This window comes from Allomuricauda sp. NFXS6, assembly GCF_040148835.1.
Lineage (GTDB): Bacteria > Bacteroidota > Bacteroidia > Flavobacteriales > Flavobacteriaceae > Flagellimonas.
Genome location: NZ_JAGEMG010000006.1, coordinates 1 through 57,671, shown reverse-complemented (window position 1 = coordinate 57,671; position 57,671 = coordinate 1). Strand labels below are relative to the sequence as shown.

At 39.5% G+C, this 57,671-nt stretch carries 47 protein-coding genes (1 of these 47 running past the window's edge); 25 read left to right on the top strand and 22 right to left on the bottom strand.

What is annotated here, in order from left to right; genetic code table 11:
• The 5 genes in view from J4E06_RS10315 to J4E06_RS10295 are tightly spaced (at most 15 nt apart) and all read right to left on the bottom strand, a layout consistent with a single transcriptional unit that may run on beyond the window.
• Positions 1 to 50, bottom strand: partial view of a serine hydrolase domain-containing protein gene (locus J4E06_RS10315; protein WP_349523830.1) — the 5' end (the start) only. It extends 1,009 nt beyond the left edge of the window; only the first 50 of its 1,059 coding nucleotides appear in the window; its start codon is at positions 48 to 50; its stop codon lies beyond the left edge, outside the window.
• A 15-nt stretch (positions 51 to 65) separates the two neighbouring features.
• Positions 66 to 1,688, bottom strand: a complete 1,623-nt coding sequence (locus J4E06_RS10310; protein ID WP_349523829.1) for a serine hydrolase domain-containing protein — start codon at positions 1,686 to 1,688, stop codon at positions 66 to 68.
• Between the two features lie 7 nt (positions 1,689 to 1,695).
• Entirely contained in the window at positions 1,696 to 3,000 is a 1,305-nt protein-coding gene (locus J4E06_RS10305; RefSeq protein WP_349523828.1) for a M20/M25/M40 family metallo-hydrolase, read from the bottom strand.
• 9 nt (positions 3,001 to 3,009) lie between these two features.
• Positions 3,010 to 4,599, bottom strand: a complete 1,590-nt coding sequence (locus J4E06_RS10300; protein WP_349523827.1) for an N-acyl-D-amino-acid deacylase family protein — start codon at positions 4,597 to 4,599, stop codon at positions 3,010 to 3,012.
• 14 nt (positions 4,600 to 4,613) lie between these two features.
• A complete protein-coding gene (locus J4E06_RS10295) occupies positions 4,614 to 5,492 on the bottom strand; it encodes an aminotransferase class IV (protein ID WP_349523826.1) in 879 nt (292 codons plus the stop codon).
• Between the two features lie 247 nt (positions 5,493 to 5,739).
• Between J4E06_RS10295 and J4E06_RS10290 the strand changes: the two genes are divergently transcribed.
• Genes J4E06_RS10290 through J4E06_RS10275 form a run of 4 tightly spaced genes read left to right on the top strand, consistent with a single transcriptional unit; the run spans position 5,740 to position 8,667 of the window.
• A complete protein-coding gene (locus tag J4E06_RS10290) occupies positions 5,740 to 6,261 on the top strand; it encodes a 5' nucleotidase, NT5C type (protein WP_349523825.1) in 522 nt (173 codons plus the stop codon).
• A gap of 12 nt (positions 6,262 to 6,273) precedes the next feature.
• The gene (locus J4E06_RS10285) at positions 6,274 to 6,993 is read left to right on the top strand and encodes a carboxylesterase family protein (RefSeq protein ID WP_349523824.1); all 720 of its coding nucleotides are present in this window, start codon (positions 6,274 to 6,276) and stop codon (positions 6,991 to 6,993) included.
• A gap of 5 nt (positions 6,994 to 6,998) precedes the next feature.
• Entirely contained in the window at positions 6,999 to 7,724 is a 726-nt protein-coding gene (locus tag J4E06_RS10280; protein WP_349523823.1) for a M15 family metallopeptidase, read from the top strand.
• A gap of 16 nt (positions 7,725 to 7,740) precedes the next feature.
• Positions 7,741 to 8,667, top strand: coding sequence for an alpha/beta hydrolase (locus J4E06_RS10275; protein WP_349523822.1), 927 nt, complete (start codon positions 7,741 to 7,743; stop codon positions 8,665 to 8,667).
• Here the strand turns inward: J4E06_RS10275 and J4E06_RS10270 are convergent.
• The 6 genes from J4E06_RS10270 to tsaD all read right to left on the bottom strand — a co-directional run bounded on the left by J4E06_RS10270 (position 8,664) and on the right by tsaD (position 14,459).
• Positions 8,664 to 9,782, bottom strand: a complete 1,119-nt coding sequence (locus tag J4E06_RS10270; protein WP_502877346.1) for a THUMP-like domain-containing protein — start codon at positions 9,780 to 9,782, stop codon at positions 8,664 to 8,666. The two genes, J4E06_RS10275 and J4E06_RS10270, sit on opposite strands and share 4 nt — an antisense overlap.
• A 73-nt stretch (positions 9,783 to 9,855) precedes the next feature.
• Positions 9,856 to 10,956: an AI-2E family transporter gene (locus J4E06_RS10265; RefSeq protein ID WP_349523820.1), complete on the bottom strand. Its 1,101-nt coding sequence runs from the start codon at positions 10,954 to 10,956 to the stop codon at positions 9,856 to 9,858.
• A gap of 3 nt (positions 10,957 to 10,959) precedes the next feature.
• Entirely contained in the window at positions 10,960 to 11,568 is a 609-nt protein-coding gene (locus J4E06_RS10260; RefSeq protein ID WP_349523819.1) for a DUF4159 domain-containing protein, read from the bottom strand.
• A gap of 298 nt (positions 11,569 to 11,866) precedes the next feature.
• Entirely contained in the window at positions 11,867 to 12,514 is a 648-nt protein-coding gene (locus J4E06_RS10255) for a formyltransferase family protein (RefSeq protein WP_349523818.1), read from the bottom strand.
• A gap of 191 nt (positions 12,515 to 12,705) precedes the next feature.
• Positions 12,706 to 13,413, bottom strand: coding sequence for a 16S rRNA (uracil(1498)-N(3))-methyltransferase (locus J4E06_RS10250; protein WP_349523817.1), 708 nt, complete (start codon positions 13,411 to 13,413; stop codon positions 12,706 to 12,708).
• A 17-nt stretch (positions 13,414 to 13,430) separates the two neighbouring features.
• Positions 13,431 to 14,459, bottom strand: a complete 1,029-nt coding sequence (tsaD, locus tag J4E06_RS10245; RefSeq protein ID WP_349523816.1) for a tRNA (adenosine(37)-N6)-threonylcarbamoyltransferase complex transferase subunit TsaD — start codon at positions 14,457 to 14,459, stop codon at positions 13,431 to 13,433.
• A 102-nt stretch (positions 14,460 to 14,561) separates the two neighbouring features.
• Between tsaD and J4E06_RS10240 the strand changes: the two genes are divergently transcribed.
• From J4E06_RS10240 to J4E06_RS10225, 4 genes are all read left to right on the top strand, one after another.
• Complete coding sequence (locus J4E06_RS10240; RefSeq protein ID WP_502877347.1) at positions 14,562 to 18,983, top strand: translocation/assembly module TamB domain-containing protein; 4,422 nt, start codon at positions 14,562 to 14,564, stop codon at positions 18,981 to 18,983.
• A gap of 143 nt (positions 18,984 to 19,126) precedes the next feature.
• Positions 19,127 to 20,113: a 6-phosphofructokinase gene (gene pfkA / locus J4E06_RS10235; RefSeq protein WP_349523814.1), complete on the top strand. Its 987-nt coding sequence runs from the start codon at positions 19,127 to 19,129 to the stop codon at positions 20,111 to 20,113.
• 22 nt (positions 20,114 to 20,135) lie between these two features.
• Entirely contained in the window at positions 20,136 to 21,137 is a 1,002-nt protein-coding gene (gene gap, locus J4E06_RS10230) for a type I glyceraldehyde-3-phosphate dehydrogenase (RefSeq protein ID WP_349523813.1), read from the top strand.
• Between the two features lie 73 nt (positions 21,138 to 21,210).
• Positions 21,211 to 22,062 carry an N-acetylglucosamine kinase gene (locus J4E06_RS10225; protein ID WP_349523812.1) on the top strand — a complete coding sequence of 284 codons (852 nt, stop codon included), beginning with the start codon at positions 21,211 to 21,213 and terminating at the stop codon, positions 22,060 to 22,062.
• On the opposite strand, the gene J4E06_RS10220 is transcribed toward J4E06_RS10225, so the two are convergent.
• Together J4E06_RS10220 and J4E06_RS10215 are read right to left on the bottom strand one after the other, a co-directional pair.
• Entirely contained in the window at positions 22,055 to 22,435 is a 381-nt protein-coding gene (locus J4E06_RS10220) for a RidA family protein (RefSeq protein ID WP_349523811.1), read from the bottom strand. The genes J4E06_RS10225 and J4E06_RS10220 overlap by 8 nt on opposite strands.
• A gap of 45 nt (positions 22,436 to 22,480) precedes the next feature.
• Positions 22,481 to 25,156, bottom strand: coding sequence for a putative LPS assembly protein LptD (locus J4E06_RS10215; RefSeq protein WP_349523810.1), 2,676 nt, complete (start codon positions 25,154 to 25,156; stop codon positions 22,481 to 22,483).
• Between the two features lie 128 nt (positions 25,157 to 25,284).
• Between J4E06_RS10215 and J4E06_RS10210 the strand changes: the two genes are divergently transcribed.
• The 12 genes from J4E06_RS10210 (at position 25,285) to J4E06_RS10155 (ending at position 40,402) form a co-directional block, all read left to right on the top strand.
• On the top strand, positions 25,285 to 26,478 hold the full coding sequence (locus J4E06_RS10210; protein ID WP_349523809.1) for an N-acetylmuramoyl-L-alanine amidase family protein: 1,194 nt from the start codon (positions 25,285 to 25,287) through the stop codon (positions 26,476 to 26,478).
• Between the two features lie 66 nt (positions 26,479 to 26,544).
• On the top strand, positions 26,545 to 27,531 hold the full coding sequence (locus tag J4E06_RS10205; protein WP_349523808.1) for an MlaD family protein: 987 nt from the start codon (positions 26,545 to 26,547) through the stop codon (positions 27,529 to 27,531).
• A complete protein-coding gene (locus J4E06_RS10200) occupies positions 27,532 to 28,857 on the top strand; it encodes a 4Fe-4S dicluster domain-containing protein (protein ID WP_349523807.1) in 1,326 nt (441 codons plus the stop codon). It begins immediately after the preceding gene.
• Between the two features lie 10 nt (positions 28,858 to 28,867).
• Positions 28,868 to 29,659, top strand: a complete 792-nt coding sequence (locus tag J4E06_RS10195; RefSeq protein WP_349523806.1) for a (Fe-S)-binding protein — start codon at positions 28,868 to 28,870, stop codon at positions 29,657 to 29,659.
• A gap of 78 nt (positions 29,660 to 29,737) precedes the next feature.
• Positions 29,738 to 30,220, top strand: a complete 483-nt coding sequence (locus tag J4E06_RS10190) for an ABC transporter ATPase (RefSeq protein WP_349523805.1) — start codon at positions 29,738 to 29,740, stop codon at positions 30,218 to 30,220.
• Between the two features lie 91 nt (positions 30,221 to 30,311).
• The gene (locus tag J4E06_RS10185; protein ID WP_349523804.1) at positions 30,312 to 33,224 is read left to right on the top strand and encodes a serine hydrolase domain-containing protein; all 2,913 of its coding nucleotides are present in this window, start codon (positions 30,312 to 30,314) and stop codon (positions 33,222 to 33,224) included.
• A 28-nt stretch (positions 33,225 to 33,252) separates the two neighbouring features.
• Complete coding sequence (gene bshA / locus J4E06_RS10180; protein WP_349523803.1) at positions 33,253 to 34,395, top strand: N-acetyl-alpha-D-glucosaminyl L-malate synthase BshA; 1,143 nt, start codon at positions 33,253 to 33,255, stop codon at positions 34,393 to 34,395.
• Positions 34,396 to 34,430: 35 nt separating this feature from the next.
• A complete protein-coding gene (locus J4E06_RS10175) occupies positions 34,431 to 34,859 on the top strand; it encodes a hypothetical protein (protein ID WP_349523802.1) in 429 nt (142 codons plus the stop codon).
• A 114-nt stretch (positions 34,860 to 34,973) separates the two neighbouring features.
• On the top strand, positions 34,974 to 36,146 hold the full coding sequence (locus J4E06_RS10170; RefSeq protein WP_349523801.1) for an OmpA family protein: 1,173 nt from the start codon (positions 34,974 to 34,976) through the stop codon (positions 36,144 to 36,146).
• A gap of 130 nt (positions 36,147 to 36,276) precedes the next feature.
• The gene (locus tag J4E06_RS10165) at positions 36,277 to 37,968 is read left to right on the top strand and encodes a carbamoyltransferase family protein (protein WP_349523800.1); all 1,692 of its coding nucleotides are present in this window, start codon (positions 36,277 to 36,279) and stop codon (positions 37,966 to 37,968) included.
• 4 nt (positions 37,969 to 37,972) lie between these two features.
• Positions 37,973 to 39,427: an MBOAT family O-acyltransferase gene (locus J4E06_RS10160; protein ID WP_349523799.1), complete on the top strand. Its 1,455-nt coding sequence runs from the start codon at positions 37,973 to 37,975 to the stop codon at positions 39,425 to 39,427.
• Positions 39,428 to 39,430: 3 nt separating this feature from the next.
• Positions 39,431 to 40,402 (top strand): hypothetical protein, encoded by a 972-nt coding sequence (locus J4E06_RS10155; RefSeq protein ID WP_349523798.1) that lies wholly within the window; start codon positions 39,431 to 39,433, stop codon positions 40,400 to 40,402.
• An 18-nt stretch (positions 40,403 to 40,420) separates the two neighbouring features.
• Here the strand turns inward: J4E06_RS10155 and J4E06_RS10150 are convergent, their stop codons facing one another.
• The 9 genes from J4E06_RS10150 to J4E06_RS10110 all read right to left on the bottom strand — a co-directional run bounded on the left by J4E06_RS10150 (position 40,421) and on the right by J4E06_RS10110 (position 50,933).
• A complete protein-coding gene (locus J4E06_RS10150; protein WP_349523797.1) occupies positions 40,421 to 41,485 on the bottom strand; it encodes a GNAT family N-acetyltransferase in 1,065 nt (354 codons plus the stop codon).
• 113 nt (positions 41,486 to 41,598) lie between these two features.
• A complete protein-coding gene (locus tag J4E06_RS10145; protein ID WP_349523796.1) occupies positions 41,599 to 42,219 on the bottom strand; it encodes a sugar transferase in 621 nt (206 codons plus the stop codon).
• Positions 42,220 to 42,368: 149 nt separating this feature from the next.
• On the bottom strand, positions 42,369 to 43,019 hold the full coding sequence (locus J4E06_RS10140) for an HAD family hydrolase (protein ID WP_349523795.1): 651 nt from the start codon (positions 43,017 to 43,019) through the stop codon (positions 42,369 to 42,371).
• Positions 43,003 to 43,974, bottom strand: a complete 972-nt coding sequence (locus tag J4E06_RS10135; RefSeq protein ID WP_349523794.1) for an ATP-grasp domain-containing protein — start codon at positions 43,972 to 43,974, stop codon at positions 43,003 to 43,005. The genes J4E06_RS10140 and J4E06_RS10135 overlap by 17 nt, the downstream gene beginning before the upstream one ends.
• Positions 43,975 to 44,016: 42 nt before the next feature.
• Positions 44,017 to 45,234, bottom strand: a complete 1,218-nt coding sequence (wecC, locus tag J4E06_RS10130; RefSeq protein ID WP_349523793.1) for a UDP-N-acetyl-D-mannosamine dehydrogenase — start codon at positions 45,232 to 45,234, stop codon at positions 44,017 to 44,019.
• Positions 45,235 to 45,237: 3 nt separating this feature from the next.
• A complete protein-coding gene (wecB, locus tag J4E06_RS10125; protein WP_349523792.1) occupies positions 45,238 to 46,353 on the bottom strand; it encodes a non-hydrolyzing UDP-N-acetylglucosamine 2-epimerase in 1,116 nt (371 codons plus the stop codon).
• Positions 46,354 to 46,408: 55 nt separating this feature from the next.
• Positions 46,409 to 47,647, bottom strand: a complete 1,239-nt coding sequence (locus J4E06_RS10120; RefSeq protein WP_349523791.1) for a glycosyltransferase family 4 protein — start codon at positions 47,645 to 47,647, stop codon at positions 46,409 to 46,411.
• On the bottom strand, positions 47,644 to 49,476 hold the full coding sequence (locus J4E06_RS10115) for an alginate lyase family protein (protein ID WP_349523790.1): 1,833 nt from the start codon (positions 49,474 to 49,476) through the stop codon (positions 47,644 to 47,646). Before J4E06_RS10115 ends, J4E06_RS10120 begins: the two co-directional genes overlap by 4 nt.
• Positions 49,477 to 49,751: 275 nt before the next feature.
• On the bottom strand, positions 49,752 to 50,933 hold the full coding sequence (locus J4E06_RS10110; RefSeq protein WP_349523789.1) for a glycosyltransferase: 1,182 nt from the start codon (positions 50,931 to 50,933) through the stop codon (positions 49,752 to 49,754).
• 528 nt (positions 50,934 to 51,461) lie between these two features.
• Here J4E06_RS10110 and J4E06_RS10105 point away from each other — a divergent pair.
• The 5 genes from J4E06_RS10105 (at position 51,462) to J4E06_RS10085 (ending at position 57,272) form a co-directional block, all read left to right on the top strand.
• Complete coding sequence (locus J4E06_RS10105; RefSeq protein WP_349523788.1) at positions 51,462 to 52,496, top strand: O-antigen ligase family protein; 1,035 nt, start codon at positions 51,462 to 51,464, stop codon at positions 52,494 to 52,496.
• On the top strand, positions 52,496 to 53,641 hold the full coding sequence (locus tag J4E06_RS10100; RefSeq protein ID WP_349523787.1) for a glycosyltransferase: 1,146 nt from the start codon (positions 52,496 to 52,498) through the stop codon (positions 53,639 to 53,641). Before J4E06_RS10105 ends, J4E06_RS10100 begins: the two co-directional genes overlap by 1 nt.
• A gap of 310 nt (positions 53,642 to 53,951) precedes the next feature.
• Positions 53,952 to 54,809, top strand: a complete 858-nt coding sequence (locus tag J4E06_RS10095) for a sulfotransferase family protein (protein WP_349523786.1) — start codon at positions 53,952 to 53,954, stop codon at positions 54,807 to 54,809.
• Positions 54,806 to 56,266 (top strand): lipopolysaccharide biosynthesis protein, encoded by a 1,461-nt coding sequence (locus tag J4E06_RS10090; protein ID WP_349523785.1) that lies wholly within the window; start codon positions 54,806 to 54,808, stop codon positions 56,264 to 56,266. The genes J4E06_RS10095 and J4E06_RS10090 overlap by 4 nt, the downstream gene beginning before the upstream one ends.
• A 49-nt stretch (positions 56,267 to 56,315) precedes the next feature.
• A complete protein-coding gene (locus J4E06_RS10085; protein ID WP_349523784.1) occupies positions 56,316 to 57,272 on the top strand; it encodes a sulfotransferase domain-containing protein in 957 nt (318 codons plus the stop codon).
• The last annotated feature ends 399 nt before the right edge of the window (positions 57,273 to 57,671 follow it).

Below are 57,671 nucleotides of genomic sequence, written 5' to 3'. Positions count from 1 at the left end.
GCTCCCAAGCTTAGGGTGCAAAGCATTATAAGGATAAAAAATGGTCTCATAGTGGTTGATTTTTGTTATTCGGTTTTCGAAAACCAAAGGTTACGGACCCTGCCGTTGGATATCCATATCCCTTTGGTTTTTCCATTTTCTCTTTTGAATTTTATGTATGACACAGGGTGTTTTCCCTCCAGAAGATCTTTCTTTTTTTGCTTCAATGGTATTTTTCCATGCCGAATATGATGGGCGTAGAACTCACCCTCTTCATAATGAATGGAGTAAGCCGTTTCAATTTCGGGGCTAAAATAGGTGCCAACATATTCCTGGGCCAAGGCTTTGGTCAATTCTTCTTCCTCGAATTTTGAAAATACCATGGGTTTCCCACTTTCAGGATAAATGGTCATGGTTCCGTTTTCAAACTGGATTCTAGTATCATTTCCAGATTGAACGGCAACAAACTCATCATCCTGTACAGGTAAAAAAGGATTTCTACCGATGTATAGCGTATCTCCGCCCGTGGTTAACATCCGTTGGGAATAGGTTTCATCATCCCAATACATACCTGTATAGGAATCCATCTTCTTCTTGGAAACCTTTGCCACTTTCAAATCTTTGTTTGATGTAGTCTCTTCAAAAAGGATTTCTGTAATTTGATTGGATTTTCTTCCAGCTCCTGAACTTGAAAAGTTAGTAATAATGGCAATGCTGGTCTTTTCGTTTGGAAAAACAGCAACATTGGCCCTAAAGCCACCAATGGAACCGCCATGGCTTACTCGTTTTTTACCAAACAGCTTATCAACATTAACCCCAAAGGCATATTTATTAAAGCTACCATCATTGAGTGGGTCAAGGGTCTGCATGGTATCGAATGCAGCTTTCCACCCAGGTAATGGATCATAATAATTTTTCAAATATTTGAGCAGGTCATCTGTTGTGGTGTGCATGTTTCCAGACCCGACATAGCCCCAATATTCCACAGACCGGACAAAACCATCCGATGTTTGGTTGTACGAAGTCGCGTTGTTTGGAACAATGCCGTCGTAATCAGGCTCAACATAGGTGTCGTTCATCCCTAGAGGAATGAAAACTTCTTCTTTCATATAATCCACAAAGGATATGCCCGTGACTTCTTCAATGATGTTGGCCAAGAACATGTAGCCCGTGTTGCAGTACATATATTCCGAACCAGGTTCAAAGTTGAGTTCACTTTGCTTAGCAATGATTCTATCCAGGTCTGCATTGGTCCTTGCATCATCACCGCGCCAACCAGCTAATCCAAAAAGGGCATGAAGACTTCGTAATCCGCTGGTATGATGAAGTATATGCCTGATGGTGATTTCACTCCCAAAAGGCGCAAGACCATCAATATAGTTGTCTACCGTTTCATCTATGGAAAGTTTACCTGCCAAGTGCAGCTTTACAATGCCCAATGCACTGAATTGCTTGGATACGGAAGCTACATTGAATCTAGTCCCGATAGTGTTTGGGACTAAATATTCCATACTGGCCAAACCGTACGCTTTGGAAAAAACCAAATCATTGCCTTGCATTATGGCAATGGCTCCACCGGGATGATTGGGCTTGTTCCATTGCAAGAACAAACTATCTATTTTGGCCCATTGCTCTTCACTTAGTTGAGCGCTTATCGAAGTACAGAAAATAAAGACGAGCCCGAAAAATACTTTTGGAAACAACTTCATGATTCCCTTATTTGGCTAGACCTGCTTGTGACAATGCAATCAACAAGGCCAATTGAATGGATTCATCACTTTCTTCATCGTTCAGATACCATTCGTGCAAAGAATGCGCTCCGCCACCTTGACCGCCACGACCGATACATACCGCTGGTATTCCTTTGGAAACAGGTATGTTGATGTTGGTTGACCCTCGTCCTAATTCCGGTGTCTCACCAAAAAGTTTGGTAGCTGCCATAGTTCTCTGGATCAAGGGGAGGGAAGCAGGTAATTCTCCTGATGGCCTATCCCCAATTTTAATGAGTTCGTAGGTTACCTCGCCACGTACACCACTGGCATTGTACTCAGAAATGGCTTTTTCCACGGATTCTTTGAAAATGATTTCGATTTCGTCAAGATTTTTTGGATCGATGGCACGCATATCCACTTCCATCCAAGATTCGAATGGAATAGAGTTAACCGAAGTTCCACCTCCAATTCTACCTACATTAAAGCTTGTTTTTGGAGTGTTTCCAGAGGTATAATCCCATGCCGCTTCAGAAAAGATGTCTATGGCCTTTCCCAAGGCATGATGTGGATTGGCCAATTCAAAAGCACCCCAGGAATGGCCGCCTTGACCTTTAATCATCAATTTATAGCGTTTGGATCCCAATCCGGCATTGCTGATTCTCCCCAGACTGCCTCCGTCAATGGCAATCCAAGATTCGATATCCAATCCAGATTCGTTGAACATATATTTCATACCGCGCAGGTCGCCCAAACCTTCTTCGCCCACTGTGCCCACAATTAATAAGTCTTTCTCAGTTTTAATATCTGCTTTGTTCATAGCTTTGAGCATACTGATTAACATGGCAAGCCCTCGGGTGTCATCACCGATACCTGGTGCTTTTAGGGTATCGCCTACTTTTTTAACAGTTACATCGGTTCCTTCGGGGAAAACAACATCCAAGTGTGCATCCACACCTACATAGCCCGATTCGCCAGAGGTTCCCTTTCTCAACCCGATTACATTCCCGACTTGGTCTGTCCAAAGGCTGTCCACGCCAGCATCTTCTAACATTTTGGCAAATACCTTACCTCTTTCATCTTCCATGAAAGGAGGGGCCAATATTTCGGTTAATGTAATGAGGTCCTCCGTGGTTTGGTCCATTTGTGCTTTGATATGGCCAAAGGCTTCTTTGACCTGTTTTTTCTTGGCCAATCGTTCCACTTCCTTGGTGTATTTTTTGTTGATCTCTGTATTTTCTTGAGCCAAAACTGTCTGGCTCAAGATGCCTGTTAGCATTAAAATGCTTAGTGTAATATGTTTCCTTCTCATGATATTGGTCTATTGTTTTCTTAATACTATTCCTGATTTTATATCCTTGAATTCACCGTTGTCAACTGCCATGCCCCCGTTCACGATTACAAATTCGATACCTTCGGAATATTGATGTGGTTTTTCAAAAGTAGCTTTGTCAATAACAGTTTCTGGATTAAAGATGGTAATATCTGCCCTTAATCCTTCTTTAATTAAACCGCGGTCGGATAAGTTAAGGCTTTGCGCTGGCAAATAGGTCATTTTTCGAATAGCTTCGCTTAATTCCAAGGTGTTTTTCTCCCGAACATAACGGCCAAGCACCCTTGGGAAGGTTCCATACCACCGAGGGTGCGGGTGACCCATACCGGGTTCTACCAATCTACCGTCTGAACCTATCATGGTAAACGGATGCTTCATGATGCGTTCTACATCTTCTTCGGCCATGGCGTGGAAAACACAAGAGGCGCCACCGTTCAATTGCGCTTTAATGACCATATCGGCACCATTTTCCACCGATGGTTCCAAGTCGTTTTGTTCGCACCAGTATTTCAATGTTTTTCCTTCCAGTTCCGGCTGCCATTCCACTTTCGCAAATTGCACCCTGTCCAAATCGGAACCTCCCCGATCATTAAGGATATTGAAAACAATGCCATTTTTTATACTGTCTCTCAATACGGGGTCTGCAACGCGTTCCTCAAAGGCTTCTTGTCCGCCAGCTCTTGCCCAACTGGGAATTAAAACTGATATCCCAGTGTAACTCGCTGCATAGGGATATTGGTCCATTTTAATGTCAAGTCCTTTGGCCCTAGCGGAATCCACCATGGCCAGGGTTCGCGCACTTTTTCCCCACATAGGTTTTCCAATGGCTTTATGGTGAGTCAAAACGACGGGTATATCGGCTTCTTCGGAAATTTGAATGGCTTCGGCAACGGCATCAAATAGCCCCAGACCTTCTTCTCTTAGGTGTGATGTATAAATCCCGCCATAGTTTGAAGCTACTTTGGAAAGACTAATGACTTCATCCACTTTGGAAAAGGCTCCGGGTAGGTATTTTAAACCTGTTGAGATGCCAAAGGCACCATCTTTCATTGCACTGTCCACTTCAGCTTCCATGGCTTTGAGCTCTTCTGCTGTTGGTGCTCTATTTTCAAGCCCCATAATATTTCTTCGAATGGTGTTATGCCCAACTAGATAAGCCACATTCATTCCAACACCTTTATTTTGGAGACTATCCATATAAGGTTTGAGGGGATAGGGCGAGTTTCCGTCCGGCCCACCCAATGATGTGGTAACCCCTTGCCGAACATGGCTCTCGCAAGAGTTTAGCTCCATGATAGGCTCAATATGGGTGTGCATATCAATAAAACCAGGTGAAACAGCTAATCCAGAGGCATCAATTATTTTATTTGCTTTGGCATTGTCGAATTCTCCCAAAGCAACAATCATGGAGTCTTTGATGGCAATGTCGGTAACTATTGGGTCTCCACCTTTGCCATCGTAGACGTTGCCGTTTAAAATCAAGACGTCATAGGTATCTTGGTTGCCACAAGAGAGAACCCATAGCAAGCATACTCCCAATAGTGTTTTAAAAAGTGTGTTGGAATTAATTTTGGTCATAATTAAGTGGTTATTTATAAAGTAATATCGGCCGTGTTTATTTCTCTGAGTTGTGCAAACGCTTCTTGCAGTTTTCGAGTGACTTTGCCAATTTCATCATTCTTATAAAAGGTAAGGGAACCCAGTTGGGCTATAGAAGCCACTTGAGTGGTTGTGCCTGTAAAAAAGGCCTCGTCCATATGTTCAATTTCGTTTTCAGCAATGGGTTTCTCCTTTATAGGTATATCAAGGTCACTACAAAGTTTTAGTACAATCTTTCTTGTAATGCCGTTCAAAATATGTTCGTTGGCCGGATGTGTGAGAACAGTGCCATCTTTCACAAAAAAGATATTGGTGTGCGAACCTTCGGATATGACACCATCTCTTACTAAAGCAGCCTCATTGGTATTTGCGTTCATCGCCGATTCATTGGTCATGATATTGCCCAACAATGAAATGGATTTAATATCGCATCGATGCCATCTAAAATCAGGTTCCAAAATGGCTTTCATGTTTTTAGGATTTATGTGCGGGAGACTGTAGGGTAGGGCATACATCATCACGCTTGGAGGAACACCTTTGGGGTATGAGTGTTTTCTTGGAGCCACCCCGCGGGTTACTTGTATGTAAATCAAACAAGACTGGTCCGTCAAATTGGAAGCTTTAAGCAGTACTTCCAAATTATAATCAATTTCCTTGACGTTGTATTGGATTCCAATTTTATTCAGATTGTCTTGTAGTCTATCTAGGTGTGCTTTTTTATAGAAAAGACCATTTTCCAACTGCACCATTACTTCGTAAATACCATCCCCAAACAGAAATCCGCGGTCAAAAACCGATATTTTGGCGTCTTCAGCAGATACTATTTTACCATTTAAATAGACTTTTTCAGGAAAGTTTCCTTTGGGCAACATGTAAGGTTGGTTTTTAGCAAAAAAACGCAATGTTTGCGCTTTTAATAATCTTGTTGTGTGAAGGTAACTGTTATTTTTTTAATTTAAAATTTAGCGATATGGTTTGGTTAAATGATGGACAAATTCTTGTGAAATTTTAAGAAAGCAACGAGTCTTTTTAAGAAATCCATTGACGTTAATAATAGATTTAGCGGGATGATTTTAATTATTGCAGAGTTTTACCGTACTTCACAAAAAAAGACAATACATGACAATTTTTGTAGATATGGACGAGGTTATTGCAGACGCATACCACGCTCATTTGGATATTTATAATCAAGAATTCAACGCGCAAATAAAAGTTGATGCATGTTATGGTAAAGAGTTTTGGCAAGTTGTTCCTGAAGCACATCAACAATCCATAAAAGAACATACCCATCGCGACGGTTTTTTTGCCGGTTTGAAGGTAATTGAAGGGAGCCAGGAGGTACTGAAGGAATTGACCAAAAAGTACGACGTGTACATTGCCTCTGCCGCCATGGAGTTTCCACAATCGCTAAGGGAAAAATCGGATTGGTTGGATGAATTCTTCCCGTTTATCCCATGGCAAAATCGAATCTTGTGTGGTAACAAGCACGTTTTAAAAGGAGATGTCCTTATCGACGACCGTAGCAAGAACCTTGGACCTTTTGACGGCAGATCCATTATGTTTACATCTCCGCACAATACCGAGGTTACAGCATTTGAGCGTGCCAATTCGTGGAAGGATATCGCCGATAAACTTTTGTAACTTGCGGGCACCATGCAAAAGAAACCTTTTAGGCTAATACTTTCAGCCGCCATTTTGATGCTTCAGGGTTGTGCCGCACAATCCCATTTGGTACAGGATGAGTTTGAAACGGTCACCCGGGAAAATATTAAATATTACCTCTATTATCCAGAGGATTATTTTGATTCCGAAGATGATTTTGGACTATTGCTCTTTCTGCATGGAGGTGGGGAGTCCGGAAGGGATGTCGAGGAAATCAAGGATACAGGACCGCCCAAAATGCTGGTCGAAGGCAAACAATTCCCCTTTTTAATATTGGCTCCTCAAAATTCCCATGCCAAAAAATGGTGGAACACGGATGCTGTTGTTAAATTGTTGGATTCCGTAGTCGATGCCAATAGGGTGGACAAAAATAGAATTTACTTGACAGGCTTGAGTAGGGGTGGAAGTGCCTCTTGGGAGTTGGCGACCCAATATCCGGATAAGTTTGCAGCCATGGCCGTGGTCTGTGGAATGACACCTTTACCTTATGCGCATTGGATAGACAAGGATATGCCCATCTGGGTTTTCCATGGCGACCGAGATGATGTGATTGATGTGGAGGAATCCGATAAAATGGTCGAAAAGCTACGTGAAATGGGACGCGATGTCCGTTACACCAGATACCAGGGTGTTGGTCATAATGCATGGGGAAGGGCCTACAAGACAGACTCTTTATACACATGGTTTGCCAATAAAAAACGAATGAATTAAGACAAATGAAATATTCAATCTTTCTTTTAGGGCTTCTTTTGATTACAAGTTGTCGACAAAAACCTAAAACGGATAAAAGTCATGCAGTTCAAGCTGAAACCAAAATAATTCTGGATTCAGTTCCTAAGGACACAATAGTACAAGAAGCGAAACCTGCTTTGAAAACATTTGAAGGCTTGGCGGATACCACTTTTGTTCGATTGGCTGATTTTAGTGAAGATTTTGCCTATGACATGCGCTACGCGACCGAGAACAATTTTTTAAAGGCCAAAGTATATGATTGTGCTGAGTGCTATACCCGAGTAAAAACGGCTAAGGCTTTAATCGAGGCCAATAAGGATTTTATGGAGCAGGGAGTGAGAATCAAGTTTTTTGATTGTTATCGCCCCAACTCTGTCCAATACAAAATGTGGGAGATTGTACCGAACCCGCAATATGTAGCGAATCCCGATAAGGGTTCCATCCATAATAAAGGTGGTGCTGTAGATATTACATTAGTGGATTTAGGTGGGAATGAACTTGATATGGGAACTGATTTTGATTACTTCGGAAAAAGAGCTTATCACGATAACATGGATTTACCGAAAGAGATATTGGATAACAGGAAGTTGTTGAAAGAGACCATGGAAGCACATGGATTCTGGTCTATCAGAACAGAATGGTGGCACTATAACCTTTCCTCGGCATCCAATGATCCTGTGGCCAATTTTAAGTGGGAATGTAACGATTGATCAAAACGTAATCAGAATGAAAGCATCTAGAAAACTATCCTTGCTCATTGCCTTAATTTCAATTGGAATGTCTGCACAAAATAACATTTTGCCGTTATGGCCGAAAAGTGTTCCAAATCAAAAAGAGACCGCCGAAAAAGAAGTGGTGGAACTTACCGAAGATGGGATTGTTTGGATTACCAATGTCCAAAAACCGACGTTGGAAGTGTATCTGCCCACAAAAAGGACTGCGACAGGGCAGGCAGTGGTTATTTTTCCTGGAGGTGGATATCACGGTTTGGCCTATGATTGGGAGGGCACTGATATCGCCAAGGCGTTAAATGCAAAGGGAATAGCCGGTATTGTGGTAAAATACCGTTTGCCTTGGTCCAAATCCATCACCAAAGATAAGAATGTCGTTCCTTTGCAAGATGCACAACGTGCCATCAGATTGGTGAGGTCCAATGCCAAAGAGTGGAACATTGCATTGGGTAAAATTGGGATCATGGGGTTTTCTGCTGGAGGTCATTTGGCCTCAACATTGGGAACGCATTACAAGGATAAGGTTTATGAACCGCAGGATGATGCAGATTATTTATCGGCAAGGCCGGATTTTATGGCCTTGATCTATCCTGTGATTACACTTGGAGCACCTAGTACGCATTCAGGCTCAAGAGCTTCGTTGATTGGGGAGAATCCAACCGAAGCGGAAGTGGATTATCTCTCCAACCAAAAACATGTCAATAAGGAAACACCACCTACATTTTTACTACATGCAATGGACGATGATGCGGTACCGGTTGAGAATACCACGCTGTTTTTTTATGCTTTGCGAAAACACAAGGTGCCTGCCACTATGCACGTTTATCCTACAGGAGGACATGGTTTTGCTTTGGCCTTGCATGATGAGAAACTTAAAAACTGGACCAACCTACTTTTTGACTGGCTTGAAGACTTGGATTAGTCAACCACTTTTTTACAATCCAAAACCAATAGTGCATCGTTGATGGATCTAGTAAAGAATAGATAGCGACTGCCACCATCTTTTATTTTGTGTTTTTTTCTGATCTCAGCAACGGATAAGGGAAAGTTACGGGTGGTAATATTTGCCTTTGATACTCCCATTGATTTCAACGACTTTTTGGAATAGGGGAGTACCAGTTGAATTTTAAATCTTCTTCCCGGAAAGTCCATCAATTCATCGGATGCGTATAAATGTGAGTGGGGATGTAACTTTTTTAAGTTATAGGCTTTTGCTACGGATTTGAATCCACCGGATTTTAAGATGGCCGCATTGGGTTCGTATAAATAGGAAGCGGGTTCCCCATAATGTACTTGGATATGTGGTTCTTCTTCCCATAAAAAGTTGAACCCATTATTTTGCTCTGGTCGTAAATCGATGCTTTTTATCTGGATGCTCCCCGTATAGCCTTTTTCCAAAATAAACAGTAATTCCTTTACCTCATTTTGAACTGCTACTACATGAACCTCTTTTACGAAATCCAATGTTTCAATCCCCATTTTAATATCCAAAAGTGGGGAAGTTTTCACCAAGATGTTCTGTGTTTTATCAAAAAGTAGAGGGAGGTTTTCAGGTAAATTTGGGAGGCAGTCCTCGAGTAAAAATACCTTTCCCTTTTTTTCACTTCTTCGTGATGGGTCCACGTAAACCCAATCAAAATTTCTGGTTGATTTTTTTAAAAATGATATGCCGTCTTCAGGGAAACATTCAATGTTTTCTTGTCCTAAAACTTTAAAATTATGGGATGAAATTGCACTCAATTCCGGATTGATTTCACAATGCAAAACAGTCTCTATTTTTTTGGAAAAAAAGTAGCTGTCCACACCAAAGCCCCCCGTAAGGTCAATGAGTGATTTTCCGTCTACAATCTGAGCTTTGTACGCTGCTGTAGTTTCCGAACTGGTTTGTTCGATATTGAGCTTGTCTGGGTAGTAAATTTTATCTGTGAGAAACCATGTAGATAGCTTGTCCTTGCACTTTCTTTTGGCTTCAATCTGTTTCGCCAATTCTTTTTGGGAAATACCATCAAAATTTGGTTTTCCAAGCAAAACTGACATGATGTCACCATCAATATTTTTATTTATATAATCTTGTGGCCCAGTATTTAATATAGTTTTATTCAAGCTAAAACTATAAGTTTTTGGTCAATTTTTTCACAAAGGAATTTTCAGCTAAAAACTCCTTTAAAATAACTTTGATAGCAGTATATCCAGGTACGGCAATCACCATGCCCACCACCCCAAAAAGTAGCCCTGCAATAATGATGACCAAGAAAATTTCCAAAGGATGGGATTTAACACTTTTCGAAAAAATCAAGGGTTGGGAAAAGAAATTATCGATCAATTGCCCCACCGTCAGACCTATAAAAACATACAGGGCCTTGGGTAGAATCACGGTGCTAAAATCCGAATCTATAAAACTGGTCATAGTTAAGGTGATCATAGTTACTCCACCGATGATCGGGCCTATGTACGGAATGATGTTGAAGAGTGCGCAGAGGAACGCAATTACAATGGCATTTTCTACCCCTACAACGAATAATGAAATCGTGTAAATTACGAAGAGAATAAAAAGTTGCAACAAGATTCCGGCAAAGTATCTGGCGAGCAGATTATTGATTTTATCAATGGACTTTACCAAGTTGCTTTCTTTGTTATTCGGAACAAAGGTCAAGATTCCATTTTGCAACAATTTACTATCCTTCAAAAAGAAAAACGAAATAAAGATTACGGAGAAAAGGCCGACGCTAAAATTGCTCAAAGTGTTGACAATTGAATTAAGGAAGTCGGGTATAAAGCGCAAGTCCAATCCTTTCAACATATTTTCCTCGATCTTGGATTCGCTCAACAAATTATTGACGTTTCCGGTGGAGGCTCCAAAGTATTCCAAAGTTTGGATGTAGAGCGTATTCAAATCACCTTTAAGCGCTTCGATGTCCAACAAAGATAGATTCTTGCTCTGTTCTGCTACCAGCGGGATCAAAAGTGCCAGAATGCCTAAAAATATAGATAACATAAACAGCATAGTGGCCACAACTGCCAAGGTATTGGGAAATTTAAGTCTTCTTCGTAAAAACAATACAACGGGCCTTCCCAGCAAAGCTAAAACGGCCGCAATGACCAAATAGGCGAGTACCGATTGTATTTTGTAAAAAAACCAGCATAGAAGTACGACTCCTGCCAGTATGGCTACGGCCCTCAATATTCCGTTGGCAATTGTTTTTGCGTTCATCGATTAACTTTTAAATGCATATTGCACAATATTGGCACCCATTTGCAGCGCTTGTAACCGTACCTCCTCGGGGTCGTTGTGCACCGTGGAGTCTTCCCAACCATCTCCAAGGTCACATTCGTAGGTGTAGAGCAACACCAGTCTACCTTGGTCAAAAATACCAAAGGCCTGGGGTCGTTTTCCATCGTGTTCGTGTATTTTGGGCAGTCCATCGGGAAAGTTGAACTTTTGCGAAAATATGGGATGGTCGGCGCCCAGTTCTTCAAGTTGCTTGTCGGGGAACACCTTTACCAGTTCTCTTTTTAGGTATGGCTCCATACCGTAATTGTCATCAATATGCAAAAAGCCGCCCGATAAAAGATATGTCCTCAGATTTAGAACTTCTTCATCATTAAAAAAAACATTGCCGTGCCCGGTCATATGCAAGAAAGGATATTTGAAAATAGAAACACTCCCGGCTTCCACAGTTTCCGGCTCCGGGTTGATCTTGGTATCGATATTGCTATTGCAAAACTGAATCAGGTTGGGCAAGGCCGTTGGATTAGAATACCAATCGCCACCTCCACCATATTTGAGTATGGCAATTTGTTGGGCATTTATGGAAAATGCCATAAAAAAAACCAAAAAGCTTATCATGCAAGTGAAATTTCTCATACTAAGGCAGCTTATCCTCCTTCAAAAATAAGGTATTCATTCGTGGCGCTAAAAACTATGTGCTACAGAAGTTCAGATAGTTCCGATGCAGTTAATAAAATTTTTGTGATTGAAATCGACAGATTTCATTAAATAGAAGGATTGATTACAGGACGAATAGCGTTTGCGTTTGATTTGCAAATCCCAATTCCATGTTCGAGATAAAAGTTACTGCCATGGATGGTTTCATGTGTATGCGTGAGTATTTTCCTGAATCTTATGCCGAATTGGGGAGTCCCTCTTGTATATCGATATTATTTTGCAAATAATTGACTTGGTCGTGATTGGCATGAACAAAACGTAAAGTACGTTCGATAAGTATTTTTCCGGCCTCGTTATATGCAATATCAATTTTAGAAAAGGAATCCGCGTGATTTAACCTGACTGGTTCTTGGTCAATAATGACTCCTTCGTCTATTTTATCATCGATTATATGTGTGGTGACGCCGGAAACCTTCACGCCTAATCTAATTGCATCTTGAATGGCAGTCTGAGTATTTTTAAATGCGGGTAGCAATGATGGATGGATATTGAGAATTCTGTTAGGAAAAGCAGCTAATAAAGTCGGCCTTATTTTGTACTTGTATCCGAGAAGGAACAAATAATCAATATTTCTGTCCTTTAAAACGTTGGAAAGCCATGTTTGATATTCTTCAATTGAGCTATAATTTTTTGGGTTCTCGTCAATAACTTCAATTTGATGCTTCTCAAAATTTTTGATATTGTCAGTCTTTTGACCAGAAGTGACAACACAATCGATATAATGGTGGTCAAAATAATTATTCACCAATAGGTTCAAGCAGTCATTCGCACAACGTCCGCCCCCGCTAAAGAAAACTCCCCATTTGATTTTTATTCTTTTCATATGCTGTCCGAATTAAAAACTGATTTTATTTTAAAACCATTCGTTAAAAATTAAGCAAAAACCATGAAATCTCAAAAAAATTATCGGTATTTAAAATTTTTATCCGGTTTTTGGTAAAGAATATGGATTCATGATATCCCCACCCAATGTATATTGCCATCTCTTTTTTGACAGTAGGGCTGTTTCTTCTTTTAGTTATTAATAATGGCCACTGTGGTACATGCCACGATAGCTGCCGTTTCGGTGCGGAGCCTATTTCTTCCCAATGAGATGGGGACATACCCTTTTTCCTTGGCCAAATCAATCTCTTCTTTTGAAAAATCACCTTCGGGACCAATCAGTATGGTGGCATCGTTGTCGGCGATTACCCTACGTTTTAATTCCATTTTGTCACCATTTTGGCAATGGGCAATAAATCTGTAGCCAACCGTATTGTCCCGTTCCAAAAACTCCTTGCAAGAAATGGGTGGGTTTATTTGGGGTAGCACGGTTTGCAAAGATTGTTTCATTGCCGCTTGCAATACACGTTCCATGCGTTCCAATTTGATGGTCTTTCGCTCAGAATGATCGCAAATTATAGGGGTGATCTCATCCACACCTATTTCCGTGGCTTTTTCCAAGAACCATTCATAGCGGTCGTTTATTTTGGTTGGAGCGACCACCATATGCAGTTTGTATCTTTTTGGAATTGATTTGCGTTGTGAAGTAATACGTGCCCTACATTTTTTTTGATCGGCTTCGAGAATTTCGGCCTCGAACAAATATCCTTTGCCGTTGGTAATGTGCACTGTGTCACCTTCGGATTTTCTAAGGACCCTGACAATGTGTTTGCTTTCGTCCGGAGGAAAAATAAACTGCTTGGCACTATTGTCCAATGTTGGATTGTAAAAAAGCTGCATAGCTACGGTTTAAATAATTAGCTGCCTATGGCATAACGCGCTTTGGCAGCAATACTTTGCTCGGTAAAAATCCCTTTGTTAAACTTAAGGTAACCAACAATGCCGATCATTGCGGCGTTGTCCGTGCAATACTCAAATTTAGGAATAAAGGTTTGCCAGCCCAACTTTTCCTCTGCATCTCTGAGCCTTTCCCGTATTCCGGAATTGGCCGCAACACCTCCTCCTATGGCAATCTGCTTGATACCCGTCTGGTCAACAGCTAATTGCAGCTTGTCCATTAAAATCTCTAAAATGGTAAATTGAACCGAAGCACAAATATCATTGATGTTTTGCTGAACAAAATCCGGATTTTTTTGGGTTTCGCGCTGTAAAAAATATAATATGCTTGTTTTGAGCCCGCTAAAACTAAAGTTCAGCCCATCCACTTTTGGTTTGGGAAATGCAAAAGCATTCGAGTTGCCCAGCTTTGCATATTTATCTATCAATGGTCCGCCGGGATAGGGAAGGCCCATCAATTTGGCACTTTTGTCGAAAGCCTCACCCACCGCATCGTCCAAGGTTTCGCCCAATACTTCCATAGTAAAATGATCTGTGACCTTTACAATTTGTGTATGCCCTCCGCTAATGGTCATGGCCAAAAACGGAAATGTTGGTGCGACCTGGTTTTCATCATCAATAAAATGGGCCAAAATATGCGCTTCCATATGGTTGACCTCAATCAAAGGTATGTCCAGACCCAATGCCAACGACTTGGCAAAAGAAGTCCCTACCAATAAGGAGCCCATAAGTCCAGGGCCACGTGTAAATGCTATGGCAGATAGTTGTTTTTTATCGATATTTGCCTTGGCCAAGGCTTGGTGTACCACGGGAACAATATTTTGCTGATGTGCCCTTGAGGCCAATTCTGGGACAACCCCCCCATATTGCTTGTGAATTTCTTGGGTAGCTACCACATTGCTCAGTACTTTTGTATCGCAAAGTACCGCAGCAGAGGTGTCATCACAGGATGATTCGATTGCAAGTATATATTTTTTTAAATTTTCCACTCGTTTTGGAACAAAAATTGGTTATCAAAGGTAAAACATAAAAGCCCTATCAAAAAACTTCGTAAAATACTGTTGCGTATCCTCTTGGTCATCCTCTTGATCATGGTATTGGGTTCGCTGCTACTTTCCATTCCCGCGGTTCAGACCAGATTGGGCAAGTACGCTACGGATACGTTGAACGAGAAGTTTGGGACCAACATTCAAATTGAGCGAATCGGCGCGTCTCTTTTTAATCTAAATGCTGGAATCAAAGGTATTTATGTGGAGGACTACAAAAAAGATACCCTCATCCATATCCATAAACTCTCAACATCCATCCTAAACCTTCGCAATATGGTCAATAACAAGATAGCCTTTGGTGATATGGAATTGGATGGGCTCACCTTTAATTTGAAAACATATGAAGGAGAGACGGAGACCAATTTGGATGTTTTTGTGGCAAAACTGGACGATGGAAAACCCAGAGATCCGGGCACCCCACCTTTTTTTATGTCCGCGGACGAGATTCAGATCCACGGTGGGAAGTTTAGGTTGATCGATGAGAATTTGGAAAAACCGAAAGTGTTGAATTTCTCTGAAATTGAAATTTTGTCCCACGATTTTCAAATCCTTGGCCCCAATGTTTCCTTAAAAATTGATGACCTCTCCACCTTGGCAAAGCGTGGAATACGGTTGCGGAAAATGGCAACTGATTTTAAATATACCAAACAACAAATGCGTTTTGATGATTTACTGATAGATACCGATGAATCAGAACTCAAAGGCAATTTGGTGTTCAATTATAAACGTGAAGATTTGGCGGATTTCATCAATTTAGTGGAAATAGATGCCAATTTTACGGAATCTTCCGTCTCCCTTAACGAGATAAATGCTTTTTATGATGAATTCGGCCAGGATAAAACAGTCACCTTTACCGGGAATTTCAGTGGGGTGCTCAACCAGCTTCAGGTGGATGACCTGTTCCTTTTTACGGACAATACTGGTATTCGGGGTGATTTTAGGTTTGATAATATGTTTAGCGAACAAGCACCATTCGTTCTTCGGGGAGATGTAGATAACCTTACCTCCAGTTACTATCAGCTAAGAAGTATCTTGCCCAAAATTTTAGGGAGAAACATTCCCGAATCTGTTCAAAAGCTCGGTCAGTTCACAGTTAGGGGTGATGTAGAGGTTACCGAAACTTCCATCGATGTAACGGTTAACCTGAATACTGCGGTGGGGGATAGCTATGTGGACCTTCAAATGACCAATGTACAGACCATTGAGGATGCTTCTTACATTGGTTTTATTTCTTTGATCGATTTTGATTTGGGCGGATTTATCGATAACGATGACCTTGGGCTGGCCTCTATGGACATGAACGTGGAAGGAAAGGGTTTCGTGGCGGAAAGTTTGAACACGGAACTCTCCGGTGACATCTACAAGTTTGAGTTCAACAATTACGAATATAATAAGATCAATGTCTCCGGGGTGCTCCGAAACCAATTGTTCGATGGTGTCCTGCTGTGCAACGACGATAATTTTCGGTTCGATTTTCAAGGGCTGGCCAATTTTGGGGCGCGGCAGAACAAGTTCAATTTTGTGGCGGCTGTGGATTATGCCGACCTAAAGAAGTTAAACTTTATCAATGATAGTATTTCCATTTTTAGGGGGCACGTGGATATGGATATCGAAGGCAATAACCTCGACGATATGGCCGGTCAGTTGCAGTTTACAAACACCACCTACCAAAACATAAACGATACCTATTATTTTGAAGATTTTAGTGTAACCTCCTCTTTTGAACGCGATACCATCCGTACCGTGGAAATCAACTCTCCCGATATCATCACGGGATATATGAGGGGGCATTTTAAGGTGGGCGAACTGGGTAGATTGCTGCAGAACTCCATTGGTAGTATCTATACCAATTATCAACCCTTTAAAGTTTCTGACGGGCAGTATTTGGACTTTAATTTTAAAATCTACAATAAGATCGTAGATGTATTTGTGCCCGAAATCGCTTTTGATCCAAACACCTACATCAGAGGGTCCATTGAGGCGGACCAAAGCGATTTTAAGCTCACGTTTAAATCACCGAGCATTGAGGCCTATGGTAATATCTTTGACAATATTGAGTTGAAAATCGATAATAAGAATCCTTTGTTCAACACTTTCGTTTCTGTTGACGATATGTCCACGGTGTACTACGATATTAAGGATTTCAGTCTCATCAACACCACCATAAAGGATACTCTTTTCTTTAGAACGGAGTTTAAAGGCGGCAGTGAGTACAACGATAGCTACAACCTGAATTTTTACCACACCTTTAACGAAAACAACCGGTCGGTGATAGGGCTTAAAAAATCAGATGTCAGTTTTAAGGGGAACACTTGGGTGCTCAATAAGAACGGGAACAACAAGAACAAGGTAATTTTCAACAGTACCTTGGATAGTATCCGTATAGAGGATGTGGTCATGGATAACAACAACGAAGAACAGATCAGATTACGAGGGGAGTTTGCCGATTCGACCTATAAGGATATCGATCTTCAATTTAAACTGGTATCGCTCGAAAAAATAACCCCCGCCATAGACAGTTTAAAAATGAATGGTAAAGTGGAGGGTTTTCTCAACATTTTACAAAAAGATGGTAACTATCTGCCCACATCCAGTTTAAACATCCAAAACTTTAGCATCAATGACATGCGCATGGGGGATTTGGAAGTTGGAATTTATGGAAACAACGACCTTACCGAATTTGGTGTCAGTACTTGGCTGAACGATGACGGTAAGGAACGTATGAGCTTAAATGGCAGGGTATTGAATAGGGATAACAAGCGAGAACTGGATCTTCAGGCGCACTTTTCCGACTTTATGCTAGATCCTTTCAAACCCTTAGGCCAGGATATCATTTCCAACATAAGGGGGGTGGTCAGCGGAGATGCAACCATAACCGGTAATGTTGAAAATCCTTCAATCAACGGTTTGCTCACACTTAATAATGCAGGTTTGGGCATTCCATACCTTAATGTGGATTATGATTTTGCCCCCCGTTCACAAATCCGGCTTTTTGACCAGACTTTTTATTTTGAGAATATGGAACTCTCGGATGTGGAAGAGGGCACCACTGCCATTTTGGACGGAACTATAAGCCATACCGGTTTTGACGATTGGTATTTAGGGCTGGATGTGGATACCAAAAACAACCGTTTTATGATTTTGAATACCAAGTACGATGAAGAATCGTTGTATTACGGAACGGGGTTCATCAACGGTACCGGAAGTATCTATGGCCCCATTGATGCAATGACCATTTCGGTAGATGCGACCACAGGAGCAGGTTCTTCGCTTAAAATACCTTTGAGCGATGTAACAAGCGTTGGGGATTATTCGTTCATCAATTTCGTGGAAAAGGGCGAATCAGGAACTTTTGAGGAAAAGCGCGTTTTGGACGAGTACCAAGGTTTGGAAATGGCATTTGACCTTGCTGTTACACCCGATGCAGAAGTGGAAATTGTGGTGGACCAAAGTACGGGAAGTTCATTAAAGGGAACCGGAGAAGGTATTTTGTTGATCGAGATCAACACTAATGGTAAGTTTAATATGTACGGCGATTTTGTTGTGGTTTCCGGAGAATATAACTTTAAATACGGCGGTGTAATTGATAAGAAGTTCAAAGTACGCCCCGGAGGAACAATTTTATGGGAACGCGACCCCTTGGCCGCCCAATTGAACCTGGAAGCCGTATATTCCCTAAATGCCAACCCGGCCCCACTTTTGGACAACGCAGGATATACGGGCAGAATACCGACAGAGGTCGTGGTCCGCTTGGATGGAGAGCTGGAAAGTCCTAACATCAACTTTGGCATCGATTTCCCCGGGACAAATTCCGTGGTGCAGTCGGAATTGGAGTATCGTTTGCAAGACCCCACCATTAAGGAAAGAAATGCCTTTTTCTTACTGGCACAGGGCACCTTTGTTGATCCGCAATCGGGAGGAATCAACCAACAGGCCGTTACGGGAAATCTAATTCAAACCGCTTCGGGACTTTTCAATCAAATTCTCTCGGGCAATAACGACAAACTTAATTTTGGGGTATCCTACGAGCAGGGGTATAATGACCCCAATACGGACATCGCCACAGAAGACAGGATAGGCGTTACCGTGTCCACCCAGCTGTCTGACCGTATTTTGGTAAACGGAAGGGTAGGGGTTCCCGTCGGTGGTGTATCGGAAACTGTTGTGGCCGGGGACGTTGAGGTTCAGGTATTATTGAATGATGAAGGGACCTTGAGCGCGAAAATATTTAACCGTGAAAACCAGATACAGCAGTTTTTGGTGGAAAGGCAGGGCTATACCCAAGGGGTTGGTCTATCGTACCAAGTGGATTTTGATAGTTTTAGAGAGTTGATGCGAAAAGTCTTCAATAAAAAAGAGAATCCCGAAGAAGAGCAAAAACCATCCCCGCAGAAACAACCGGTTCAGGTGATGGGGAAGGATAGTTTGATACGTTTTTCACAAAAGCCCATCAATTTGCCCTAAGTAGCATATTTGATTTATATTTTTAGGTGTTTTTGTATTAATTTATTACGAAAACGTTTGAGAAAATGCTTCAATTCAAATATATTATTAAGATATTCAAAATTTGAATAAAGTTTCCTAGCTTTGACCTCTTAAAAATTTGAATGGCTTCAGAAATTAAAAAAATAGGAGTTTTTACGTCTGGCGGAGACTCTCCTGGAATGAATGCCGCAATTCGTTCCGTTGTCCGTACTTGTGCTTATTTGAATATTGAATGTGTTGGTATCTATAGAGGATATCAGGGAATGATGGAAGGTGATTTCAAGACATTGAATGCCCGTAGTGTAAACAATATCATCAATAAGGGAGGCACAATTTTAAAATCTGCCCGTTGCGAGGAATTTAGGACCAAGGAAGGAAGGAAGAAAGCATATGACCAATTGACCAAGGAAGGTATTGAAGCCTTTGTGGTCATTGGAGGTAATGGAAGTTTTACGGGAGCTCTTTTGTTCACCGAGGAATACAATTTTCCGGTAATTGGAATTCCCGGTACCATTGATAACGATATTTTAGGATCCTCCTATACCATAGGGTTCGACACGGCGATCAACACCGTAGTGGATGCGATTGATAAGATACGCGACACGGCAAGCTCCCATAACCGATTGTTCTTTGTTGAGGTAATGGGCAGGGATGTTGGCCATATTGCTTTAAACGCAGGGGTAGGTGCCGGTGCAGAAGAAATTTTGATCCCGGAACAGAATCTCGGTCTTGAAAGATTGCTGGATTCGCTAAAACGAAGTAAAGCATCAGGGAAATCCTCCAGTATAGTGCTCGTTGCCGAAGGCGACAAGATCGGTAAGAATGTTTTTGAACTGAAAGAATACGTAGAGGAGCATTTGCCGATTTATGATGTAAGGGTCTCCGTGCTGGGGCATATGCAACGTGGCGGTAACCCAACTTGCTTTGACCGGGTTCTCGCCAGTAGAATGGGCGTAAAAGCGGTAGAGAGCATTTTGGAGGGCAAATCAAACCTAATGGTAGGTATCAGGGATACCAAATTGGTGCTCACACCATTGGCGGAAGCCATAAAGGCACATACGGAAATCGACGAAGAACTCATAAGAGTTTCGGATATAATGACAACATAAATTAAACACAAAAAAGAAGAACATGTCAAATTTGAAAATAGGAATCAACGGATTCGGTAGAATAGGAAGATTGGTATTTAGAGCAACGGTAAAAAGAGGTGATGTGGATGTTGTGGCAATCAACGATTTGTTGGATGTCGAGCACTTGGCCTACTTGTTGAAGTATGACTCTGTTCACGGAAATTTTGAAGGTACCGTGGATGTGAAGGATGGAAATCTGGTAGTAAACGGTAAAACCATTAGGATTACAGCAGAGCGTGACCCAAAGAACTTGAAGTGGGATGCAGTTGGCGCTGAAATCGTTGCAGAATGTACCGGTATTTTTACTACTTTGGATATGGCCCAATCCCATATTGATGGTGGTGCCAAAAAAGTCGTGATTTCTGCTCCGTCCAAGGATGCTCCAATGTTTGTTATGGGTGTTAACCATAAAGATGTTAAGGCAACGGATACTATCATTTCCAATGCTTCTTGTACTACCAACTGTTTGGCACCCATAGCCAAAGTTCTTAACGATGAGTTTGGTATTGCTGAAGCTTTGATGACAACAGTACACGCTACAACGGCTACCCAATTGACCGTTGACGGTCCATCTAAAAAGGATTACAGAGGTGGTAGAAGTGCCCTTTTGAACATTATTCCTGCGTCTACTGGTGCTGCGAAAGCGGTAACTAAAGTTATTCCTTCGTTGGAAGGTAAACTTACAGGTATGGCTTTTAGGGTACCAACCGCGGATGTTTCTGTTGTGGATTTGACCGTTAAATTGGAAAAGGAAACTTCTTACGAAGGTGTCAAAGCTGCTATGAAGGCTGCTTCCGAAGGCGAATTGGCCGGAATTTTAGGATATACCGAAGAAGCTGTAGTATCCCAAGATTTTGTTGGAGATGTTAGGACTTCTATTTTCGATGCAGGTGCTGGAATTGAGCTAAATTCCAAATTTTTCAAAGTGGTGTCTTGGTACGATAACGAGACCGGATACTCCAACAAGTTGATTGAATTGGCCCTGCACGCAGCAAGCCTATAATCTTTATCTCATAAATTTTTTATCCTGAAGGGCGGATTCCGTTCTTCAGGATTTCAATATAAAATCTCGACGTATGGTTTTGATCGTGGATAGTGGTGCCACTAAATCCGATTGGATTGCCCTGGATGAAAAAGGGGAACAATTATTTGTGACCCAAACTTTGGGACTTAGCCCCGAAGTGTTGACCAAAGAAGTTATAGAGGACCGATTGGCCAATAATTTTGAACTTTCCAAGAACAAGGAGCAAGTACGTCAATTGTATTTCTACGGAGCCGGTTGCGGAACCGATAGAATGAAAACCTTTTTAAAAGGCATTTTCAAGGATTTCTTTCCCAATGCCAAAGCTGAGGTACGGGAAGACACCTATGCTGCAATCTACGCCACCACTAAAATAGGCAAGCAGGGCATTGTGTGCATTTTGGGTACAGGATCTAACTGTAGTTATTACGATGGGCATCAACTGATCCAAAAAGTGACCTCTTTGGGTTATATTCTAATGGATGATGGAAGCGGGAACTTCTTCGGAAGAAAACTGGTCCGTGATTATTATTTTCATAAAATGCCCCAAGATCTTGGGATAAAGTTTGCTAAGGAGTTTGACCTTGATGCCGATGTCATAAAAGACCATTTGTACAAGCAACCCAATCCAAATACCTATTTGGCGACCTTTGCCCGTTTTATTATCGAGAACAAGGAGCATCCGTATTGCAAAGGAGTAATTGAAAAAGGGCTACAGCAGTTCGTGAACAATTACATTATGCAGTATGAGCTCGCCACCAAAGTGCCCATTAGTTTTGTGGGCAGCATAGCACACTTTTTGCAAGATGAACTTACCGCTTGTTTGGAACGCAACGATTTAATTTTGGGTGTTATCCGTCGTAGACCCATTGAAGGCCTCGTGGAATTCCACCGAGGGACTATTTAACAGCAATCATAGATATTTCCACATTCACAAACTTGGGCAGATTGGCAACTTCCACAGTTTCTCTTGCCGGTGCGGTATCGGCATCAAAATAAGTGCCGTACACCTCATTTATTTGAGCAAACTGATTCATATCCTTGATAAATATGGAGGATTTTATAACGTGCTCAAAAGTCAACCCCACTTCTTCAAGAATAGCCTTTAAGTTCTCCATGGATTGTTTGGTCTCGGCTTTTATATCGCCTTCGACCAATGCTCCCGTAGCTGGGTCAATTGGAATCTGCCCGGAGATGTACAGGGTATCTTTTATAAGTACAGCTTGATTGTAAGGGCCTATCGGAGCCGGTGCTTTTGGAGTGTTTATTATTTTTTTCATCTGATTGTTTTTGAAGGGTTAAGGTAAAGAATAAAGCAATAGCAATTAGCGCTGACTCCTGTTTTCCCATTTAAGGTCCTGTAACAGGGAGCTCTTTATACCAATAAAGAAGTACCAGCGCTCAAATCGTCCAAAAGGGGTCCAATCAAAACTCAGCCTAAAGCTTCCCAAATCACGTTTAAAGGCAAAACGGGTATCCGTAAAACCTTTGTTCTTAAAATCGTAGCCCGAATTGAAACCAATATCCCATTTGGGCGTAAGCTGTATGTTTCCGGAGAACATTAAAGAGTGATTGGTGATTTCACTCTGTCGATTGTTGTTGTTGTAGGAGGCAACATAGGTAAACCGGGCATCCCACGGTAACTTATTGTTGTATATCGGCTGATCCTCATTTCCCTTGCTGCTGTTTCCCCTAGCAAAATCAGATCGTTCCCCCCTCACATCGTCCATGGCAAATGGGTTGTCACTAAAATCCCTTTGCTTTTTTTCATCGCTCTCTTCTTTGGCGCCGCCCTTTTGGAACATTTCACTGTTCAGGGAAAAACTGGTGTTTACCCTTGCCGTTGTCAAACGCGCAATACCCCCACCATTGTTAATGTTCAGGGTGTTTATTCTTCGCCCGTTGTTGTCTATGGCATAGGGATCAAAGGTAGCTGCGAAATTTATAGGGACATTCTTGATGATTTCGGTGGCGCCGCTCATACTAATGGGGCTGAGCTTTAGCGAATCCGCTTCAAGATTGTAACTCGCATTGAAGGTGAGGTTACTCAAAATCTTCACCTTTCTGGGTTCGGTCGCGGTGGAATCTTTGTCCCGAACTTTGGCTTCCAAGGAGTTTTGCAAGGAGAAACTCAATGAACTTCCCTTGTTCAAGGAGGGCCTGCCATAAATACTTGTTTCGTAAGGTGTATATTCCACCTGTTCGCCATCTTGATTGGTGTAGGAATCATAAAACTGCTCAAAGGAAGGGGTGTAGCCATAACTAATGGATGGACGCATGACATGTCGGAGCGCCTGAATTTTTTTGTCTTCCCCAAAATTCCAGGTACCGTACATGGTGGTACCGATGCTGGTTCCGAGACTGTATCGGTTAAAACGGTCGAATCCCGCAATGGTATCGGTGACTACTTCTTCGGTTTCCTCATTATACTCTCGCCTAATGGTTTCCATGGTCCAAATATCTTCGTAGTTCCCGCTTAAACTCACACTCAGATACTTGGCCAATTTAAAGTTGGTGGCAATAGGTATTCTATGTCGCGCTCCAATCCGAGCATCATCGAACATACCGCTTTTAAAGAAGTTTTCCTCCGTAGTGGTTATGCTGTTCTGGGCATTTACATCATATTGAAAATTGATGTTCTCAAAAACGCCCTTTTTTATTTCGTCCCGCTTTACAAAAGGGTAAATACGTTCCATACTGGCCTGAAAGGTCGGGAGCGACATATTGATTTGTTGCGTTCTTGAGTTTTGGGTATGGCTCACCGTTAAACTCGTGTTTACCGAAGGGTAAGCCGGAAACGTTTTGGAGTAACTTATAGACGAGGCAAAGGTGTTGGTCTGTGAATTGTTCCGGTTGACCTGGTTCAGGGAGTTGGTGTAGTATTGACTGGATCCAAGGTTCACCGATGCTGAAAATCGCGAATTGGGACTTGCCTTGGTATCTTGCGAATGCGATATTCTAATATTATAGTTGCTGGTTCTACTGTAATCATCAAAACCTTTTTGACTGGTCACCAGATTTTCATAACTAATATTGACATTTCCATTGAACTTATAACGTTTGCTGTAAATGGACCTTCCCTGCAGACCATAACTACCGTTCGTATAATAGTCTCCTGTGACACTCAAATCCACATAATCACTTATGGGCAAATAATACCCTCCATTTTGAATAAAGTAACCTCGCCTTGGATCGTTACCAAAGGTAGGGAATAATATCCCCGCGACCCTTCCCGTAGTTAGGGGGAAATAGGCAAAGGGCAGTGCGATCGGTGTGGGAACGTCCATAATGTACATATTGCTGTACCCTGCAATAATTTTCTTTTTAGGCACAAATTTGGCTTTTCGAACCCTAATGTAATAATCGGGGTTCACAGTATCGCTAGAGGTAGTGAGTTTCCCCTCGTTCAAAAAATAGACCGAGTCGTTCTCTTTTTTGGTCCGTTGGGCATATACCTTCATGGCATCGCTTCCCAATTGCCCCAAACCGGCTTGCTGTTCGGTCCTTGAATTCCAGATTAGGGCTTTTTGGGTATCAAAATTAAAGCGAATGGAATCAGGACGCACCTCGTTGTCCCCTTGTTTAAAAAAGGGCAGCTGCGAATAATTTCCCAGGGAGTCCTTCATCCGTCCGGCGTACACCTCATTTTTAACATAATCCATAATGATCACGCCAGCCCTGAGTTCGGTATCCTGGTAATAGATTTCCGCCTCGTCGTACAGATAAATTTTATTGTCTTTTTGGCTGAGTTTCACATAGTCCTTTGCTTTATATTTGATTTTGTCCAACAACAAAGGTTGCTTTTTTGGCACGGTATCTGCGCTTACGGAATCAACCTTGATGGAGTCGTTCAAAATGTTTGGTGGCATCAAAGGCGCAAAAATGGTATCCTTTACGGCCTTGATGGGCAAGGGGGTAATAGGGTCTTCCTGAGCACTTAAGGTAGCGATGCCACAAAGAAGAACAAATAGGAAAAGTAAAAGATGTTTATTTGGTTGCAACGTGATAAATCCTATTTTTGTGCTAGTCGGCCCAGTTTAGGGGTCAAACTTACATATATTTTTTGTTCTACTAATTGGGGATTACAATATTTTTAACCATTACGGAACGCTATAATTACTCAGTTCTTATGAATAAAAGTCGGTTAACATTTTTAGTTTTTCTACTACTGGTCCTCCCTTTGGCCTCTTTCAACAAAAATGATACCGAGGTTCAATCGAAAGATAAATTTGTCGTCGTTTTGGATGCAGGTCACGGCGGGCACGACCCAGGGAATATTGGAAATGGGTATTTGGAAAAGAAAATTGCCTTGGCCATTGTATTAAAAGTAGGCAAGGAACTAGAAAAACATCCGGATATCGAAGTGGTCTACACGCGAAGCGATGACACTTTTGTAGATCTGTTCCAACGAGGAGAGATCGCCAATCAGGCCAATGCCGACCTTTTTGTATCGGTGCATTGCAATGCGCACAATTCCGATGCCTACGGAACAGAAACCTATGTACTGGGATTGCACGCCAATCGTCAAAATTTTGAGGTAGCCAAAAAAGAAAACTCCGTAATCTATTTGGAAGATGACTATGAGCAGCGATATGCGGAGTACGATATTAACTCTCCCGAATCGGTAATCGGACTAACCATTATGCAAGAAGAGTTTTTGGATCAAAGCATACAATTGGGCAAAAAACTGCAAGATAATTTTACAAAAGAGCTCAAACGAAAGGATAGAAAAGTGAAACAAGCGGGTTTTATTGTACTGCACCAAACCTTTATGCCCAGCGTTTTAGTGGAAGCAGGCTTTTTGACTAATAAGAACGAAGGAAGCTACCTGAACTCCAAAAAAGGACAGGACGAAATGGGAAAGGCCATTGCCAATGCAGTACTGGCCTATAAAGAGGATATGGGCTTTGCCATAGCTCAGCCAGTTGCCGAAACCGCTAAGATTGAAGAGGTCGAAGCAGCGGTTAATGTGCCGGCCGGGACCACTAAAGTGGACGAGCCTGTAAATGACGAGCAGCCCGTGAAACAAGAGGAAGTTCAGGTCGCGGAAGAAAAGAAAGCAGAGAGCAACGGGGTAGTCTTTAAAGTACAATTAATGGCCAGTGGAAAAAACATTCCATTGAATGGAAGCAACTTTAATGGTTTAAATGAGCTGTCCAAAGAGCCGTACAAGAACATGTTTCGTTATATGTATGGCAATGCCAATACCTTTGAAGCGGCAAAGCAGTTAAAAAAAGATGCAGATGCCCAGGGCTATACCACATCATACATCGTGGCGTACAAAGATGGGGTCAGGGTACCGATAACGGATGCGTTGAAGTAGATTCATTTCCAAAAGCACTCTTGTTATAATTATTCCTAAATTTGTTAAAACCATAAACCGAATCTTTTGAAACTATCCAGGGAAATTAAAACTGGGATTATCGTAGTCGCTGGAATCGTGGCCTTTATTTTTGGGCTTAGCTACTTAAAATCCTCTCCTCTTTTTGAAAACAACAAGACATTTTACGCTGTTTACGATAATGTAGGTGGGCTACAGCCCGGAACCCAGGTTTCCATAAATGGATTCAATGTGGGCAATATTACCGATATCCGCTTCAAAGATGATTCAGGAAAACTGCTTGTTACCTTAACCGTAAACAATGATTTCGAGTTTTCAGAAAATAGTATAGCCGAACTTTTTGACACCGGTATCATTGGAGGAAAAGCTGTTCAAATCGTCCCTGTTTTTGATAAAGCTCCTATAGCTAAATCAGGAGACACACTGCAATCCAAAATAAAACCTGGAATAACGGAATTGGTACAGCAAAAATTGACCCCACTCCAGATGAAGATTGAGGGAGCGGTATCCCATGCTGATACTTTACTGATGAATTTCAACCAGATTTTGGACGACCCCACAAAAAAGCAACTGCAACAGACCATAGCCTCATTGAACCAAGTGGTAACATCCTTTAAAGGCAGCGCCGATAATCTGAACCTTTTGCTCGACAACAATAAAATGCAATTGGATAGCTCTTTAAAAAATGTGAGTCATATCACCTCAAACTTTTCAAAACTTTCGGATTCGCTTGTAAATTCAGACTTAGGGGGTACATTAACGGAGTTCAAAACTACCATCAATAAATTGAACGCCATATTGGCCAAGATTGAAAGGGGCGAGGGATCTTTGGGGAAACTGCATCAAGACGATGCCCTATACGACAATCTGGCCGAGGCATCCAAGGAGTTGGATCTTTTGTTACAGGATTTTAGGCTCAACCCAAAACGCTATGTAAATGTTTCAGTGTTCGGCAAAAAGCAAAAGGAATATACGCTTCCGGAGAACGACCCGGCCGAGCAGCTGGATTCTATTCAACAAAAAGAAAATCAATAAATGGAATATTTGCCCAATATCATATTTGCCGTAGCCCTTATTGTGGGCATTGGTTTTTTTGCCCGCAATGTAAAAAAGTTGTCCCGTAACATTAAACTCGGTAAAGATGTGGACGTGAGCGACAACAAGTCACAACGGTGGAAAAATATGACAAAAATAGCCCTGGGGCAGACCAAAATGGTGGTAAGGCCAGTTGCGGGTTTAATGCACATCATCGTTTATGTTGGTTTTGTCATCATCAATATCGAGGTGCTGGAAATTATTCTTGATGGACTATTTGGTACCCACAGGCTGTTTTCACCCCTTGGTGCGGTCTACAACTTTTTAATCGGTTCTTTTGAAATCTTGGCCCTGTTGGTCATCGTGGCGGTAGTTGTTTTCTGGGTCAGAAGAAATATTATCCGTATTCAAAGGTTCATAAAGCCCGAGATGAAAGGCTGGCCCAAGACTGATGGCAACCTGATTCTGTACATCGAGTTTGTTCTGATGCTCTTGTTTTTGACGATGAACGCTGCGGACTATCAATTGCAGCAATTGGGCGTGGACCACTACGCACAGGCGGGAGCTTTCCCCGTGAGCCAGTATATTGTCCCCTTATTTGAAGGTCTTTCCGAGTCCTCTTTGATTTTGGTGGAACGCACAGCTTGGTGGCTGCATATTCTGGGAATACTTGCTTTCTTGAACTATCTATATTATTCAAAACATTTACATATCCTTTTGGCTTTTCCCAATACCTACTACGGAAAAACACAGCCACAGGGACAGTTCAATAATCTGGAATCCGTCACCAAAGAGGTGAAACTGATGATGGATCCCGATGCTGACCCGTACGCCGCACCAGCGGAAGATGAAGCAGCAGAACCCGAAAAATTCGGGGCCTCCGATGTTATGGATCTGAACTGGGTGCAGTTGTTGAACGCATATACCTGCACCGAATGCGGGCGCTGTACCTCAGAGTGCCCTGCAAACCAGACCGGAAAAAAATTATCGCCCAGAAAAATAATGATGGATACCCGCGACCGTTTGGAGGAAGTGGGCAAGAATATAGATGCCAATAAAGGAAAGTTTGTTCCCGATGGCAAGGAATTATTGGGCGATTACATCACAACGGAGGAACTTTGGGCCTGCACTACCTGCAATGCCTGTGTGGAAGCATGTCCCGTAAGCATAGACCCCTTGTCCATTATTGTGGAAATGCGCAGATATCTGGTCATGGAGCAATCGGCCGCACCTACAGAGTTGAACAATATGATGTCCAACATCGAGAACAACGGTGCCCCTTGGCCTTACAATCAAATGGACCGTTTAAACTGGGTAAACGAATAAATCAAACATTATGAGTGAACAATTGAAGGTGAAGACCATGCAGGAGTTTATGGCGGAGGGCAAACAACCGGAAATATTGTTTTGGGTAGGGTCTGCCGGCAGTTACGACGACCGTGCCAAAAAGATTTCCAGGGCCTTTGTGAAGCTGTTGAACAAAGCCAATGTTGATTTTGCCGTTTTGGGGCCTGAGGAAAGCTCAACGGGTGATGTGGCGAAAAGGGCCGGAAATGAATTTTTGTTCCAGATGCAGGCCATGATGAACATTGAATTGTTGAATGGATATGAAATAAAACGCATCGTAACTTGTGACCCACATTCCTTTAACACCATAAAAAACGAGTATCCAAGTCTGGGAGGTAGCTATGAGGTGGTCCACCACACGCAATATTTAAAGGAGCTTATAGATAACGGGCGTTTACAAATAGAAGGAGAAGGATACAAAGGAAAGCGAATCACTTTTCACGATCCCTGTTACTTGGGACGGGCCAATTCCATTTTTGATGCACCGAGGGAATTGCTGACCAAGACCAATGCAGAATTGGTGGAGATGAAACGCCATAAAAAAACAGCCCTATGTTGTGGAGCAGGGGGTGCACAAATGTTCAAAGAGCCAGAAAAAGGGGATATGGATGTAAATGTATTGCGTACCAAAGAAGCTTTGGAGACCAATCCCAATATTATTGCGACGGGTTGCCCATACTGCAATACCATGATGACAGATGGGATAAAAGCACACGAAAAAGAAGATAGTGTCATTGTTTTGGATGTAGCTGAATTATTGGCGAATTCCCAAGGATTATAAAATTAATGTAGAAATGTCAGGTCGAGCCCTTCGACCAAGCCAGGATAAACTAAAGTCGAGACCGAAAAGAAAAAAAATATGCTAGTGGATTTTAATGAATTGCCAGACCACTCCAGAATTTGGATTTATCAGGCCAACAGGAGTTTTACGGAAGAAGAATTGAACGAGTTGGAAGATAGCTTAACGGCTTTCCTCAAAGAATGGACGGCCCATGGCAGCAATCTCAATGCAGGCTTCGAAATAAAATACAAACGCTTTATCGTAATCGGGCTGGACCAGACCAATGTCAGTGCTTCGGGTTGTTCCATTGATGCCTCCGTACATTTTATTCAAACCTTGGAACAGAAATACAATGTGGAGCTGCTAGACCGAATGAATGTTTCCTACAAACAAGGAGAATATATCGCTTATAAACCACTGAAGGATTTTAAAAAGATGGCAAAGGCCAAATCTGTTTCGGCCAACACTGTTGTCTTTAATAATTTGGTGGCCACCAAACAAGAATATTTAGAGCATTGGGAAGTACCCGCCAGTGAAAGTTGGCACTCCAGATTTGTATAGCAAAATTCTTAATTTATCTTAATTTCTATGCATTCCTCGATGAAATACAATATTTTTATCGGCAATAAGTTCAGGTCTTAGACAAGATTTTATGCGGATAAATCGCTACCTCCCTCTTTTACTACTATGTTGTTTTCACGCCATCGGGCAATTTAACCCGTTGGTTGTCAAAGACTCCGTGCCACAAACGGCTTGGGTGGAGAACCAATATGCCAATATGTCCTTGCAAGAGCGTATAGGACAGTTATTTATGGTAAGCGTTGCATCCAACCAAGGCAAATCGGCAACGGACAGAGTAAAAAGCTTAATTCAGGAGCAACGTATTGGAGGGGTCATCTTTTTAGTGGGAGGACCTGTTCAACAGGCCAAACTGACCAACGAATACCAAGCTGTTTCCAAAGTACCATTGCTCATCGGTTCTGATGCCGAATGGGGCATGGCCATGCGTTTGGACTCAACCTATGCCTTTCCATGGAATATGACTTTGGGAGCGATACAGGATAGTGCCATTGTAGAAAAGGTAGGCTATCAAATCGGAAAACATGCCAAACGTCTGGGGGTGCATATCAATTTTGCACCGGACTTGGACGTGAACAACAACCCGGAAAACCCGATCATAGGAAACCGTTCTTTTGGTGAGGACCCTAAAAATGTGGCCCAAAAGGGGCGTGCCTTTGTTCGGGGAATGGAAAAGGCGGGGGTACTTTCCAGCGGCAAACACTTTCCAGGGCATGGAGACACTGCCACGGATTCGCATAAATCCTTGCCGATTATCAATTCCTCGGTTGAACGCTTGGATTCTATCGAACTTTATCCCTTCAAAAAAACAATGGAAGCAGGATTGAGTTCCATAATGGTGGCGCATTTGGATGTGCCAAGTTTGGAATCTCGAGAAGGGCATCCCTCAACATTGTCCAAAAACATTGTCACGGAAGTACTGCAAAATCGGATGGGCTTTCAAGGTCTGGTCATTACCGATGCCTTGAACATGAAGGCCGTATCCCAGTTCGCCCCAGAGGGGGAGGTAGAGCTCAAAGCCTTTTTGGCGGGTAACGATATGCTTTTGATGCCAGAGAATGTGCTAAAAGCGAAAGAAAAGTTTATTGAGGCATATCAGTCGGGCCTTATTACCGAAGAGCGACTGTCAGCATCCGTCAAAAAAATATTGATGGCCAAATACAAAGCAGGGCTGTATAAGTATCAAGCTGTGGATTTGGAAAACTTGCACGAGGATTTAAACAGCATCGAAAACGATGTGGTTTATGAAGAGGCCATTGAAGCGGCCATTACGGTTACCAAGAATAATTTCTCGTTAATGCCCATCAAAAAACTGGACAATAAGAAAATTGCTTATGTGCATTTTGGAGACGATTCCGGCGCCCCTTTTCATGCCGCATTGAACAAATATTATGAAGTGACCCACATAAAGGCCAAGGATATTGCTGAGTACAAAAAGGAACTGGCAAAGTTCAACCTGGTTATTATTGGTTTGCATAAAGATAATTCGAGTCCATGGAAAGGATATAAATTTTCCAAAAATGAGCGTTTTTGGCTGGAAGAAATTTCACGATTACGGACAAGCAATACCATTCTGGCTTTGTTTGCCAGACCATATGCCTTGCTGGACATTCTCAACTTTGATACGATGGATGGTGTAGTAGTAGGATATCAGAACAATGACATTGCCCAGAAAAAGGTAGCTGAAGTTATATTTGGGGCGATTGGAGCTACAGGTAAACTCCCCGTATCGGCCCATGGTGAATTTCCAGTAGGCACGGGTGTTGATGTACAAGCCATTCAACGCTTGGGATACAGTGTTCCCGAGCGGGTTGGTATGAGTTCCGAGATGCTGTCAGAAGTGGACACCCTTGTTCATAACGGATTGGATTCTTTGATGTTTCCCGGAGCGCAGGTGTTGATTGCCCGTAGGGGAAAGGTGATTTACAACAAGAATTTTGGAAAACCGACCTATCAATCGGAGCATGGGATTACCGATGAATCCATTTACGATTTGGCTTCGTTGACCAAGATCTTGTCCACCTTGCCCATGATCATGAAGATGGAAGAAGAGAGCAAGATTGCCTTGAACGATACCTTTAAAGACCTGATTCCCGAATACGACGATACCGAGTTAAAGGATGTTTCAGTATTGAAGGCATTGTCCCATTACGGCCGATTACCGTCTTGGATCGCTTTTTATTTGGATACTTTGACCAAGGACAGAAAGCCTTCCAATGAATTTTACCGACAAAACCCTTCGGAAGCTTTTCCATATAAAGTGGCAGAGCACTTATACCTGACCAGGTCCTATAAGGATTCCATTTACAATAGGATTGGAAGACAAAGCTTAAAATCCAACCGGTACCGATACAGTGATGTCGGTTACTATGTTTTTAAAGAGTATATTGAGGATACCTATAAAAGACCCATTAATGAATTGGTCGATGAATTTCTCTACAGGCCATTGGGTTTACAGCGAACTACATTCAATCCGTTGAAAAAATTTCCAAAAGAAGCGATAGTTCCTTCGGAGGAAGACGACTATTTTAGATATCAGACGGTGCAGGGCTATGTTCACGATATGGGAGCGGCCATGCAAGGTGGTGTCGGTGGTCATGCAGGATTGTTCAGCACAGCGAACGAGGTTGCCAAGATTATGCAAATGTACTTGCAGGGCGGTTATTATGGAGGGGAGCGGTTTTTTAACGCACGTACGGTAAAAAGGTTCAATACCTGCTATTTCTGTAACAAGAAGGTGAGAAGGGGCGTTGGCTTTGATAAGCCCCAGTTAGAGGAAAAGGGCCCTACTTGCGGTTGTGTGTCCAGAAAAAGTTTTGGGCACAGTGGTTTTACTGGTACCTATACATGGGCGGACCCGGATGAAGAAATTGTATATGTTTTTCTGTCGAACAGAACCTATCCGTCCGCGACCAATACTTTGTTGATAAAGTCGGGTTTGCGAACACGTATTCAGCAGGCCATTTATGATTCCATTATTAATTAGGTAATAAATATTGCCTTAGATTTGTCTTATGAAAATAGCAATTGTGTGTTACCCAACCTTTGGCGGTAGTGGTGTTGTTGCCACGGAATTGGGTATTGCCCTTGCAGAGCGAGGTCACGAAGTACACTTTATCACCTACCGTCAGCCTGTACGATTGGAGCTTTTGGGTAACAACATCCATTTTCATGAGGTGCATGTACCGGAATATCCGTTGTTCCATTATCAACCCTACGAGCTCGCACTTTCCAGTAAGTTGGTGGATACCATCAAACAGCATGACATCGAATTGTTGCACGTACATTATGCCATTCCGCACGCGTATGCAGGTTATATGGCAAAAAAAATGCTTCAAGAGTATGGTATTTTTATCCCTATGATCACCACCTTGCACGGAACCGATATTACTTTGGTGGGCAAGCATCCATTTTACAAGCCGGCAGTTACCTTCAGTATAAATAAATCCGATGTGGTGACTTCGGTTTCGGAAGCATTAAAAGTGGAGACCTTGAAACTTTTTGATATTGAAAAGGATATCGAGGTCATCCCCAATTTTATTGAAACTACCAAGTACAAAAACAATTACACCGATTGCCAGCGCACCATGATGGCGAAGGAAGACGAACGGATCATTACCCATATCAGTAATTTTAGAAAGGTCAAACGGATTCCGGATGTTGTTAAAATATTCCATCGTATTCAAAAAGAAATGCCCGCAAAGCTTATCATGGTGGGTGAAGGGCCAGAAAAGGAGAAGGCCGAAGATTTATGTGATTCGTTGGGACTAAAGGACAAGGTGCTGTTCTTGGGCAATAGTAACGAGATCGATAGGATTCTTTGTTTTTCCGATCTGTTTCTACTACCCTCAGAAACAGAAAGTTTTGGTCTGGCGGCATTGGAAGCCATGATCAACAAGGTAGCCGTAATTTCCAGTAATACCGGAGGTATACCGGAAGTAAACATTGATGGTGTCTCCGGATATTTGGCCGATGTTGGCGATGTGGACACCATGTCGGCCAAAGCCATTGAAATCCTTAAGGATGATGATACTTTGGAGAAGTTCAAGGAAAATGCGTTCAATGTGGCTTCCAAATTTGATATTGTCCATATTCTGCCGTTGTACGAGGACCTTTATGAGAAGGCCTTTAAATCCCGTTTTAAAAATACCTTTTAGCCATTAGATACATTGTATTCATAGCGTTGACCTGTTTGCTCTCCTGTAAGGCCCAAAAAGAAGGTGCCGCGTCAGTAGGGGAGGAGATTGAGGATTTGGTTTTGGTGGACCATGATAACTTTACCAATATTGATTCCTTTGAAACTCGGGTGATTCGTGATACAAAATCGTTGCGGAAATTCTATTCCCAAATAAACCAGACCAGAAAACCGGGGCTTCCCGTACCGACGGTCGATTTCTCACAACACATACTGGTTTTGCTGTGCTTGGGTGAACAAAGAGGAGAAAAAATACCGGTATTATCCAAATTGAAAGAGACCGATCAGGGGATGACGATTGCCTTGGAAGTTCTGGAGAAGGAAAAGAACGGAGAATCAACGGTACAGCCAATTTATTTTCCATTTTACCTATACAAATTGCCCTTGGTCGATAAAACCATCACTTTTCAAAGGGTAGATCAATAGGGCTTTTAAAGTTCTTGTTACTTCTCGTCGAAAATAAGCGCACTTTAAAGTGCAAAGTTTCCTTTTTTAAAAGCTTGACATAGCTTTGAAGTCGATAACCTCAAATCGAATACAATGAATATTTCAAAACCTTTGACCATGCTGGTCATGGCTATTTTTTCTTTCACCTTGACCTTTGCCCAAGACGTTGAATGGACCAAAAAGGACAGTATTGTCCAAAGCTATTGGTTGGTTACCGTTGGAGCCAATGCTATAGATGATTCCGGAGATGAATTCGGTAAACTTTTCGATATTGATAGGGCCTGGAACATGGTGCCTTATCCATCGAGAGCGAGCATAGGCCGTTATTTTAAAAATGGAATTGGATTGGAAGCCATTGGTTCTTACAACCGATACAAAGAAGGGAAAATAGTTGATAATGTTGTCAACCCCGAGGATATTGATTATTGGGGACTTGATTTTAGGGTGAGTTACGATTTGAACATGATCTTGGGGGAAACCGGATTTTTTGACCCTTATATTGGAATTGGAGCTGGTTATACCGATGCCAACAATCAAGGTAGGGGAACTTATAATGCTGTTTTAGGTTTTAGAACATGGTTCTCTGATCATTGGGGTATTGACTTTAACTCCACGGGTAAGTGGGCCATGAATTTGGATAATGCTTCAAACCATGTGCAACATGCCGTAGGTGTGGCCTATAGGTTCGATGTGGATAAAGGGCTTTCCAGAAAGGGAGCTGAGAAATTGGCCTTGTTGCAGGAAATGGAAAAAGAACAACAAAGGGTTCAGGACTCCATAGCCAAAGCTGAAGAGGAAGCTAGATTGCTGGCGGAGCGACTACAAAAAGAAAAAGAGGCCGCCGCGCTTGCCGCTGCAGAAAAGGCCAAAAAAGATACTGAAGATGCACGAAGAGCTGTACTTCAGAACAAGATCAATGAATTGGGGAATGTGTATTTCAAACTGAACTCGTCGTACTTGACTTCGAATGACAAGGAATTGTTGGACCAATTAGTGGCCATTATGAACGACGAACCCGGATTGGAAATCAGAATCACGGCCCACACCGATTCAAGGGGTACCAAAAAGTATAACCAATGGCTTTCGGAGCGTCGCGCCGAACGCACCGTTGAATATGTTATTTCCAAAGGAATTGCGGAGGATAGAATCAGTCATGAGGCCTATGGAGAGACCCGATTGACCAACAAGTGTACGGATGGTGTTCGTTGTACCGAAGAAGAGCATTCCAAGAACAGGAGGTCGGATTTTGTGATTGAGCAGTTTTGATTTTGGTGTATTACCGATTAAAATCAAGTTTTATCGATATTCTAAATCCACTATAAAAAAAGGTTTTATTTTCAATCTGTTAATAAAATTAACCAAAGGTTTTTATACTACAGTTTAACAACAATCACTCATGGTCATACTAGGCTTAAATTATTATTTTCACGATTCAACCGCATGTATTGTAGTCGATGGTAAGCTAATTGCTGCAATTGAAGAAGAAAGATTGAACAGAGACAAGCACACCCGTGTATTCCCTCAAATGGCAGTAGATCGTTGCCTAAAAATGGCCAACCTAACCTATGATGATATTGACCATATTGCGGTTTCCATTAAGCCTACTCATAACCTTGGTAAGAAGTTATGGCATCTAATGGGTAACCTTAAGCGATTCAAACCTTTTGTAAACCATGAGTTTGTACATGCCTATAACAAACAGAAAGGGTTCTGGAATTGGTTCAAATACCATTGGGAGAGTAAGAAGAATGGACCTAAAGTTCATTTTATTCCCCATCATTTTAGTCATGCACCAGGTTCATTTTTTGTTTCACCTTATCAAGAGGCCGCTCTTTTGGGTATTGATGGATCCGGTGAGTGGGCTACAACATGGATGGGGCATGGTAAGGGAAACAAGATAGAATGTTTGGGCGAAAGCTTTTTTCCACATTCCCTAGGTTCTTTTTATGAATCAGTTACACAGTTCTGCGGATTTAGGACTAGCTATGACGAGGGCAAAACAATGGGATTGGCCCCAATGGGCGATCCTGAAGTTTATAAAGAAGAAGTTGGTAAAATGGTCAGTGTGGATAAGAATGGTCAACTTCACTTTGATTTAAGTTATTTTAATTTTCAAAATATGCATTGGAGAAGACTTTCTCCAAAGTTCCATAAAATATTTGGACCGAACAGGAAACACCCAGAACCATTCGAAAAACGTCATATGGATGTGGCAGCTGCTTTTCAAAGAGTTTTGGAGGACCGGGTATTGGAAATATGCGAAATTCTCCATGAAAAAACAAAGGCGGATTATCTGGTAATTTCTGGAGGTGTTTCCCTTAATAGTGTAATGAATGGACGTATTGTCCGCGAAAGTAAGTTTAAGGACGTGTACGTTATGCCCGCAGCCGGTGATAATGGTACTGCTATTGGAGCTGCATATTACCTTTACAATGGTCTTTTTGGCAAAGAACGTAACTTTGTCCATGAAAATCCTTATGTAGGAACCAGTTATACCAACGAGGAAATAGAAAAAGTACTTAAGGGCGCAAAATTGCCATACGAATATCATGAGGATATTTGTGAAAAAGCCGCTTCTTTGTTGGAAGAAGGTCAAATTATAGGTTGGTTTCAAGGTGCGATGGAAATTGGTCCACGGGCATTGGGTAGTCGAAGTATATTGGCTAACCCTGCTATACCGGACATGAAAGACAAAATCAATTCGGAGGTGAAATTCAGGGAAGCGTATAGACCTTTTGCTCCTTCAGCCATTGTAGAGGCAAAGGACGAATTTTTTGATCTGGAAGTTGAAGCCCCTTTTATGCTCAAAGTATGTAACGTGCTGCCCGAAAAGCAGTCTGTGATTCCAGCCGTTACCCATGTGGATGGTAGTGCTCGTTTACAGACGGTTAAAAAAGACTTGCACCCTAGATATTATGATGTAATAAAAAAGCTTGGTGATAAAACTGGGGTACCGGTAGTTTTGAACACAAGTTTTAATATTCAAGGAGAACCGGTTGTGGAGTCCCCTGTTGATGCCATTCGTTGTTTTTGGTCTACAGGTCTGGACAGTTTGGTAATTGGTAATTACGTTTTGACCAAGAAATAACAACATGCTTTTCAATTCCCTGGAATTTTTCGTATTCCTGCCTATTGTATTTATACTATTTTGGTTTTTAGGAAAAAGGAATTCCAAGGTACAGAATGCCATTCTTTTTGTAGCGAGTTATATTTTTTACGGTTGGTGGGATTACCGGTTTTTGACCCTGATTATCCTCTCTACTTTGGTAGATTTTTATATCGGGAAGGCCATATATAAAAGCTCGGACGACAAAAACAAAAGCAGATGGCTATGGGTGAGCATTGTTTTCAATATTGGACTACTTGGGTTTTTTAAGTATTTCGATTTTTTTGTTGATTCTTTTGTTGCCTCTTTTTCATTTTTTGGAGCGGAAATAACAAATGTATGGGCATTGAACGTCATACTTCCTGTAGGAATTTCCTTTTACACATTTCAAACACTTTCGTATTCGTTGGATATCCACAAGGGTAAATTGAAACCAACCAATAATTTTTGGGCATTTGCTACTTATGTTGCTTTTTTTCCACAACTGGTTGCCGGACCGATAGAGCGGGCGTCCCACTTGTTGCCCCAAATCGAGGGGATTAAAAAATTTAAATATAAACGGGCGGTAGAGGGCTTAAAGCTTATACTTTGGGGGTTGTTCAAAAAAGTGGCCATAGCGGATTCTTTGGCACTCATGGTCGATGATATATTTTTGAATTACGAAGTGTATCCTTCTTCCACATTGATTTTAGGATCTATTTTTTTTGCTTTTCAGATATATTGTGATTTTTCCGGCTATTCCGATATTGCCATCGGTACTGCTAAGTTATTTGGTATTGAATTGATGTCTAATTTTAAGTTTCCTTACTTCTCTAGAAGTATTGCAGAGTTTTGGAGACGTTGGCACATTTCCCTCTCTACTTGGTTTAGGGACTATCTATACATACCTTTAGGTGGCTCTAGAGTTGGTAGACCAAAAGCGGCGCGTAATATTTTTGTAATCTTCTTAGTGAGTGGGTTATGGCATGGCGCCAATTGGACCTTCGTGGTCTGGGGGCTTTATCATGCTTTGTTGTTCCTTCCTTTATTTTATCTAAATATTAATCGCAACCATTTGGAGAATATAGATTTATTAAGTTCCGCAAAGAATTTCTTTCTGGAAGGATTCCAAATGTTAATTACTTTTTTCTTGGTTCTAATAGGCTGGGTGTTTTTCCGAAGCGAAACACTTAAAGACGCTTTTATATATCTTCAAAGGATGTTCTTGGAATTCAGTTTGGGCACTTACGAGCATCCATTGGGCTATAGAATGGTGGACTATTTTGTCCTTTTGCTATTCTTTTTGATATATGAATATAGAATTCGGAAAGATGAAAGGAACCCTTTCAAATTTAAGTCCAGATATGTTAGGTTCGCCATGTACACCTTAACAGTTTTCTTATTATTGTTGTTTTATGACGACACCTTGAACAATCGCTCATTTGTATATTTTCAATTTTAGGCTATGAAAAAGTTGTTGGGAAGGATTATTGTTTATGGTTTTTTGATGGTCTTGGTCCTTGAAATTTTGATCAGGGTTTTCCATTTGTATTTTGAATACCCTATTGTAACACTAAATGACAATGCGGTTGTTAACTATGTTCCAGGACAATCCGGCTCTTTTGTGGTAGGGAACAGAAGAATGCATTTTTCCGACTACCGTATTAATCAATCGGGATTTAATTCGTTCCGGGAATTTGCTCCAACAGCGCAAGACTTTGAAGTTGCCCTGATAGGTGATTCTTTTATTGAAGGCTTGCATCAGGATTATGATAATTCCATTGGAAAAAAAATAGAAAATAACCTCAACCGTAAAATAGCCGTATACGAGTATGGTTTTTCTGGGAATGATTTAGCCGATCAATTACATTTGATACATCAGTTCAAAGAAAAAATGAAACTTATCGACGTAATTTACATTTATCTAAAATTTGATGAGGATTTAAAAAGGAAGAACTACACGGTGCATACTAGGGCCAATTTGGAGAATAGTTTGGCATTTAAAATTAAAAGGGAGGTCAAGTTGCTTTCCTATCTAAAAGGGATTGGACTGGTTGCCCCATTGACGGAACTGCCTGGAAAACTGATGAGTTTCGTTAAGGGTGGGGAAAAAGAGGATAAAACTGAAGCAGTAGAGGAAAATAAAGATGAAGAGTACATGGAAAATCTGGCCATTCTACTGAAAACATATCCTATGGATAAGGAGAAAACGGTTTTTTTAATAGATCAGGCCAATACGAGCCAATCATTTTTAACATACTGTGATGTCTGGGGATATCGGTATATTGATTTTGGCACACTTTTAAAAAAATCGGACAAGAACACCATAATTAAATATGACCCGATGAAACATTGGAACGATCATGGCAGGGATGTAGTGGCCAAGGTCATTTCTGAAGATTTGAAAAATCAGGGCAATACTAACACCAGCAGGTAAAGGTATTGTTTAGCTGCATTAGGGCTTTCTATAAAGTGGGAAGTAAGTGTCGTCCTTGAGATCGGGCTTTTCCTCCAATACCTTTTTCACCAAATCGCAATATACTTTTTTGTTCACTACTTTTCTTCCAGTATAAAAAATGCAGTCCTCGTCTTTCGGGAAATAGGCTTTTTTGCTTTTATATAGTCCATCATCATCTTTTATACCGCCTCCCAGTATATACCTTTCTTTTTTGTTTTGAATGGCCCATTTTATAATCTCTACGCGCAAGTAGTCGTTTGGTCTGGTATGAAAAAAATCCGAATCGGTACCCCCTAAGAATGCATACACGGTATTTTGGTAGTGGATATGAAGTTCTGTTGAGATAGCTTTATTGTTTAAATAGACCATCCCAATGGTAAAATCCTGTTTGTTTTCCAAAACAAGATGGTAAAAGAAATCCGCCGAAAAAAACAGAAATTTGGAAGCATTGTTCCGTAACATTGTTTTGTAATAGATGTCATAAAATTCATCGATTACTGTTTTCGTGATTTTTTCTTGATCAAATAATGTAAAAGAAAGGCCAAATGATAGGGCTTTTCGATAATTGTTCCTGACTTTTCTACCAAAAAATTCCCATTGAATCTCAAAATTCTCCTTTAGGGTACCACATACATTTTTTAGGGTTTTATTGCAATTGCCCGTGTAGCCTATATGGTTGTTATTGAGGCTGAACCGAACAAACTCTGTAACTATGTTGTTGTCATTGTACCATTGGTCCACTTTTCCCCATAGGGAAGCTATTTGACCATGATTTTCGAAATCTTTGAAAAGTGGTCCATTGTAACCGTAGGGAGAAGTCGCATCCCAGAAATCGGTATTGGGAATAGGATTCAAAATCATCGGTAACAAGGCTACACAAGATTCCTTTTCCATCAAGAGAAAGACTACAAGCTTTTTGGTATTGGTCAAATGGCGCCGTAGATATTCTATGTGATAGTATGGATTGTGGAACTCTTTTGAAGAAACAATCCCGCGATATGTCAATTGGTCCTTTTCTATACTTAAATCAATAACTTCCAACATTAATTGATCGATGTTCATTGGGTGTTTGTGGTTTGAATAGTTGATGTAGTTGTTTACCAAAGCAAAAGTTGTTTACGATTGTACATTGTATTTCTTAACATAAGAATTGATTTTGATTACATGATCAAAAGTTATGCTTTTTTTAAATTATTTTTATAGGTTATAAAGTCTACCATATGAGAATTCGGGTCCACAACAATATCTTCTTGCCTGATTACTTTTAAGAAAGTCATTTGAAGTATTTTTAAATCGGTTTTAAATGACTGGTTTTTCACATATTCGATATCTTTTGCCATCCTTTTGTCCCATGTCAAAAAATTTCGTCCCGAAACCTGTGCCAAACCTGTTATACCTGGTTTTACGGTATGTCTTAGTTTTTCATCTCTGGAATAATAGGGCAAATAGGATTTTAGCAGTGGCCTGGGCCCAACAAAGCTCATATCTCCCTTGAGTATGTTTATCAATTGGGGCAGTTCGTCGATGGATAATTTTCGCACGGTTTTGCCCAGAGCGGTAAGTCGGTCCTTGTCGGGAAGCAAATTCCCTTTACTATCCTTTTTATTGTTCATGGTCTTAAACTTGATGATTTTAAAAATCTCCTCGTTCATACCAGGTCTTTCTTGGACAAAGAAGGGGTTTTCCCTATCTGAAATGAATAGAATAATTCCCGTTAATAATGTTATTGGTAGTGTAATAACAAGAAGAAAAGATGAAAGTAATAGATCGAATAACCGTTTAAGTAAAGGATACATTTTTTTTTAATTGTATTTTGCAATTACCCTTTTATATCATGGATTTTGTAAAGACAAACTATACAGCAGCTCTAACGTACGATAAAGCTAAACTCATTTTAATTCTTTTGGCAAAGAATTCGATTTAATACCAATACTTAAGGTAAAAGCTATATTATATTGATTTCTTTTAACGAATTGATCAATTTTTGTGGTCCGTCTTCCATAAATACATGATTATGGCAATGAACGTTCATACCATTGTCCATAAGACCGACCGTTTGCCATCCCAATTTTAATGGGGCAATAAAATCCTTTTTAAAATTATCGCCGAAATAATAATAATCCTTTACCCTTAAATAATTCTCCACAACTTTAAAGTTTTTCAAGCTTGGTTTCTCTTGTCCCACAGTTTCCGAAATCACCAAATGATCGATTTGTCCAAACAGCCCTAATGCTTTGAGTTTATTGATCTGGGTACTTTCCCGCCCATCGGTCACAACGCCGATTTTACCATTCTTTTCCTTTATTTGCAAGAACAATTCTTGCACACCTGGGAAAGGCTGTATCAACGGAACATGGTTTCTATATTGATTAAGTATTTGAATAGAATCCGCCCCATAGTTTTTTACAAGATATTCAAAGGCATTTTCCCCAGATCTATATAAGGAAAACATCTTAACAAAGAGCATATCCTTTTTTAAAGGATCCAATGTGGCGCTTATTTCCCTGTAGGCAGATTTTAAAAAGTCAATTTCATTGTACAAGGTATCGTCCAGATCGAATACTAGGGCGGTATTTTTGTTAACTTTTATATCCATGTACCAATACTTCTGAATCGTATCTCAACATTAACAAATCATCTTCCCAGTCATTATAAAAAGAGTTGATTTCTTCTCCCAACATATATTCTTTTATGATCCATTTCGGAAAATTGGCTCCTGAAAGATAGGTAAGGGGAAACCCACCCCCAAAGCGGGGGTTTATTTCTATTCCGTAAATTTCGTTGGTTTCCTTTTCCATAAAAAATTGGGTCGTCAGGCACCCTTGTGCACCTTCGATTTTACCCATGTGTTCCTTTAAAAAAGGAACCAATCTATTTTTCTTGGTCAACCCTTTATTTACCTCTCCATCTCTTACTAAAAGTCTTTGTCTTGGGACTGCACAAATCAGAACGCCTTTAGTGTTATAGTAAAGGTCGCAAGTATATTCATCATATTTTGTGTGGTCCAAATATTCCAAGAACATTAATTTTTCGTTTTCAAAATGGTACTCGGTCAATTCTTCTTTACTATTAATGATAAAAGTATCCACGCTCCTACTACCATCATAGGGTTTGATAAACATCGGCAGTTTAAAATCCGATTTGTCATATTCCTTTGCGACCCCAATTCCTTTTAATTGGAACAGTTCGTGTGTCAATCTTTTATTCCTACATTTTTTAATAAGATCAATATCGGAAATCACAACCTTTATGTTGTTTTCTTCGAATATGGATTTGTTTTTGGACAAGACCAAAAGTTCGGTATCGATAGTGGGGATAATTAGTGAGATATTGAATTTTTTGCACTTCTCCAACAATAACTGAATGTAATCATCCGTATCGACTCTAGGTACCTTGAAAAAGCCATCTGCCACTCTACAAGCTGATGAGAGGAATGGGTCTGCATCCGTCCCGTACAATTTTCCATTGGTGTTGATTGCCTTTAATTCGTCTTGAAAAAATTTGACCAAGCTAACCCTGCGGCCAACGGATGTTAGAAGTATATTGTTCATTTATTTAGAGTGTAAAGGATGTGGATTTAAACAGTTTTCTATTTATAATTTCTTCAACGCTCCACTAAAATCTAAAACAATTTTATTTTCAAGTTCGGTTAATTGTTTAAATTCTTTGTGGGCGACTAATATTACTATTATGTCTGCCTCCTTCACGGCAACAGTAAGGTCTGTAAGTTTAAAAATGTTATGATTATCAATGTTTGGTTCAACAATATAATAGTCTTCATTGTTGGCATCTTGTAATACACGTTGAACTATGTACTTGGCAGGTGACTCTCTTAAATCATCTATATCCGGCTTAAAGGCCAATCCTAAAAGAGCGATTTTTGGTTTTCTCCCGTGGCGTAATTCAAACTCTAGTTTTGTTGAAACAATTTTTTCTGCACACCAGAAAGATTTGTAGTTGTTTACTTCTCTGGCTTTTCCAATTATCCTAGATTCCATTGGGTATTCAGAAACTATAAAATAGGGATCTACGGCAATACAATGTCCTCCAACCCCACATCCAGGTTGTAGGATATTTACTCTTGGATGTTTATTGGCCAAATTAATCAATTCCCAGACATCGATATCAGCTTTATCACAAATAAGAGAAAGTTCATTTGCAAATGCTATTTGTACATCACGAGAGGAGTTTTCTACCAGTTTACACATTTCAGCGGTTCTAGCATTAGTTTCATGTAGCTCTCCGGTAACATATTTTCGATAAAACTCTACTGCTTTTTTAGTGCTTTTCTCATCAACTCCACCAATGACACGATCATTATGCACGAGTTCGTACATTACATTGCCTGGTAACACCCGTTCTGGACAGTAAGCTATGAAAACTTCTCCTTTTAATTCGGGCCTTTTTTCATAAATCAAATGCATCATTTTTTCAGTAGTACCTACTGGTGAGGTTGATTCTATGATATATGTATCTCCTTTTTTTAACAGAGGAATGATATTTTCGGTAGCAGATTCAACGAACGAAATATCTGGTTCATGATTATTTTTGAAGGGTGTTGGTACTACTATCAAATACGTGTTGGCCAATGCTGCCTCTGTACTTGCCCTTAAAAATCCATTTGAAACAGCGTATGAAACAGTTTCTCCTAAATCAGGTTCAACGATATGAATTTTTCCATTGTTGATTGTTTCTACGACATCTTTATTTATATCTACCCCATGTACATGAGTGCCATTTTTTGCTATTAAAGCAGCAGTTGGTAAACCAATATAACCTAGACCTAGAATATTTACTTCTGGATTTTGCATTGTTTAAAGTTTTTTAATGTATTCTACTATTCTATTACATGCCTGTCCATCTCCGTAAGGATTATGTAACATGCTCATGTTTGAATATTTATCTTTATTGTTGAGTAATTCATTAGTTTCTCGAATAATCTTTTCTTTATCTGTTCCAACAAGTATTACAGTGCCAGCCTCAACGGCTTCTGGCCTTTCCGTGGTATCTCTCATAACAAGAACAGGTTTACCTAAGCTAGGAGCTTCTTCTTGAACACCTCCACTATCTGTAATAATTAGATGGGATTTATCCATTAACCAAACAAAGGCAGGGTAACTTAAAGGATCAACTAAATAGATATTAGCAATATCTCCTAATATTTCTTTAACTGGTTTTTGTACTTTAGGATTTAAGTGAACTGGATAAATGATTTGGATATCTTTATTATCAAGAGCAATATTTTTAAGTGCTTCACAAATACGAATAAAGCCTTCTCCATGATTTTCACGTCTATGTCCAGTAACTAATATTATTTTATCACCACGTATTATTTCTTTCAGGCCTACTATTTCTGGATCATCAAGTTTGTTTACCTTTTCTATACTTGTTAAAAGTGCATCTATTACGGTATTGCCGGTTATATATATACTTTCTTTGTCAATATTTTCCTTAAGCAGATTATTTAAAGATTTTTCGGTTGGTGCAAAATGGTAATCAGCCAAGTGTCCTGTGAGGGTTCTATTTATTTCTTCTGGAAATGGAGCCCGTTTGTTGTAGGTTCTTAGTCCGGCCTCAACATGACAAATTTTGGCGCCTGAGTAAAATGCGGCAATACTTGCTCCCATGGTTGTGGTGGTATCACCATGTACAAATACGTAATCTGGACCAAAGTCTTCCAAAACAGGCTGTAAGGAAGTAATTATGTTGGCGGTTAGGCCATAAAGATTCTGACCTGGGCGCATTAAATTTAAATCATACTCTGGAACAACATCAAAAAACGCTAGAACTTGGTCTAACATTTCTCTATGCTGAGCGGTCACACAGACTTTTGTAACAAAATCAGGTTCTTTTTGCAATGCCTTGACCAACGGAGCCATTTTTATAGCTTCCGGTCTTGTTCCGAAAATGATTAATAGTTTCTTTTTCATGGAAGGTTGCTTTTTCAGTATTTATGGAGTTTATTTTTTTAATTGAACAACTTTATTATTTATGAGCTATTTTTTCAATTTCATTCAAGTAGGAAAGAGCCAATTTACTTCTATCAAAATGTTCTTTGGCATGGTTATATCCATTTAAGCCTTGTTCGGCCATATTATATTCTCCACTAAGGTAACCCCGAATTTTTTCTGCTATATCATCAGCATTTTCGGGTTGCGCAAAAACACCACATTGGGCATCTTCTATAAGTTTTCTGGAAACACCATCTATTGCTAAAAGAATAGGCTTTTTACAAGACATGTAGTCAAAAGTTTTATTAGAATAAATAGTTTTAAAGGTATCAACCTTTTTTAAAACTGCGGTCCCTAAATTAGAAGCTAGTATATACTTAAAGGCCTTTTCTTTATCTACGAATCCAACAAATCGTACGTTATTAAGTTTACGTTTTTTAACTTCCTCGATTAAATAGTCTTTTGTGGGACCTACCCCAATAAGTTGTATAAGCACATTGGTATCGGTAAGCTTTTCGGCTGCGTCTATTAGTTGTATTAAATGATTGGCAATACCATGGGCACCTATATAAGTAATTACGAACTTGTCATCGATACCTTCCTCTTTTCTAAATGTTTCAGGATTAAAATTTTGTGCCACCTTTTCTGCCAAGCTAAAATCTGCAGCATTGGGAATATAAATGATTTTTTCCTTTGGAATGCCCTTCTCAATTAATGCCTCTCTAAAGGCAGGGGTAAGAACATTGATTAGTTTTGCATTTCTATAGATAAAAGCTTCAAATTTATAAGAGAACTTTATTAGTGCCGGATTACTTATGACCCCAGTGTCTACGGCAGATTCAGGCCATAAATCCCGAACTTCAAAAATCAGGGGTATTCTTTTTAACTTGGATAATATGTAAGCAGTTATGCCAACAAAAAGAGGAGGAGAGGTTACCACAAGGGCATCATATTTACCTTTTACCAAAAATAAACCCGCCCAAGTACTTGAAAAAACGAAAGAAAAATAGGCCCATAACCTTCCCAGAAAGTTCACATCATAAAGTTCGGAAACATGACACCTGTATACATCAGTATTTTTCTCAAATTCTTTTTCAACATAAAAAAGTTTTCCCTTATACCTGGGATCTACTTTCTTTGAGCGTTCTAGCATACCCGCTATAACAGTTATATCATGGCCTTCTTTTGCCCAAATTTTGGTCATTTCGTTAAAACGTGCACCTCCGCCACTATTTTTACCCAAAAAATATTGATGTATTAATAATATCTTCATTTTGACTTTATTTCAATAGTTGTTTCAAAACCAGTTTTTGAGCCATAGGTGTGCTTAATGGATGGTTCTATTTCTCCATAATAATTAGAACACCATTTTTCTTCAATTATTGGATGCAGCTCACTACCTTGACCATCTCTACAAATAATATTGATTTTACTATATGTTCTGGGATTAAAATGCCAATAAAGTTGCGCATTTAAATTATCAGCGTTTTGAATGGAATCGGATATGGTCCATTTATTTTGCTCTTTTTCTTTAGTTAGGGACCTTTTGTGGACAATTTTACTCCCCAATTCTCTAAAGCCTTGAAAATATCCATCGAATCTATAGGAAACCGTGGTTTCTGAAAGTTTGGCCTTCGCTTTTTTTATCCAGTAATTCCAAATAAACCTGCTCCCTTTTAGCATTTGATCCTTACCATCCACAGAAACGGTGTTGTGCCCATGGCATCTTGAAAAAAAACCACTGTATTCTTCTGTAGTATTGTATTTATAAGATCCGGTATCCCAAATGTAGTTTTCACCATCCAGCCAAATATCAACGTGCAAATTGTCTGCATGTCCGGGTCTGTCCTTAAATTGCGCACATTTGATAAAGGTCTTTGTTGAACCGTCGTTGATTACAAAATTTCCACCTAAGGGAAAAGCTGCAAGATTTTGGTGCTCATGGGCAACTACCTTTAAATTATTTACCCCGTACCATTGTTGACTTTCGTCTTTTTTAGAGACCTCATTATAGAGGACCGCACTTAAGTCGTTCAACTGTGATGTGTAGACTCGATAGTCATCATTGGTAAGTTTAAAAAATAGAGCACCATCATTAGCCCCATAATTAGGAAGTTTTCCACTGGGTTTATCTTGGCATTCCCTTAAAAAGGCAAGTGATTTTTTTGCTCGTTCATATACAATGGAACTGAACGGATCATTATGAATTTCTGAAAGTTTTATACCCCATGTAAGCAATTGAATGGCTACTCGATGATAGTTCATGGAAAATTGTAGAAAAGTACCATCTTCATATATCTGATAAGCAATTTCTTCTTGAAACCATTTTTTGCCTTTTTTGGACCATTTATCCGTATTGGGTAAAAAAGGAAATAATAAACCACCTAAATATAGGGTAAGGGTTTCGGTCAGGGCATGGTTGTTCCTTACTGCAATCCTGGAAAAGTTGATATTATGATAAACATGATGTAATTGCCAATAGATGGCATTCATAATAAATTTAAATCTTTTCTCCGTTAACTCCTTAGAATTTCTATAATAGTATAGCGCAAATGTCCAATTTAGAATCCGTAGGCTAATTTCTTGGCTACATCTATAGTTTGGACCTAAGTTAATGGGATTATAGGTTAAAAAGGACTCGATTTCGCTGAACACCAATTTAGAACAGTCTTGATTAAAATGATAGTCATAACGAATAATGTCATATAAGAAGGAAAAACGAGCTTTCTCCCAAACAAATTTTATGTCTCCCGCCTCTTCAGAGAGGTCTACTATTTTAGACCAGTGTTTTAATTCATATTGATATCCTGTGTTGGGATTTGTAATCCAATCAAAGTCTTTCCCCAAGGATATTTTTGTTTTGCTAAAAAAGGTATAAGTGTGATTTTGGATTTCGTTAAAAGTTTCCTGTAGTTTGGCATGTTGATTTTTAGGAATTTTCAAGGATTCCCTAGATTCAATGAAAAATTCTGGAGCATTTTTTTTCCAGTCATCCAAGGTTATTGCACAATTTAGGAATGGGGGCTGTGTAGGAAACCTAAATTTTAAAAGCCCCGCTTTCCTTTGGATTTCATAAGATAATCGAAATAGGGTATAGCGCATACCCATATTTTGAATCGTATTTATAAGTCTAAAAATTTTCAAAGTGTGGAAAATGCGTTATCAAGTTTTTTTCGTTTCGGCCTCAAACTTAATTCGGATATCATTAATAATACTAGGAAATCAGATAATAGTTTAAAAAATTAGTTGAACTGATATGTGTAAGCATGATTTGTTTTGATCGGTTGGAAAGTACAAATTTTTAAAATTAATGAGTATGTGGTTTATCCGTTTTGATTCTATGTCAATCAATTTTTTATATCGAAAAAAACTAAAGTCTATAAATTCTTAAAAAGGATTTCGTTTATTAATTCGGCTTGGTACTCGGCATTATACTTTTCCTTAATAATTTTCTTGCAATTTCGTCTAATTAAATCTTCTGGTGTATCCCTATTTTCAATAATCCATTGCTTGGTTTTTAATGCTAAATCAGAAATAGAATTTCTTTTAAATAATAAACCATTTATTCCAGATTCTATTGCTTCATACTCTGGCATTTGATAATTAAAATCATAGTGTGAAAGTACAGGAATTCCATTGCCTAATGCAGACATTGCCGTTAAACCTACTTCTCCTGGCGATATACATAGGTTACTGATAGCAAACAATTTTTCAAGTTCTTGCTCTTTAAAACAGGCTCCATAAAAATGGCAATAATCAGATAGTTTAAGATTGTTGGCTAAGTTTTCCAATTCTTTTCTGGACTCGCCATCTCCCACGAATAATACATTAATTTTGAAGTTTTCATCAAACAATATTTTAGCAGCTTGTAAAATTTGATCTAATTTTTTGACAAAGGTAAGTCTGCCTACAAATATTACCACAGGTAAGTCCGGATGCTTAAAAAGTTGCTTTTTGGTTTTGTTCTTTGTTTGAAGGGAGATTTCATTTTTTTTGATTAAATCATCAACGGTTCCTGTTGAGTTGTAGATGACATGAAGTTTTCTTTCTGGAAACCCATTTTTGATCATGACGTCCTTGGCTTTGTGACCGTATAGGAGAACCCCATCACTTAGGCCGTAAAAAACTTTTCTTAGCTTCCATTTCCAACCCTTCTTTGTGGATATCACCCCATGGGTCCACATGTATGTCTTTTTACGTTTTAGTTTAAGATAAAATATTGCTAACCAGGTAGAAAGATAGTAAGCATTGCCTAAGAAGATTACACCATCATACTTTTTTTCACGTAAAAGTTTTAATAATCCGGATTGCCAGAGTAGCGCTTCCTTATAAATCCATCTATTTTTTACAAATTCCCAATTAAGACCTCCGTCCGCAGCAACTCTGCTTGCTAAAACAGGACTTATTTTCTTTATGTCGTTTCTGGAAATGGGGTCTGAGATTAGTGTGTAATACAGGTTCGGCGATTTTATAAGTTCTCGTATAACCGGTAATCTATAATGCGCAAAATACGGATATACTATAGCAACATTTTTTGTAGGTTTAATCAAATGTTTCATTTATTGAAGTCGGTGTTTGAAAGGTTGAAAAAATCTAATTTATAATGCTAAATTAGTTGTAAGCAATTTGTTTAAGCTAAAAGGATGCAAAATAAAGTATAGAAATATATAAATCATGTGCGGGGATCTAAGAGGAAAACGGTTTATTAACATTTATAGTATAAACAAATAGGTTCATTCTTATGTTAAAATGGCTTCCTTAAAAGCCATAATTTGTTAGCATAAGGACTACACAATGTTAATCTAGAATATTGCCATCAAAGTTGTTTTTAATTATCTAGTTTTCTTTTTTTCGATAAAAACAGTATTTAATCTATTAACTAAAAGTTCCTGCGTTATTTTTGATTTAATTTGCCATGAATTATTATGTATCGATAAATGATAAGGCTTTTAAATGTTATCAACGATTATTGTTTATATCTCCTTGTATTTTCTGTTACTTTTGAGAGTTGGGACCCCTTCCAATTGATTGGTACATATTCGGTCACCTATTTTGCGACAATATTTTATTTAGCAAGTTGGGTTCCTTTGATATCAAAGAATTTTAATTTTTCACCTTTAGCAAGATTTGTACTGCCTCTCTTATTATTAATTGTAATTGGGTTTATTTGTTCTGCTATAAATTCAGAATATGTAACTGGAATGAAAGAGGCATACAATTATAGAACGCTTCTTTTGATAGTGTTAATGACATTTATTGCCGCTCATCTATATTGTAAGCCCCATATTTCATCTTCAGTATTGAACACTTATGTTGCTAGTATGCTTTTGGTTTTTTTACTTGTTTCACTTGGTAATGGTGTTACTTATGTGAATGGTAGGCTGTTGTTGTTTGGCGAGAATCCTAATGTTATGGGGTCAAAGGCTGCTTTAGCTTTTTTAATAACTATTTCAAAGCTAATAAACAATTTTTCAATTAAAAGATGCATAATAATAATCGCCATTTGTATCCCATTTATCAGCTTGACTGCAACATCTGGTTCACGAGGAGCTTTGGTATCTATGTTTTTTGGACTTTTTGTTTTACTCTTATTTAGAAAGACAGGTGTCATAACCAAATGGGCCATAATAGCTTTTGCGGCACTTGTTTCTGGTGTGTTGATAACTTATTTATTACAAACAAATCCTATTATGGCAGAACGCTTCTTAAATACAGTTGAAACAGGTGATACAGGAAGAAATCTACTGTGGGATGCGGCATTTAGCATAATAAAGGACAATATTTTTATTGGTTCCGGATTTGAAGGGGTTAAGCCAAGAATGTTTGCTTATTCTGGGTTCTACATGAAACCTCATAACATCTTTCTCTACATATTCATTGCATGCGGCCTTCCTGGAATAATTTTATTTTTAATTTTTTTGACCCGGTTGGCTAAATTACTATTTCGTTATTTTAAGAAGAGTGGAGATTCTTTAAACCTTGTATTATTTGTCATCGTTGTCTTCAATATGTCCAAACAAGGTGGTAGTATAGGAAAAATATTATTCTGGTTCTTTTTTGCAGTTTTAATAGGATCAACTGTACATATAATGTCCAGAAATGAACTTAAAAAAATAAGTTAATGAACATATTAGTAATATCCAATAATTACCCATCTTTAGAATATCCGGCAAGGGGTGTATTTGTATACAATATAGTACAGCAATTTTGTAAGTTAGGACATGAGGTAACTGTAATATCGTCAAAAAACATCTTGCCTTCCAAACGCAAAAAGGTAAAAACTTATGGGGAAGAGAATTGTACTGTGTTCCGCACAAAAGTGGTTACAGCATCCAATGTGCAAATAGGATCATTTAATACGTATAAAATTGCTGAGTTAAGTCAAATTAAAGGCATAGAAAAAATTACCAAAAAACATAATTTAGAATTTGATTTTGTTTACGCCCATTTTATGATGAATGGCATTAGCGCAGTAAATGCACTTAAAAATTACAATAAACCTTTCTTCGTTGCCATAGGCGAAAGTGATCTTATAGGTTTAACAAAAATGTATCCTAGGGATTACTTTAAACGAAGTATTAAACAGATTCGAGGCTTTGTTGCGGTTTCAAATAAGCTAAAAAAACAATTAATCGACTTAGGTATTTCTGAAAACAGGATATTTCTGAAACCTAATGCTGTTGACTTGACTAAATTCTACAAAAGAAATAAAGTAGAAATGAGAAAAAAATATAAGCTGTCCTTGGATCTTAAATTAGTTGCCTTTGTAGGTAGATTTTTACCACACAAGGGACCGTTACGTGTTTTAGAGGCGGTTCAAAATTTAGACAATGTTGGAGCACTTTTTATGGGGAATGGCCCTCAGGAGCCTAACGGTTCTTCAGTTGCATTTAAGGAAAGTGTACCTTCTTATGCAATACCTGAATTACTTTCCGCCGCTGATATTTTTGTTCTTCCCACTCAAAGAGAAGGATCATGCAATGCTATTGCTGAGGCTATCGCCTGCGGATTGCCGGTTGTGTCTTCAAAAATTTCAGAAGTAATGGATCAATGTAATCCTTCTTTTTCCATATTGGTGGATCCCTTGGATGTAAAAGCAATAGAAAGTGCTATAGATTCCATTCTTAGTGACGAGGAAAGAAGAGAAGAAATGTCCAAGAAAGCCTTGGAATACTCAAAGAATTTTGAAATTGGTGAAAGGGCTGCTAGCATTCTCAACTTTATTGAAGGTACAATGGAAGAAGAAGCAAATGGACATGGGTTTTAAGAATTAATAGGGCTTTTGGGTTAATCACACAAAACCATATCCATAACAATTCAATTATAATCAGCTTACATACTAATGCTATATATGAAACGGTTTCTGAGTTTATTTGGCACTAGTTTTAGTAGAAAATAACCAATTCAATATATGATGAATTGCATATAGTACGTTATCAATGAGGTAAAATGCAAAAGATGTATGTAACCGATAGTCATAAGAATTAATAGTATTGAGTTAATTTGATTAATACTATCGCTTATAAGCCAGATATAAGGAATAAAAAATTATAACAACAAAGAATCAAGAAAATTGTATGAAGGAAAGACAAACTATCATCTATATAATGTCTAATGAAAGATCTGGATCTACTTTAATTGAGAATATTCTTTCAAAATCCCCCCAAATTGTTTCGGTAGGGGAAACCTATCTTTTAGGCGGTTATATACATAAAGTTGGACCTGGTTTCTCTTGGGATTGGAATTGTTCTTGTGGTAACAGTTTAATGGAATGTAATTTTTGGAATAAAATATATAGACATCTGAATATTTCGGATCCTCGAGAAATAAAAAATACGAAGATTATCTATCCAAAAAGGAAAGATAAGGATGATCAAAAATCAAAGAATGAAGAGGTGCTATCTTTGATGAATCGGATTTACGCAGCAGTCTTTGAAATTACTAATTGTAGCATAGTGGTTGACTCTTCAAAGAAAGCATTTCACGGGACATCTCTTTATCAAAATTCTCCTTATAATTTTAAATTCATCTATTTAAAAAGGGATTTGCGTGCTGTAACATTTTCAAAGCAAAAATGGCGGAAAAGATATGGAGCAAAGGATATAAGTCTTATTAAATTGCTTATAGCTAACTACTTACATAGGTTGTGGTGTATGTTTATGCTTCGGAAGGTAGATAAAAAAGATGTTTTTAACCTTAATTACGAGGATTTTTTTGAAAATCCTCAGCAGACCTTGGACGATATGTCAAATTTTTTTGGATTTGATTCCTACGAGATGCCGGAATTTATGGAACTAGTCGATGACCATACTATTGCAGGTACACCTAACCGTTTTGAGAAAAGAAGGATAAAATATGATGCCGGATGGTTGAGCACTGCAAAAAAGCGTCCGCTTATCAATGCGTTGGGCTTAATACTTAATAAAATCGGATGAAGAGCCTTAGTGATAAAATCAAGCACGCAGGTAAATGGCAGTCATTTTCGGTCCTATCCCTAAGCGTTTTACAGATTCTTTACTTTTCCATCATGACCAGGCTATTATTTAAAGAAGACTATGGTCTTATGGCCATTGTCAATGGAATCATAGGTATTGGTAATATTTTTATGCAAGGAGGTATGGGTTCTGCATTAATACAGCGAAAGGAAATAAATAACGAACATATTAATGGTGCCCTGCAAACCAGCCTTCTTATAGGAGTCATACTTTATGCTATTTTTTATCTTATGGCCCCATTTATTGCTTTGGTATATAATGACTTTAGGTTAGATGATCTTATAAAAGTATCTTCTTTGAACATCATATTACTTGCGCTGAGTAATATTTCAGTCAATCTGCTTTTTAAATATTACTTTTTTAAAAATGTCGCGATAGTCAACATTATCTCTAATATAATTGGTTATGGTATAGGCGTTTATTTAGCCATGAACGGTTATGGGGTATGGTCTCTTGTTATTGCGACCCTTATTGCCTCCTTACTAAACTCAATAGCTCTATTTTATCTTGCTCCTATAAAAATCAGCCTAAAATTACATTATAAAGAAGCCCGAGAATTGTTTGGTTTTGGTTCAGGTATGATGTTGTTAACATTTAGCAATTTTTTGTCGAGTAAGGGGTTGAATTTGATTTTCGGAAAAATCTTTACACAAGATGTACTGGGTCTCTATGAGAGAACCTCAAGGGTAAAGGATATACCCAGTGAGTTTCTTGCAAAGATTATTAATAAAGTTATGTTTCCTGTGATGTCTGAAATCCAGGATGAGAATGAAAGGTTGATTAAAATTTACAAATTTGGGTTGGGGTTAAGCAACTCAATTATGATTCCCACCACGGTTTTTCTAGTTTTTTTTTCAGCTGAAATTGTACAAATTCTGATGGGAGCAAAGTGGTCAGAAGCTGTCGCCCCCCTGCAAATTATGCTTCTAGTACTGACCTTTAGTAATTCAGGAAAAATGACAGATGCAGTGATTAGGGCCAAAGGTCTTATTTATAAAAATGTCACTCGGAAGTATATTTTTACGGTAATCATTATAGTACTTTCCGGTGCTTTGGGCTATTTATACGGAATCAATGGCGCGGCCGTTGGAATTGTTCTAAGCCACTTTATAAATTATTTAATGATGATCGTTTTAGTAAAAAATGTTTTTAGGGGATCTATCATAGAATATTTTGTTAAGCCCTTTAAAGAGGGGTTGAGGCTGGGTCTCTATCTTGGGATTTTGATATTTGGATATAAATATTTATTCAATTTATGGGGAAAAACTGACGTCGTGATGTTTATTGTATTTATAGTAGGTTTGCTAATTTTATGTGCTGGTTTGTTAAAGTTTAAACCTTCTGTATTTGGGCAATATTTAGAATCGGCAATTAGAAATACGTTGAACAAAAAGTAATGCTCTTATTTTAAGTATAAGAAGATTATAAATATTTTGAATTTTAATTATGAAAGAACAATCACCAATAAATTTCTGGGGCATAGGGGCTCAAAAGGCAGGTACCTCATGGTTATACTACAATTTATCCAAAACACCGGGCTTCGCAATTCCCCCGGTAAAGGAATTCCACTATTTTGACAGGGACACCAAATACCCCTCACCAAATATCTTATCCGAGACCAAGGTTAAGGATAGAATCAACAACCTAGCTTACTTGAAAAAGGCTGCAAGGGCAATCATATCTTCATTGCTAAAAGGAAAGATGAAGCATGTCGCATTCACTTTCAAATGGTTCTTCTCCGATTATAGCGATGAATGGTATATATCAATCTTCACCCCCTTTAAGGGAATTAAAGGTGAGATAACTCCCAGTTATTCCATGCTGACCAAGGACGATATATCCAGAATGTATGCGATGGCTCCTGACGCTAAGTTGGTTTTAATGTTGAGAAACCCTGTAGATAGAGCTTGGTCTCATTTTAGGCATACTAAAAAGCGCATTAAAGGATTTACCCTTGGTAACGTCGAAGAGAGTGATATCATTGCATTTATGCAAAGTGAAGGTCAGGAACTAAGGTCGGATTATGTACGTACTATTAATAACTTTACCAGTGTTTTTCCTAAAGAGCAACTGTTGATTGGTTTTTTTGATGCGATAAAAGATGCCCCAGAGCAATTGCTTGAAGAGGTGATACAATTCCTTTTATCCAGTGATGAATCTGAGGAAGAGTTGAAAAAATCATGGAATGTTGACGATTCGGCAATAAAAAAGGTGGTGAACAAATCTATAGAGCTAGATTGCCCTCCCGCTGTTTTGGCCTTAATAAGGGAAAAGTATCATGATATGAGCTTAGATCTCGCCAACGAATATGGAGGCTATTTTAATAAATGGTATTTTGAAAACTACGGTAAACCTTCTCAAAACAAAGACGATAGATTATTCCCCACAATTCGTGTTTCATAGTGGTTAGTCAAAATCTACTATTTATTAGCACCTTCATTGTGAAATTTTGACTTCCAAATGGTAATTAAGCCATCGAAAGACTTAAGGATTATCCTTAGCCTATGTAACTGTTGTACAAGTGCCAGTTCGATAAAGTATTGTTCATTTTAAGCCCTTTTGCAGGACTTTTTTGTTTTACAAAGGTCAGGGCATGTCCAATTTTGGATGGTCCTAAAGATTGAAGAACAGTTTTTTAAAGGTTTTTTCTCCACTCCCAAAAAACAAAGGGTACTGTGTAGACTTCCCTTAGATAGAACTGCTTATTTTTCTAAAACTTCATCAAAGTTATCGTTTTCAATTCCTTGTGCGGTACCGCACAAGGAATTGAGTTCCAGATATTGTTTAGGGGACACATATCCC

Coding starts and splice junctions, on each gene's coding strand:
- J4E06_RS10120 (WP_349523791.1), bottom strand. CDS start 47,647: ATGAAGATATTATTAATACATCAATATTTTTTGGGTAAAAATAGTGGC.
- J4E06_RS10195 (WP_349523806.1), top strand. CDS start 28,868: ATGAGTGAACAATTGAAGGTGAAGACCATGCAGGAGTTTATGGCGGAG.
- J4E06_RS10145 (WP_349523796.1), bottom strand. CDS start 42,219: ATGTATCCTTTACTTAAACGGTTATTCGATCTATTACTTTCATCTTTT.
- J4E06_RS10100 (WP_349523787.1), top strand. CDS start 52,496: ATGAACATATTAGTAATATCCAATAATTACCCATCTTTAGAATATCCG.
- J4E06_RS10225 (WP_349523812.1), top strand. CDS start 21,211: ATGGTTTTGATCGTGGATAGTGGTGCCACTAAATCCGATTGGATTGCC.
- J4E06_RS10310 (WP_349523829.1), bottom strand. CDS start 1,688: ATGAAGTTGTTTCCAAAAGTATTTTTCGGGCTCGTCTTTATTTTCTGT.
- J4E06_RS10300 (WP_349523827.1), bottom strand. CDS start 4,599: ATGACCAAAATTAATTCCAACACACTTTTTAAAACACTATTGGGAGTA.
- J4E06_RS10250 (WP_349523817.1), bottom strand. CDS start 13,413: ATGCAGCTTTTTTACAATCCAACATTGGACAATAGTGCCAAGCAGTTT.
- J4E06_RS10150 (WP_349523797.1), bottom strand. CDS start 41,485: ATGAACATCGATCAATTAATGTTGGAAGTTATTGATTTAAGTATAGAA.
- J4E06_RS10270 (WP_502877346.1), bottom strand. CDS start 9,782: ATGTCAGTTTTGCTTGGAAAACCAAATTTTGATGGTATTTCCCAAAAA.
- bshA (WP_349523803.1), top strand. CDS start 33,253: ATGAAAATAGCAATTGTGTGTTACCCAACCTTTGGCGGTAGTGGTGTT.
- J4E06_RS10240 (WP_502877347.1), top strand. CDS start 14,562: ATGGTATTGGGTTCGCTGCTACTTTCCATTCCCGCGGTTCAGACCAGA.
- wecC (WP_349523793.1), bottom strand. CDS start 45,234: ATGCAAAATCCAGAAGTAAATATTCTAGGTCTAGGTTATATTGGTTTA.
- J4E06_RS10085 (WP_349523784.1), top strand. CDS start 56,316: ATGAAAGAACAATCACCAATAAATTTCTGGGGCATAGGGGCTCAAAAG.
- J4E06_RS10090 (WP_349523785.1), top strand. CDS start 54,806: ATGAAGAGCCTTAGTGATAAAATCAAGCACGCAGGTAAATGGCAGTCA.
- J4E06_RS10280 (WP_349523823.1), top strand. CDS start 6,999: ATGAAATATTCAATCTTTCTTTTAGGGCTTCTTTTGATTACAAGTTGT.
- J4E06_RS10190 (WP_349523805.1), top strand. CDS start 29,738: ATGCTAGTGGATTTTAATGAATTGCCAGACCACTCCAGAATTTGGATT.
- J4E06_RS10160 (WP_349523799.1), top strand. CDS start 37,973: ATGCTTTTCAATTCCCTGGAATTTTTCGTATTCCTGCCTATTGTATTT.
- J4E06_RS10265 (WP_349523820.1), bottom strand. CDS start 10,956: ATGAACGCAAAAACAATTGCCAACGGAATATTGAGGGCCGTAGCCATA.
- J4E06_RS10305 (WP_349523828.1), bottom strand. CDS start 3,000: ATGAGAAGGAAACATATTACACTAAGCATTTTAATGCTAACAGGCATC.
- J4E06_RS10210 (WP_349523809.1), top strand. CDS start 25,285: ATGAATAAAAGTCGGTTAACATTTTTAGTTTTTCTACTACTGGTCCTC.
- J4E06_RS10110 (WP_349523789.1), bottom strand. CDS start 50,933: ATGAAACATTTGATTAAACCTACAAAAAATGTTGCTATAGTATATCCG.
- J4E06_RS10155 (WP_349523798.1), top strand. CDS start 39,431: ATGAAAAAGTTGTTGGGAAGGATTATTGTTTATGGTTTTTTGATGGTC.
- J4E06_RS10140 (WP_349523795.1), bottom strand. CDS start 43,019: ATGGATATAAAAGTTAACAAAAATACCGCCCTAGTATTCGATCTGGAC.
- J4E06_RS10275 (WP_349523822.1), top strand. CDS start 7,741: ATGAAAGCATCTAGAAAACTATCCTTGCTCATTGCCTTAATTTCAATT.
- J4E06_RS10185 (WP_349523804.1), top strand. CDS start 30,312: ATGCGGATAAATCGCTACCTCCCTCTTTTACTACTATGTTGTTTTCAC.
- J4E06_RS10255 (WP_349523818.1), bottom strand. CDS start 12,514: ATGAAAAGAATAAAAATCAAATGGGGAGTTTTCTTTAGCGGGGGCGGA.
- pfkA (WP_349523814.1), top strand. CDS start 19,127: ATGGCTTCAGAAATTAAAAAAATAGGAGTTTTTACGTCTGGCGGAGAC.
- J4E06_RS10260 (WP_349523819.1), bottom strand. CDS start 11,568: ATGGCATTTTCCATAAATGCCCAACAAATTGCCATACTCAAATATGGT.
- J4E06_RS10165 (WP_349523800.1), top strand. CDS start 36,277: ATGGTCATACTAGGCTTAAATTATTATTTTCACGATTCAACCGCATGT.
- J4E06_RS10295 (WP_349523826.1), bottom strand. CDS start 5,492: ATGTTGCCCAAAGGAAACTTTCCTGAAAAAGTCTATTTAAATGGTAAA.
- J4E06_RS10095 (WP_349523786.1), top strand. CDS start 53,952: ATGAAGGAAAGACAAACTATCATCTATATAATGTCTAATGAAAGATCT.
- J4E06_RS10220 (WP_349523811.1), bottom strand. CDS start 22,435: ATGAAAAAAATAATAAACACTCCAAAAGCACCGGCTCCGATAGGCCCT.
- J4E06_RS10170 (WP_349523801.1), top strand. CDS start 34,974: ATGAATATTTCAAAACCTTTGACCATGCTGGTCATGGCTATTTTTTCT.
- J4E06_RS10135 (WP_349523794.1), bottom strand. CDS start 43,974: ATGAACAATATACTTCTAACATCCGTTGGCCGCAGGGTTAGCTTGGTC.
- J4E06_RS10285 (WP_349523824.1), top strand. CDS start 6,274: ATGCAAAAGAAACCTTTTAGGCTAATACTTTCAGCCGCCATTTTGATG.
- wecB (WP_349523792.1), bottom strand. CDS start 46,353: ATGAAAAAGAAACTATTAATCATTTTCGGAACAAGACCGGAAGCTATA.
- J4E06_RS10290 (WP_349523825.1), top strand. CDS start 5,740: ATGACAATTTTTGTAGATATGGACGAGGTTATTGCAGACGCATACCAC.
- J4E06_RS10200 (WP_349523807.1), top strand. CDS start 27,532: ATGGAATATTTGCCCAATATCATATTTGCCGTAGCCCTTATTGTGGGC.
- J4E06_RS10115 (WP_349523790.1), bottom strand. CDS start 49,476: ATGCGCTATACCCTATTTCGATTATCTTATGAAATCCAAAGGAAAGCG.
- gap (WP_349523813.1), top strand. CDS start 20,136: ATGTCAAATTTGAAAATAGGAATCAACGGATTCGGTAGAATAGGAAGA.